The 57,671-nt window shown below is 48.0% G+C and carries 44 protein-coding genes (2 of these 44 running past the window's edge); 25 read left to right on the top strand and 19 right to left on the bottom strand.

All coding sequences use genetic code 11. The features are described from left to right. Nucleotides 1-291 carry the end of an amidase gene (locus tag ACXX82_RS03855; protein ID WP_322232310.1) on the top strand. Its footprint begins 1,068 nt before the window's first position, so 291 of the gene's 1,359 nt are visible here — the last part of the coding sequence; its start codon lies off the left edge, out of view; its stop codon occupies nt 289-291. Nucleotides 292-405: 114 nt separating this feature from the next. On the opposite strand, the gene ACXX82_RS03850 is transcribed toward ACXX82_RS03855, so the two are convergent. From ACXX82_RS03850 to dctP, 3 genes are read right to left on the bottom strand one after another with little or no spacing between them, the layout of a single operon-like run. After that, nucleotides 406-1,707, bottom strand: a complete 1,302-nt coding sequence (locus ACXX82_RS03850) for a TRAP transporter large permease (RefSeq protein WP_322232309.1) — start codon at nt 1,705-1,707, stop codon at nt 406-408. A gap of 17 nt (nt 1,708-1,724) precedes the next feature. After that, on the bottom strand, nt 1,725-2,333 hold the full coding sequence (locus ACXX82_RS03845; protein WP_322232308.1) for a TRAP transporter small permease subunit: 609 nt from the start codon (nt 2,331-2,333) through the stop codon (nt 1,725-1,727). A 14-nt stretch (nt 2,334-2,347) separates the two neighbouring features. Next, complete coding sequence (dctP, locus tag ACXX82_RS03840; protein WP_322232307.1) at nt 2,348-3,355, bottom strand: TRAP transporter substrate-binding protein DctP; 1,008 nt, start codon at nt 3,353-3,355, stop codon at nt 2,348-2,350. A 313-nt stretch (nt 3,356-3,668) separates the two neighbouring features. Between dctP and ACXX82_RS03835 the strand changes: the two genes are divergently transcribed. Continuing rightward, nucleotides 3,669-5,246, top strand: a complete 1,578-nt coding sequence (locus ACXX82_RS03835; RefSeq protein WP_458562454.1) for a gamma-glutamyltransferase family protein — start codon at nt 3,669-3,671, stop codon at nt 5,244-5,246. 63 nt (nt 5,247-5,309) lie between these two features. On the opposite strand, the gene ACXX82_RS03830 is transcribed toward ACXX82_RS03835, so the two are convergent. Both ACXX82_RS03830 and ACXX82_RS03825 read right to left on the bottom strand, forming a co-directional pair. After that, nucleotides 5,310-5,717, bottom strand: coding sequence for a RidA family protein (locus ACXX82_RS03830; RefSeq protein ID WP_458562453.1), 408 nt, complete (start codon nt 5,715-5,717; stop codon nt 5,310-5,312). A 139-nt stretch (nt 5,718-5,856) separates the two neighbouring features. Further along, nucleotides 5,857-6,177 carry a hypothetical protein gene (locus tag ACXX82_RS03825; protein WP_458562452.1) on the bottom strand — a complete coding sequence of 107 codons (321 nt, stop codon included), beginning with the start codon at nt 6,175-6,177 and terminating at the stop codon, nt 5,857-5,859. Nucleotides 6,178-7,062: 885 nt separating this feature from the next. Here ACXX82_RS03825 and ACXX82_RS03820 point away from each other — a divergent pair. The 7 genes from ACXX82_RS03820 (at nt 7,063) to ACXX82_RS03790 (ending at nt 16,406) form a co-directional block, all read left to right on the top strand. After that, nucleotides 7,063-8,451, top strand: coding sequence for a TIGR03013 family XrtA/PEP-CTERM system glycosyltransferase (locus tag ACXX82_RS03820; RefSeq protein WP_322232303.1), 1,389 nt, complete (start codon nt 7,063-7,065; stop codon nt 8,449-8,451). 1 nt (nt 8,452) lies between these two features. After that, on the top strand, nt 8,453-10,582 hold the full coding sequence (gene prsK / locus ACXX82_RS03815) for an XrtA/PEP-CTERM system histidine kinase PrsK (RefSeq protein WP_323507540.1): 2,130 nt from the start codon (nt 8,453-8,455) through the stop codon (nt 10,580-10,582). Continuing rightward, nucleotides 10,569-11,921 carry a PEP-CTERM-box response regulator transcription factor gene (gene prsR, locus ACXX82_RS03810; RefSeq protein ID WP_322232301.1) on the top strand — a complete coding sequence of 451 codons (1,353 nt, stop codon included), beginning with the start codon at nt 10,569-10,571 and terminating at the stop codon, nt 11,919-11,921. The genes prsK and prsR overlap by 14 nt, the downstream gene beginning before the upstream one ends. A gap of 82 nt (nt 11,922-12,003) precedes the next feature. After that, nucleotides 12,004-13,596, top strand: coding sequence for an acyl-CoA ligase (AMP-forming), exosortase A system-associated (locus ACXX82_RS03805; RefSeq protein WP_458562451.1), 1,593 nt, complete (start codon nt 12,004-12,006; stop codon nt 13,594-13,596). Continuing rightward, nucleotides 13,593-14,831, top strand: coding sequence for a pyridoxal-dependent decarboxylase, exosortase A system-associated (locus ACXX82_RS03800; RefSeq protein WP_322232299.1), 1,239 nt, complete (start codon nt 13,593-13,595; stop codon nt 14,829-14,831). Before ACXX82_RS03805 ends, ACXX82_RS03800 begins: the two co-directional genes overlap by 4 nt. A gap of 162 nt (nt 14,832-14,993) precedes the next feature. Continuing rightward, entirely contained in the window at nt 14,994-15,707 is a 714-nt protein-coding gene (locus ACXX82_RS03795; protein ID WP_322232298.1) for a S1 family peptidase, read from the top strand. Between the two features lie 81 nt (nt 15,708-15,788). Continuing rightward, nucleotides 15,789-16,406: an XrtA/PEP-CTERM system exopolysaccharide export protein gene (locus ACXX82_RS03790; protein WP_322232297.1), complete on the top strand. Its 618-nt coding sequence runs from the start codon at nt 15,789-15,791 to the stop codon at nt 16,404-16,406. A 112-nt stretch (nt 16,407-16,518) separates the two neighbouring features. On the opposite strand, the gene ACXX82_RS03785 is transcribed toward ACXX82_RS03790, so the two are convergent. The 4 genes from ACXX82_RS03785 to prsT form a co-directional block, all read right to left on the bottom strand. Next, on the bottom strand, nt 16,519-17,358 hold the full coding sequence (locus ACXX82_RS03785) for a hydrolase 1, exosortase A system-associated (RefSeq protein ID WP_323507538.1): 840 nt from the start codon (nt 17,356-17,358) through the stop codon (nt 16,519-16,521). After that, complete coding sequence (locus tag ACXX82_RS03780; RefSeq protein WP_322232295.1) at nt 17,355-18,224, bottom strand: hydrolase 2, exosortase A system-associated; 870 nt, start codon at nt 18,222-18,224, stop codon at nt 17,355-17,357. Before ACXX82_RS03780 ends, ACXX82_RS03785 begins: the two co-directional genes overlap by 4 nt. Next, nucleotides 18,221-18,472, bottom strand: coding sequence for an acyl carrier protein (locus ACXX82_RS03775; protein WP_323507537.1), 252 nt, complete (start codon nt 18,470-18,472; stop codon nt 18,221-18,223). Before ACXX82_RS03775 ends, ACXX82_RS03780 begins: the two co-directional genes overlap by 4 nt. A gap of 118 nt (nt 18,473-18,590) precedes the next feature. After that, on the bottom strand, nt 18,591-21,368 hold the full coding sequence (gene prsT, locus ACXX82_RS03770) for an XrtA/PEP-CTERM system TPR-repeat protein PrsT (protein WP_458562450.1): 2,778 nt from the start codon (nt 21,366-21,368) through the stop codon (nt 18,591-18,593). Between the two features lie 772 nt (nt 21,369-22,140). On the opposite strand from prsT, the gene ACXX82_RS03765 reads away from it, so the two are divergent. The 15 genes from ACXX82_RS03765 to ACXX82_RS03695 all read left to right on the top strand — a co-directional run bounded on the left by ACXX82_RS03765 (nt 22,141) and on the right by ACXX82_RS03695 (nt 41,107). Further along, the gene (locus ACXX82_RS03765; RefSeq protein WP_323507312.1) at nt 22,141-23,676 is read left to right on the top strand and encodes an XrtA system polysaccharide chain length determinant; all 1,536 of its coding nucleotides are present in this window, start codon (nt 22,141-22,143) and stop codon (nt 23,674-23,676) included. Between the two features lie 86 nt (nt 23,677-23,762). Beyond that, nucleotides 23,763-24,632, top strand: coding sequence for an XrtA-associated tyrosine autokinase (locus ACXX82_RS03760; RefSeq protein WP_323507311.1), 870 nt, complete (start codon nt 23,763-23,765; stop codon nt 24,630-24,632). Nucleotides 24,633-24,684: 52 nt separating this feature from the next. After that, nucleotides 24,685-26,169, top strand: coding sequence for a TIGR03016 family PEP-CTERM system-associated outer membrane protein (locus ACXX82_RS03755; RefSeq protein ID WP_322232291.1), 1,485 nt, complete (start codon nt 24,685-24,687; stop codon nt 26,167-26,169). 17 nt (nt 26,170-26,186) lie between these two features. Beyond that, a complete protein-coding gene (locus tag ACXX82_RS03750) occupies nt 26,187-27,197 on the top strand; it encodes an XrtA/PEP-CTERM system-associated ATPase (RefSeq protein ID WP_323507310.1) in 1,011 nt (336 codons plus the stop codon). Nucleotides 27,198-27,277: 80 nt separating this feature from the next. Further along, a complete protein-coding gene (locus ACXX82_RS03745; protein WP_323507309.1) occupies nt 27,278-28,138 on the top strand; it encodes an XrtA system polysaccharide deacetylase in 861 nt (286 codons plus the stop codon). Further along, complete coding sequence (locus tag ACXX82_RS03740; protein ID WP_458562449.1) at nt 28,135-29,220, top strand: FemAB family XrtA/PEP-CTERM system-associated protein; 1,086 nt, start codon at nt 28,135-28,137, stop codon at nt 29,218-29,220. The genes ACXX82_RS03745 and ACXX82_RS03740 overlap by 4 nt, the downstream gene beginning before the upstream one ends. Before the next feature lie 3 nt (nt 29,221-29,223). After that, nucleotides 29,224-30,444, top strand: coding sequence for a TIGR03087 family PEP-CTERM/XrtA system glycosyltransferase (locus tag ACXX82_RS03735; RefSeq protein ID WP_322232287.1), 1,221 nt, complete (start codon nt 29,224-29,226; stop codon nt 30,442-30,444). A gap of 14 nt (nt 30,445-30,458) precedes the next feature. Next, nucleotides 30,459-32,009 carry an exosortase A gene (gene xrtA, locus ACXX82_RS03730; protein WP_458562448.1) on the top strand — a complete coding sequence of 517 codons (1,551 nt, stop codon included), beginning with the start codon at nt 30,459-30,461 and terminating at the stop codon, nt 32,007-32,009. After that, the gene (locus ACXX82_RS03725) at nt 31,987-33,192 is read left to right on the top strand and encodes a TIGR03088 family PEP-CTERM/XrtA system glycosyltransferase (protein ID WP_458562447.1); all 1,206 of its coding nucleotides are present in this window, start codon (nt 31,987-31,989) and stop codon (nt 33,190-33,192) included. Before xrtA ends, ACXX82_RS03725 begins: the two co-directional genes overlap by 23 nt. A 3-nt stretch (nt 33,193-33,195) precedes the next feature. After that, on the top strand, nt 33,196-35,130 hold the full coding sequence (locus tag ACXX82_RS03720) for an XrtA/PEP-CTERM system amidotransferase (protein ID WP_458562446.1): 1,935 nt from the start codon (nt 33,196-33,198) through the stop codon (nt 35,128-35,130). 120 nt (nt 35,131-35,250) lie between these two features. Then, nucleotides 35,251-36,429, top strand: coding sequence for a glycosyltransferase family 4 protein (locus ACXX82_RS03715; RefSeq protein ID WP_322240128.1), 1,179 nt, complete (start codon nt 35,251-35,253; stop codon nt 36,427-36,429). Beyond that, on the top strand, nt 36,426-37,601 hold the full coding sequence (locus ACXX82_RS03710; RefSeq protein WP_322232283.1) for a glycosyltransferase family 4 protein: 1,176 nt from the start codon (nt 36,426-36,428) through the stop codon (nt 37,599-37,601). Before ACXX82_RS03715 ends, ACXX82_RS03710 begins: the two co-directional genes overlap by 4 nt. Then, entirely contained in the window at nt 37,594-38,913 is a 1,320-nt protein-coding gene (locus tag ACXX82_RS03705; protein WP_322232282.1) for a putative O-glycosylation ligase, exosortase A system-associated, read from the top strand. The genes ACXX82_RS03710 and ACXX82_RS03705 overlap by 8 nt, the downstream gene beginning before the upstream one ends. A gap of 27 nt (nt 38,914-38,940) precedes the next feature. Next, nucleotides 38,941-39,969, top strand: a complete 1,029-nt coding sequence (locus ACXX82_RS03700; protein WP_322232281.1) for a polysaccharide deacetylase family protein — start codon at nt 38,941-38,943, stop codon at nt 39,967-39,969. A 61-nt stretch (nt 39,970-40,030) separates the two neighbouring features. Continuing rightward, a complete protein-coding gene (locus tag ACXX82_RS03695) occupies nt 40,031-41,107 on the top strand; it encodes a GNAT family N-acetyltransferase (RefSeq protein WP_322232280.1) in 1,077 nt (358 codons plus the stop codon). Between the two features lie 5 nt (nt 41,108-41,112). Here ACXX82_RS03695 and ACXX82_RS03690 read toward each other — a convergent pair whose 3' ends face one another. The 10 genes from ACXX82_RS03690 to ACXX82_RS03645 all read right to left on the bottom strand — a co-directional run bounded on the left by ACXX82_RS03690 (nt 41,113) and on the right by ACXX82_RS03645 (nt 55,899). After that, nucleotides 41,113-42,447, bottom strand: coding sequence for a polysaccharide pyruvyl transferase family protein (locus tag ACXX82_RS03690; RefSeq protein ID WP_458562445.1), 1,335 nt, complete (start codon nt 42,445-42,447; stop codon nt 41,113-41,115). A gap of 91 nt (nt 42,448-42,538) precedes the next feature. Next, nucleotides 42,539-44,653 carry a glycosyltransferase gene (locus ACXX82_RS03685; protein ID WP_322232278.1) on the bottom strand — a complete coding sequence of 705 codons (2,115 nt, stop codon included), beginning with the start codon at nt 44,651-44,653 and terminating at the stop codon, nt 42,539-42,541. A 155-nt stretch (nt 44,654-44,808) separates the two neighbouring features. Next, entirely contained in the window at nt 44,809-46,266 is a 1,458-nt protein-coding gene (locus ACXX82_RS03680; RefSeq protein WP_322232277.1) for an oligosaccharide flippase family protein, read from the bottom strand. 568 nt (nt 46,267-46,834) lie between these two features. Beyond that, entirely contained in the window at nt 46,835-47,923 is a 1,089-nt protein-coding gene (locus ACXX82_RS03675) for a GNAT family N-acetyltransferase (protein WP_458562444.1), read from the bottom strand. Between the two features lie 34 nt (nt 47,924-47,957). After that, complete coding sequence (locus tag ACXX82_RS03670; RefSeq protein ID WP_458562443.1) at nt 47,958-48,992, bottom strand: SDR family oxidoreductase; 1,035 nt, start codon at nt 48,990-48,992, stop codon at nt 47,958-47,960. A 17-nt stretch (nt 48,993-49,009) separates the two neighbouring features. Beyond that, nucleotides 49,010-50,290, bottom strand: a complete 1,281-nt coding sequence (locus tag ACXX82_RS03665) for a nucleotide sugar dehydrogenase (protein WP_322232274.1) — start codon at nt 50,288-50,290, stop codon at nt 49,010-49,012. Nucleotides 50,291-50,584: 294 nt separating this feature from the next. Next, complete coding sequence (locus ACXX82_RS03660) at nt 50,585-52,033, bottom strand: right-handed parallel beta-helix repeat-containing protein (RefSeq protein WP_458562442.1); 1,449 nt, start codon at nt 52,031-52,033, stop codon at nt 50,585-50,587. Between the two features lie 5 nt (nt 52,034-52,038). Then, nucleotides 52,039-52,806, bottom strand: coding sequence for a YdcF family protein (locus ACXX82_RS03655; protein WP_323507296.1), 768 nt, complete (start codon nt 52,804-52,806; stop codon nt 52,039-52,041). A gap of 413 nt (nt 52,807-53,219) precedes the next feature. Then, nucleotides 53,220-53,900: a PEP-CTERM sorting domain-containing protein gene (locus ACXX82_RS03650; RefSeq protein WP_458562441.1), complete on the bottom strand. Its 681-nt coding sequence runs from the start codon at nt 53,898-53,900 to the stop codon at nt 53,220-53,222. A gap of 256 nt (nt 53,901-54,156) precedes the next feature. Then, complete coding sequence (locus tag ACXX82_RS03645) at nt 54,157-55,899, bottom strand: tannase/feruloyl esterase family alpha/beta hydrolase (protein ID WP_458562440.1); 1,743 nt, start codon at nt 55,897-55,899, stop codon at nt 54,157-54,159. A gap of 915 nt (nt 55,900-56,814) precedes the next feature. On the opposite strand from ACXX82_RS03645, the gene ACXX82_RS03640 reads away from it, so the two are divergent. Further along, nucleotides 56,815-57,671: the 5' portion of a hypothetical protein gene (locus ACXX82_RS03640; RefSeq protein ID WP_458562439.1), read on the top strand. The gene runs 4,189 nt beyond the window's last position; the window shows 857 of its 5,046 coding nt (coding positions 1-857); it begins with the start codon at nt 56,815-56,817; its stop codon lies off the right edge, out of view.

The raw sequence follows: 57,671 nt of genomic DNA, 5'->3' as shown, positions 1-57,671 counted from the left end.
GCGGTAGAGCGCAGGATTGCGGGGTACGACGCATTGTTGATGCCGACTATCCCGATTGTGGCACCGACTATCGCCGCTCTGGAGGCCAGCGACGAGGCGTATAACAAGGCCAACGGCTTGATTTTGCGGAATCCGTCGGTGATCAATTTTCTCGATGGTTGCGCGCTTTCGTTGCCTTGCCATGCGGCAGGTGATGCGCCGGTGGGATTGATGCTGGCCGCTGTTGGTGGCAATGATCGCAAGATTTTGGAAATCGGATTAGCGGTTGAGGCTACATTGGCAAGTGCGTGAATCAGGTTTAGCGACAGTGAATAAAAATGCCGGGTCAAATCATTTGACCCGGCATTTTGTTATTGCTTATTGCTTATTGCTGATTATTTATTTCTGAATGCAGCGTTACAGACCTCATCGCAAAAGAGTGGTCAATGCAGGGAAGAACGCAATCAGTGCAAGGACTGCCATCATAATGCCGACATAAGGCAGCGTTCCGATCACGATACGACGATAAGGGACATCGCGCGCCACATTCTGCACCACAAACAAATTGAGACCGACCGGTGGGTGGATCAATGCCATTTCCATATTGATTACGACGATGACGCCAAACCAGATGAGATCCCAATGAAAAGCGGTCACAATGGGAATAAGTATCGGCATCGTAATCACGATAATGGCGATGGTCTCCATGAAACATCCGAGAAAAAGCAGCAATAAATTAATGAAAATAAAGACCACCCATGGAGAGAAGTGGGCATGCGCAACCGAGGATGAAAGTGCCGTTGCCACTTGCGTAGTCGTCATCACATAGCCAAACACGATAGCGCCGGCGATGACCACCAGAATCATTACACTGCCTTGAGCGGTTCCGAGAAGAATGGTGCGAAATTTATCCCACGTCATGTCGCGATAAATAATCCCGGAAAGTAATAAACTAACGACCGTTCCGAGTGCAGCCGCTTCGGGCGGCGTAGCCAGTCCCAAATATAGCGATCCAAGAATGATGGAAATCAAGACCACGAAAGGACCGATTGTTTTTACCGCTGCCAGGCGCTCCATTGCCGTCACGGTTCTTTTCTGCTCAGTACCCACAACGGCTGGTTTACCTCTCCGAAGTGACATCGCCACCTGATAAACCGCAAAGGACATGGCCATGATGAGGCCCGGCACGATGGATGCCATAAACAGCTTGCCGATGGATTGTTCGGAGATGACGCTGTAGACGATCAAGGGAATACTTGGGGGGACCAAAATACCGAGGGTTCCGCCAGCCGCCACCGCGCCACATGCTTCCGCATCCGGATAACCATGACGCCGCATTTCCGAAATGGCAAAGCCGCCGAGCGCTGCGGCAGTCGCCACGCTGGAGCCTGAAACCGTTGCCATGATCGTGCACGCGATTGTCGTCGCCACACCAAGACCGCCCGGTATGCCATGCAAAATGGTTGCCAGCGAATTATAGAGACGCGCGCCCATTCCTGAGGCCGAGATAATCGCCCCCATTAACATGAATAAAGGCAATGAGGTCAGCGTAACGTTGGTGACCGAACTCCAATAGGTATTGGCCACAATCCCGAGAGAACTGATATCGCCGCTCACCACCAGCAATGTGCCAATCCCGACAAACAATAACGAATAAGCGATCGGAACGCCCAAGGTCAACACCACCAAGAGACTAACGAACATCCCGAGGCCAATAAGCATTTCCATTTTGTCGTCTCTCTAAATCAATTTTTATGCGGGATGCCTGCGGGGATATAGTTGTTCTTACATTGTCGGCTGTGCAATTTTTGCCAATCTATGAAGGCTCTCGCACCATGCAGAAACAAAAAAATGACGGTCCCGGCAAGCATGATCGAATAGGGCATCCACAAAGGAATGGAAAATGTGCCCCACGATTTTTCGCCGCTCTGCCATGCTTCAAGCCAAAAATTGAAGCTGAGATAGACGAGTAAAATGCCGACCATGCCAACGACCACGTTGGTGATGAGAAATAGCGCAGTCTTGCCATTCTTTCCCAGATGAGATTCCAGTATTTCTACGCGAACATGGCGTCCACTCCAGAGCAGAAAGCCCGCGCCAACAAAGGTGACATAGCCCATCAAATAAGAGGTGACTTCGGTAATCCAATTATCGGAAAAGCCGAATAATTCGCGTGCGATCACCCCGCATGAAATCAACGTCATCGCAAGCAGCACAACCAGCCCGACCGACATACCGAGGCCATTGCAGAATCGGTCGATCATGCGTTCAAAAGCAGTGGTAGTGAAAGCAGAATTAGAAGCAGTATTAGAAGCAGTATTCGAAGCAGAAGCAGCCGTAGAAATATTTTCCATAATATGGTCTGGGTCTATTTCTTGAAAACGACACTCTGATCAAGCAACTGAGCGCCATTAGGAACCTCTTTGCGGAATTTTTCAAAACTGTATTCCTGGAATAGTTTCTGCCATTGCGTCCATTCGACGAGCGTCATTTTGCTTACTTTTGCACCGTTATCCGCAAACAGTTTTGCCACTCTTTGATCGTCTTTCTTTGCCGCTTCAAAAGATTCCTGTTCCAGACTTTTGCCAACATCGACTAATATTTTCTGCTGCGCCGGTGTCAGCTTATTCCAGGTTTTCATGCTGATCGCAATCGGATCAATGGTGTAATAAATGCTGTAGTCTTCTGGCGAGATATAGTATTTGGCCACCTCATACAACCTAAATGAGCCAAACGTGCCAGATGATGTCCATACGGCATTCAGCAGACCAAGTTGCATCGCATTGTAGGTCTCCGATGACGCTAGCGATACCGTGCTTGCGCCAGCCTTTTGCAATGCAAATTCCATCATTCTGCCCGCAGCTCTTGCCTTCACGCCGGAGATGTCAGCAGGTATTTTTATCGGCTTGTTGGTGGACGCAACGCCGCCGGATATTTGAATCCAGCTTAACGTTTTGAATCCATACGCTTCCGCTTTTTGCTCGAGTTTTGCAAACGCTTCACTGTTGCGGAATCGGAACACATCTTCAGGCGTTTTCCACAGCCCCGGCAATAGGACCAGATTCATCTCCGGGATCGCTCCAGCGGAGTAAATATAGGGATAAATAGCCAGATCGATTGCGCCATTTTTTAATGCTGTGTGGGTATTGAGCGCTTTGACTAAAGAGTCCGCGGGGAAAATATCAATTATTATTTGGTTATTCGATGCTTTCGCCACTTCTTCGGCGAACTTTTTACCAGCCACAACGACATAATTGGCTTTATCGTCTGACCATTGATGCGCCATTTTTAGTTTTATGGGCTGTTGCGCAGAGGCGCTTGTGGATTGAAAGAAGGGCAAAAAGATAATTAATGCGACACAAATATTTTTAAACATTTTTTAGTCTCCGTCATTTTTGATTTTTTTGTTTTAACGGGAATAAGTCGCTTCGATAAACGCGCAGTTTATCGATTGAAGTTTATCGTTCTTCGTGCAGCGAATTCTGGCTAACAAAAGAATATACGATACGAAAGAGACCTCAATTTTACAATTAAAATAATCTAACCAATTATTCAGAAATCGTTAATACTACTATTTAGCTTGACTGATAAAACACAGATTTAGAACCAGGTGAAAGCACATAATTACGCACGCTGCTTTTACGGGCACTGTGCGGAACGACATTAAATCAAAACCAATAGGAGCAAGTATGTTGCATAGCAAAACGTGTGTCGGCGGTATGGTTACCGCACCGCACCATCTCGCAGCGCAAGCCGGTGCTGCCGTATTGCGCGAAGGTGGAAACGCAGTCGAGGCAATGGTTGCCGCCGCAGCCGCCATTGCCGTTGTTTATCCGCACATGAACGGCATTGGTGGAGACGGTTTTTGGATCATCAGCGAACCCGGTCGTGAGCCGGTCGCAATTCAGGCATGCGGTCCTTCTGCGGGTTTGGCGGATCGCCAGTTCTACGCTGGTGAACAAAGTATCCCGACCCGTGGTGCACGTGCAGCATTGACGGTAGCTGGTGCGGTCTCCGGTTGGTCCGTGGCGTTGGAGCATGCCAGTCGCTGGGGGAAAGCATTGCCGGTTGCAAGGCTGTTGTCGGATGCGATCGGTCATGCCAAAGCTGGTGTGCCCATTACCCGTTCACAAGTGCAACTGACACGTGATAAATGGTCTCAACTATCTGATCAGCCGGGCTTTGTCGATACGTATGCGCACGGTGGCGTGCCGAGCGAAGGCGACATCCTCAAACAACCAGCACTGGCGTCCACGCTGGAGAGAATGGCGCACGCAGGTCTAGACGACTTTTATCGTGGCGATCTGGCACAAACCTTGACCAGCGGTCTCGAACGGCTAGGCAGTCCGCTTCGCGCCGCCGATCTTGCCACCTACCGTGCGCAAATAGTTGCGCCCTTAAAGGTGCAGTTGCGGTCAGGTAGTGTCTACAATTTGCCGCCACCCACGCAAGGCGTGTCGGCCTTGATGATCATCGGCCTGTTTGACCGCTTGGGCGTGACGGAAGCCGATGGCTTCGCGCATATTCACGGTCTGGTCGAAGCGACCAAACGTGCGTTCATCCTGCGCAACGCGCACGTCAGTGACCCCGCCCACATGAGCGTTAATGCTGGCGACTGGCTCAAAGAAGCGCTACTTGATAGCGAGGCCGCCTACATTCGATCCGACATGGCTGCGCCTTGGCCGCATCCTGCCAAACCTGGTGACACCATCTGGATGGGTGCCGCTGATGCGCAAGGTAGAGTCGTCAGCTACATTCAAAGTATTTTTTGGGAGTTCGGCAGCGGTGTCGTCGTACCGGATACTGGCGTAGTCTGGCAAAACCGTGGTGCCAGTTTTTCTCTTGACGACGGAGTTAATCAACTTTTGCCGGGTAAACTACCTTTTCACACCCTCAATCCATCATTAGCCAAACTCAACGATGGCCGCACGATTGCCTACGGCACCATGGGTGGAGAGGGCCAGCCTCAGACGCAAGCGGCGGTGTTCACGCGTCACGTCTTATTTGGACAAAATATGCAACGCGCAGTGAGCGCTCCGCGCTGGCTACTGGGCCGCACGTGGGGCGATGTTTCGACGAATCTCAAGGTGGAAGGGCGCATCGATCCGGAGACTATCTTAGCCTTACGTCGTGCAGGGCATGAAGTCGAAGTCGTTGACGATTACACCGATATGATGGGCCATGCGGGTGTGGTCGCCGTGCATCCCAATGGCATGATCGAAGGTGCTACCGATCCCCGTGCAGATGGCGTTTGCGCTGGCGTGTAATTGCGGCTCGGCGTGCATCTTGTGTGGATGCACGCCTCGGTAGGCCTCAACGCATTGCGTCTCTCATTGCTTCTTTGGTATTCCCGCAATCAAGTCAATCTCAACAATCGCCCCAACTGCCAGTCCGGTGACACCGACGCAGGTGCGGCTGGGCAGCGGACCTTTGAACCAGCTCCCATACGCAGTATTAAACGCGTCGTAATCGTCAAAAGAGGTGAGGTAAATCCGCACCATTAACGCGTCATCAAATGTCAGGCCAAACTGGATCAGCACGGCCTCCAGGTTTTTGCGTACTTGCGTGGCTTGCGTCACGATATCGTCGCCGACCAACCCGCCGGTAACGGGATCGGTCGGCATTTGTCCGGTAATAAACACCATATCGCCCCATTGAGTGGCATGTGCAAACGGACCCACTTGGGCCGGAACGCCTTTGCTCTGAGGAAATGAAAAAGTCTGTTTCTTGGTCGTCATCTGCAAATCTCCAAATACGATGGATGGTGGGATAACTCTATCTTAGCAGCGCGGCGTTGCGCCGCCGCGGTCTGATGATGCTAAGGGCAGGGTGAGGCGCTTGCATCGTCGCCATCCGCCCAGACGCACCTTTTTCAGGTTACCTGCTGGTTCTGTCATCAAGCCGATCAATACGACGCGCAGCCATGTCCGCCAGCAGTTGAGATAACATCAGTGCCAGACGCAGCAAGCGCTCCGTCGCAACAATATCCAGTGTTGGGGCGGTATCGGTATTTCTATCCGAATTACTCAAATGGACTATATCGAGGCATGTTTTGATGCCTTCGCAGCCATCTACCGTCATGGCATAAAACTGCTCGCGCTCATTATGTTTGTGTTCCAAAAGTAGCCACGAAAATGATTGATGGAATGCTCCTGGAAATTCTGGTTGGTTGGATGGTGATGGTGGTGGTGTGTTCATGAGTGGTCCACCGTGCTGGTTTGGCTGTAAAAGCGACTAATGTTGTATAAGTTGGGGTGAATAGGCGTCGTGGTAATTGGCATAGTGTGATTTCCAAAGGTGTCGATTACACTGCGACCCGTTCTCAAGCGGGTGGGCAGCAAAGGCAGGTTGAGAAACCGGCATCCATAGCCACCGGCAGCCCGAAGGCTCCCACCGATGCCGCCCAATGAAGGCGCAACAAAGGCAGACGCACGTAAAAAACGGCTTTGCGCCGTTTGTGCGCTATGGATGGCAGGTTCTCAAGCCCGATCCCCTTTTTCTCGAGGACAGCCAAACCATAACGGAGATTTCCCTAAGTGCAAACTTTATTGAGAGTCCGATAAAGCGAGGAATGTGTACTAAAGCCGCGATTTTTTTTGTGCATTCGCTTATCTCCATCTCTCATTCGCGAGGTCTGGCGGCATCAAATCTCTTGAGTAGTTACTCATATTTTTGTGAACTCTATTATTTTTACGAGAAAAATAAATGATAGGAAATGTCAGTTTTCGTAGGAATCTTGACAATTTCCAGCGCTATAGTTATGTGACTATAAATAGAACATTTTAACTAAAGTTGCAGTATTGAAAAAGTGATTGTTCATGTCATCGGGGAAAAATTTATCAAAGAACACCAAGGATTTTTTTCGTATAAATTTTTGCTCTATGAAAGTTTTTCTAGTGGGTCATTACCAGTTTTTTTCCGGCATAAGCGACAACGCAATTGCCAAGTCTGAATACGTCTCTGCCCGAGTAATAACTTTTTTGACCGTGTAAGAACGACAAAAGTGATATTCGCCGTAATGAGTAATCATTGTTCCATGCTGTGTAGTGGATTTCGTGGAGCAACAAGGGTGCGGAGCTAAGCGTGTTAAAAATTTCAAATCACTATGTATCAAAAATAGTATCTATTCTGCTTGGCGTGGAAATTCTGATTTTGCTGAGCGCTGCGTACCTGGGCGTCAATATTCGATTCGTTGGAGGTAGCCATTGGGCGACAAACTTCGCCGAATTTTTGCCTTCAAATTGTGCGTTTGTTGTTTCAATCGTGTTCGGGATGAGTGCGCTCGGAATGTATCAACGTAACCTAAATGGAGGGCTGCGCACGACATTTCTTCGCATTATGCCTTCGTTCGCAATGGGACTTGGGATCTTGATCGTCGTTTTTTATGTGGCTCCCGAACTCTATCTGGGTCGCGGTATCTTGCTATTAGCATTTTTTTTTGCAGGCGTAGGCATTCTGCTGGCACGCGCCATATTTTTTAAATTTTCTAAATCTGAATTTCTGGCTTCAAGGATTATTTTTTTAGGTATTGGCGAACTGGCGCGTGAATGTAGCGTAGTGGCCAGCGGTATCAGTGACAATAAATATCATATCGTCGGTTATGTTTCCGTCGGGAGCGAAACTAATTGCGTACCACAAGGCAACATTTTTTGCGCTGATGAGTCGTTGCTAACGATTGCCAGAAGGCATGATGTTAATGAGATTGTGGTCGCACTACAAAATCGGCGTGGAGCGAGTGGACGTATCAATGAGTTGCTGGAATGCAAGCTAAGCGGTATCCGCGTCATCGAGTCAGCGGCATTTTTTGAAAGAGAAGTGTGCCAGATCAGAGTCGATTCTTTGCTGCCGAGTTGGCTAGTCTTTGGTACTGGATTTGACCAGACGACGCTGCGTGTTTTCTTCAAAAGATTTTTCGACATATTAACTAGTGTGATCCTTCTGATTTTTACAGCACCGATCATGCTGCTTGCTGCTTTGTGTATTTTCATCGAGGATCGGGCGCCGATTTTTTATCAGCAGGAGCGCGTCGGAAAAGATGGTGACTGCTTCATGGTGATCAAATTTCGTAGCATGCGAAACGATGCGGAGCAGTCAGGAAAACCGCAGTGGGCCTCGTCGAATGATCCCCGTATAACCAGGGTCGGCTCGATCATTCGCAAATTGCGTATTGATGAACTGCCGCAAATTCTTAACGTCCTGAAGGGGGAAATGAGTTTTGTCGGCCCTCGACCGGAACGGCCATATTTTGTCAGGCAACTCAGCAAAGAAATTCTGTTCTATAACGTCAGGCATAGCGTAAAGCCGGGAATAACCGGGTGGGCGCAGGTCCGTTATCAATACGGTTCTTCGGTGGAGGATGCGATTCAGAAGCTGCAATATGATTTGTACTATGTCAAAAACAACAGCTTATTTTTGGACATTCTTATATTGATAGATACGCTCAGAGTCGTGCTTTTTGGGGCCGGCAGATAAGATGGCGGTAGCCTTTCAAATGTCGATGAACATCGCGGTACTGGGCTACTCGTTGGCAATGCTCGCATTTTTTTCTCTCATTGTGCTGCTGCTGACCAGTTGGAGGAAGCAACTTAACGCTAAGGCGCTGATATTTTCCTGTCTGCTGACGATAGGATGGAGTGCGACGCTGGCCTGGCAGTCCGGTTGGGCCACGCATTTTTCAGTAATCAGCGATGTAACCGAAGTGCTCAGGAATGCCGGGTGGACTGGTTTCCTGCTATTGCTGATGGGTTTTTTTCAGAAACCGAAAAGTCTGTCTGGGCCAAGATTAAATTCGGTAGTCGTTGCGATCGGGATATTTTATCTGGTCATTTTATTGGCTACCCTTGCCAGAAATACGGAACAGCATTTTGTCGTTGCAGAGATCGTTGTGATGGCTAGTACCGTTGGCCGATTAGCATCCGCTGTACTTGGACTTCTGTTGGTGGAGCAGCTTTATCGCAATACACCTGTCGAAGAACGCTGGGGAATTAAATTTGCTTGCATGGGCATGGGTGGTCTATTTGCCTATGATTTTTATATGTATAGCGACGCTATGCTGTTTCGGCACGTCAATATCGAGATATGGTCGGCTCGCGGTGTCGTCAACGCGCTGACAGTGCCGTTGATTGCTATGTCGGCATCCCGTAATCCCAAATGGTCACTGGGTTTCACCGTTTCTCGTCGCATTGCGTTTCATTCCGTGTCACTTTTTGGCGCAGCAATTTACTTATTGGCGATGGCATCTGCCGGTTATTACCTGCGCTATTTTGGTGGCCGTTGGGGCACAGTCATTCAGGTAGCATTTTTGTTTGGCGCGTTGATTTTGCTGGGTTGTATATTGTTTTCTGGCGTATTTCGTTCATGGTTACGAGTGGTGATCAGCAAGCATTTTTTTAATTACACCTATGACTATCGTGAAGAGTGGTTACGATTTACGCGGATTTTGTCCGAAGATGGACCTGATTTAGGAGTGCGCGTTGTTCAGGCATTAGCCAAGTTGGTCGAAAGTCCGGGAGGGGCGCTTTTTGTCACCCGCGAATCAGGACAATCAGGACACTGTGAACGCCTCGCAAATTGGAATATGTCTCTCATGAGCCAGTCCGACCCCGCGAATCTTTCCTTATGTCGTTTTCTTGAGCAGAAACAATGGGTGATTGATCTTAAAGAGTATGCAGACAATCCGACGCGTTATACCAATGTCGCACTGCCTGAGTGGTTGTGCAATTTTTCCAAAGCCTGGTTAGTAATACCACTTAGCTTGCATGGAAAATTGTTGGGGTTTGTTGTGCTGGCCCAACCCAGAAGTGCGTTGAATTTAAATTGGGAGGTCATAGACTTGCTTAAAATTGCGGGCAGTCAGGCCGCTAGTTATTTGGCGCAGCAGGAATCTGCGCATGCCTTGATGGTTGCGCGACAATTTGAATCCTTTAATCGTATGTCGACGTTTGTTGTACATGATTTGAAAAATTTGATTTCACAGCTATCGCTATTGATGTCGAATGCAGAAAAGCATAAGCACAATCCAGAATTTCAAAAAGACATGCTCGCGACGATTGATCACTCAGTGCAAAAGATGAAATTGTTGTTGCAGAAGTTGAGCCGTAAAGACGCTATTGAGACCTATATTCCGTTGAACATTGATGCGCTCTTACAGCAAATCATTCAGTCCAAGTCGCGTGCAGAACCCCGACCTACGCTTGAGATCGGTGATCCCGGCTTAGTGGTGATGGCCGATTGGGAAAGGCTGGAACGGGTGATTGGTCACATCATTCAGAACGCGATTGAAGCAACATCCAAAGCCGGCAAAGTGGTCGTTAGTGTTGCAAAGGTTGATGAACGTGTGGCGATATCGATCAACGATACAGGACGAGGGATGAGCAAGGAGTTCATTCGTGACCGATTGTTTAAGCCTTTTGAAAGTACGAAATCGGCAGGAATGGGTATTGGTGTGTTTGAAAGTCACGAGTATATCAATGAGTTGGGAGGCCAACTTACCGTCATCAGTCAAGAGTCAATCGGCACAAACTTTCTGATGATGCTGCCATTTCATAAGGATACGACGAAACCTATCGCGCTATTGCAAGAGGAAGCCAGTGAGTCAAAATAAACCAAAGCTGTTGATCATCGAAGACGATCCTGGCCTCCAAAAGCAATTGCGCTGGAGTTTCGACGCTTATGAAGTCCTGATTGCAGGTGACCGTGAAAGCGCGCTGGCAATGATGCGGCGGCACGAACCTGCGGTCGTGACGATGGACCTTGGCTTGCCACCCGATCCAGACGGTGCGACCGAGGGATTGGCCACGTTACAGCAATTACTGGCGCTTGCTCCTGATACCAAGTTAATCGTTTTAACCGGCAATCAGGACCACGCCCATGCGGTCAGTGCGATCGGTATGGGCGCGTATGATTTCCATCAAAAGCCGTGTGACGATGAAATATTACGTCTGGTCGTTGAACGTGCTTTTTATTTGCATGCACTGCAGCGCGAAAATCGCCGCATGCAATTGGCACAAAGCGACTCGCCGATGACTGGCCTGATTAGCCGTGATGCTGGCATGTTGAAGGTCTGCCGCAATATAGAGAAGGTTGCTCCGTCTTCTGCTTCGGTCATGCTGTTGGGTGACAGCGGTACAGGAAAGGAAATCCTGGCGCGGGCATTGCATCAGCTTAGCGCGCGTCATGGGCATCGCTTCATGGCAATTAATTGCGCCGCCATACCCGAGAATCTTCTGGAGAGCGAGTTATTTGGCTATGAAAAAGGTGCGTTCACCGGCGCTGCCAAGCAAACGTTAGGCAAGGTAGAGCTGGCCCATGGTGGCACGTTTTTTCTGGATGAAGTGGGCGATTTGCCGATGTCTTTACAAGCAAAACTTCTACGGTTCTTGCAGGAGCGTGTCATTGAGCGCGTTGGTGGTCACACTGAAATTCCAGTTGATGTACGTGTCGTTTGCGCGACCCACCAAAATTTAAAAGAGTTGACTGTTACCGGACGCTTTCGGGAGGATTTATATTTCCGCTTGAGCGAGATCGTGATCAAGATTCCTACCTTGAGGGAGCGAGCCGGTGATGCGACATTACTGGCCCATCACTTTGTCAATAAGATCAGCGCCAAAGAGGGACGTTCTGTGCTGCGCTTTAGCCAGGAGGCTTTGACTGCGATCGAAGGTTATGCATGGCCCGGCAATGTACGTGAGATGGAAAATTGCGTGATGCGTGCTGTCATCATGGCGGATGGTCCCCAGATAACCGCGGATGATCTCGGTCTGGCTGTGAATCCATCGACGGAGGAGCCGATTAACTTACGGCAGATACGAGACGACGCGGAATACAAAGCTGTGGTGAAGGCATTGGGTCGAGCGGACGGCAATATTCTTAAGGCCGCTGAATTACTTGGCGTTAGTCGGCCAACGTTGTATGACTTAATCGGACGACATGGGATTAAGTAAGTTGAGTAAGCACAGTCTTTTGATTGAAAGTTACATTTATCTGGCCCTGTAAGCCGTCTACCTTTTTTGATTTTTTGCCGCAATGACTAATCTTGTTCACGAGTTTATTTTTCACGCAGCCTCTGCGTCGCCAGATGCAGAAGCCTTGGTGTATCAAGGACATCGTCTCGGGTATGCTGGACTGGCGACACAAGTCGATGCAATGGCGCAGCTTTTGCTCGAGCTTCGGATCAATGCCGGTGAACGGGTTGCGATATATCTGGAGAAACGTTTCGAAGCGGTGGTGGGAATGTTTGGTGCGGCAGCGGCCGGAGCCGTATTTGTGCCCGTCAATCCACTGCTCAAATCTGCTCAGGTCGCGCATATTCTTGCTGATTGCAACGTCAATATCCTGATAACGACGACCGACCGGTTGGCGGCTCTTGCGGATGTAATGCAGCAGAGCAGGGATTTGCATACGGTTATTATCGTCGGCTCAGGGGCGGCATTGCCAAATTCCTCTTTATTGCAGGGCATAGACTTTGTCTATTGGGACGAGGTTTGTCATAAACTCAGGTCCTTGACACGCCACCGTCGTATTGATAGCGACATGGCCGCCATTCTTTATACCTCCGGCAGTACGGGCCGCGCGAAAGGGGTGGTCCTATCTCATCGTAATATGGTTGCAGGTGCAGTCAGTGTGGCAGGTTATCTGGGTAATACCGCACAAGATCGCATTCTTGCTGCGTTACCGTTGAGTTTCGACTATGGATTGAGCCAATTGACGACTGCGTTTTATGCCGGTGCTTCAGTCGTTTTGATGAACTATTTATTTCCACCGGATATCGTCAGGGCCGTAAAGACTGAGCGCATTACCGGTCTTGCTGCTGTTCCGCCGCTGTGGAATCAATTGGCGCAACAAGATTGGGGTGATGCAAGTAGTTTGCGCTACATTACCAATTCTGGAGGCGCGTTACAGCGTCCGACATTGGATAAAATGCGTGCGGCATTACCTGCAACGCAGATTTATTTGATGTACGGGCTAACGGAGGCATTCCGTTCCACTTTTCTGCCACCTTCTGAAATCGCTACGCGCCCCAATTCGATTGGACGTGCCATTCCAAATGCTGAAGTGATTGTGGTTCGTCCCGACGGAACCCTTTGCGAGCCGAATGAGCCGGGGGAATTAGTGCATCGTGGTGCATTGGTCGCTATGGGCTATTGGAATAATCCAGAAAAAACTGCGCGGCACTTTAAGCCTGCGCCAGGACAGGACAAGGCGCTTCCGTTCGCCGAGATTGCAGTGTGGTCGGGCGACACCGTGCGCTTGGACGAAGAGGGATTTCTCTATTTCATTGGACGCGATGACGACATGATCAAAGTATCAGGTTATCGGGTTAGCCCGCATGAAGTAGAAGAGGTGGTCTACGCAACAGGATTGGTGGCGGAGGCAGCCGCAATTGGTGTGCCGCACCCACAGTTGGGCCAAGCTATTATTGTTGTGGTCCCACGCGCTGACGGCATGTCATCGTCTCAGGCTTTGCTTAAGGGATGTCAGAGTCGTTTGCCATCGTATATGGTTCCAGCGCACGTCGAGGAATGGGCAGATATGTTGCCGCGTACCCCAAACGGGAAAATTGATCGCAAGTTTTTGCAACTGAGCTTAGCTTCATTTTTTACTGATCAGGTGAAATGACGATGCTGCCGAAACCAGTTCATGCGCCGCAGCAGAAGTTTCCGACCGTCGGCAATTGCCTTCAGATTGGCGGCATACCGTTGACACAACTGGCTCAGCGTGTCGGAAAGACGCCGTTTTATGCGTATGATCGCGGCCTGCTGGTAGCGCGGGCGCAGTACCTTCGCAGTTCTTTGCCAAAAGAGATCGCGCTGCATTATTCGATCAAGGCAAATCCGATGCCTGCTGTCGTTCAGTGTATGGCCAATCTGGTCGATGGATTTGATATTGCGTCTGGCGGCGAACTTAAAGTGGCGCTCGATACGCCTATGAGGCCAGACTGTATCAGTTTCGCCGGACCAGGAAAAACAGCCGCAGAGTTAACCCAAGCGATCGCCGCCGGTGTGGTCATTCATCTGGAGTCGGAGCACGAGCTTGAAGCAGTTGTTGATATCGGGCAACTACTTGGAATTGCGCCTCGGGTGGTTGTGCGGGTAAATCCGGATTTCGAAATGAAAACATCGGGTATGAAAATGGGTGGCGGTCCCAAACCATTTGGTATCGATGCCGAATTGGTGCCGCAGCTGCTCAAACGCCTTGCATGGTTAGATGTCGATTTTCACGGATTACAAATTTTTAGCGGCTCCCAGAGCCTAAACCCCGCTGCAATTATGGATGCACAATCGCGTACATTTGATTTGGCTTTTCGGCTTGCCGGGTACGCACCACAGCCCATGCGTTTTCTTAATATTGGCGGGGGATTCGGTATCCCTTACTTTCCCGGAGATAAGCCTTTAGATGTGCGTCCGATCGGTGAGCATCTAGGGCAGTGGCTACCGCGTGTGCGGGCTGCGTTGGGGAATACTGAGATAGTCATCGAGTTGGGACGCTATCTGGTGGGCGAAGCAGGCGTCTATGTTTCTCGGATTCTGGATCGTAAGACCTCACGTGGGAAGATTTTTTTAGTTGTTGACGGTGGGTTGCATCACCATTTGGCCGCCTCCGGCAACTTTGGTCAGGTGATTCGCAAAAATTATCCGGTCACGGTGGGCAATAAAATGTTGGAGACCGCGCGCGAAGTAGTGTCCGTGGTGGGGCCATTATGTACACCGCTCGACATACTTGCAGAAGATATGGAATTGGCTAAGGCAGAGGTTGGGGACTTGATTGTTTTGTTTCAATCCGGTGCGTACGGTTTGACTGCTAGCCCTACGGCTTTTCTTAGCCAGGCTGCGGCTGGCGAAGTGCTGGTATGAATGGTGACTTATGACTTGTGATAACACTATTACGAGTAAAAAATCGCAACCATTTTTTTTAGATTTTTTATGTTCGACTTCAATATATCCCCAATGGGAGACTATGTGAAAAATACATTATCGTTGGTTAGAAAGTCCCTTATTTTTTTAATTGGGTATTGTTTGCTGGAACCTATCAGTGCCAGCGAGTTGATGCAGACGATTGAAAGCGTTAAGCCATCCATTGTTGGGATTGGCACTTTCTTGCAGCTCCGTAGCCCAGCGACTAGTTTTGTGGGTACTGGATTTGTTGTGGGCGATGGTCTTAGCGTCATTACTAATGCGCACGTTATCCCTGAGTTGATTGATGGTGAGCACAAGGAAACTTTACGTATTACGGTAGGAAAAGGTGAGGGCATTGAGTATCGGGATGCAGTATTGATCGCCATGGATAAGTTGCATGATCTGGCTTTGTTAAAAATCAGCGGACTGCCGCTTCCGCCTATGAAGCTGGGCGACTCTACTGCTGTCCGAGAAGGTCAATCGATGGTTTTTACAGGGTTTCCTCTTACCGGCATTCTAGGATTTCATCATGTGACCCATCGCGGCATGATTGCGGCGATTACGCCGGTTGCCACGCAGGCGCCTAATGCCAAATATCTGGACGTAAAAGCCATCATACAAATGCAACGGAACGCATATCCAGTATTCCAACTGGATGGAACCGCTTACCCCGGCGGTAGCGGAAGTCCGTTATACGATCCAGAAACGGGCGTTGTATATGGTGTTATTAACAAAGTGATTAATTCAACGAAGGAAGCTGCGATTACTAATCCCAGTGGCATTACGTATGCGATTCCGGTCAACTTTGTGCGTGACCTGATTGCCCGCAGATAGGCTTATCAACAAGATGAAAATAATCACCGTATTTTTTTTGTACTCTCGTCTCAACTTCAATGATCAAAAAGGAAAAAAATTATGTATAGCGACTTCATGAGATGGTTAGCCGTTTTAGCTGTTTCGATGTTGATGCTCGGGGGATGCGCTAGCACCAGCCATCAACCCCAGGTGGACGATAGCCAGGTTCAGCGGCATGATTATCTGATTGGTCCAGGAGATAATCTCAATATTATCGTCTGGCATAACCCCGAAGTATCTCTCAGTGTTCCAGTGCGCCCTGACGGAAAAATTTCAACGCCTTTGGTGGAAGATCTGCCGGCTAGTGGTAAAACCGCAACGCAACTGGCTAGAGATATAGAAAATTCTCTGACCAAATTTATTCAGCAGCCAGTAGTTACCGTGATGGTCACTGGATTTGTCGGATCGTACAGCGAGCAAATTCGCGTCATCGGACAGGCCGCCAAACCGCAGGCACTCTCCTATCGTCAGGAAATGTCTCTGTTGGATGTACTGATTGCTGTGGGGGGGATGACTGAATTTGCATCCGGCAATAAAGCCAGTATTATTCGGACCATCGATGGCAAGCAACGGAAACTGTCTGTTCGTCTGAATGACTTGATTAAGGACGGTGATATTTCCGCCAATATATGGATGCGCCCCGGGGACATACTGGTCATACCGGAAAGCTTCTTTTGATGTTCGCGCCGCTGCGATAGATGCATAAATAAATCTGTAAATAACTGTGCAAATTTATGTGCAAATACATACAAATTGATGGTAGCTAAAATCCACCATCAATTTGGATTTTCTACCATGACTGAAGCCAGTCCTTGGTCCAGCGCCCGACTTTGTCGCGCCATACTCTCGTTGAAAAAGTATGATTTGCACCGGGTAACGTGTGAGTTTGAGTTTGCTGATTTTCCAGAAGTACGCGCCATTTTTCGTTTGAAGCAACGAGATCGCTGAATTCACTAGCGGTCAGATCGTCGCCGCTTAATATTAATAATACTTTTCCCTTAAAACGACTGTATCCATCAAACATGCGATCCGGTAATGACGCTGATGCTCTTGGTTGGGCGCGCTTAAAACACGCCACCCTGACGTCATTGATTAACGAGCGGGCCGCGGCAATATAATCCACTTTCCCCGTCAAAATCTTCTTCCACAAGGCATTGTCAGACAGACGTGAGAAGTAGTAATGTTTGAGATGGGCTTTTGCTAAACCACTTTCAGTTCGTACCCACGGATTAAGCAGAACAAGTCCGGTAACCCTGCTATCCCGCCAGGCATAAAAGAGTGCTGCTGATGCTGCATCACAGAGGCCCCAAATGACCACTTCAGTCATGCCGGGAACGGATTGAATAAAATGGTCTATTGCACAGCGGATGTCATCATTAATATCCTCGAAATTTCGCGTATCGCCTTCGCTGTCACCCATCCCTCGATAGTCGAACCGCATTGTTGCTATGCCGGATGAAGCGAGATAGCGCGACAGCAGCGTAAATTGGCGATGACTTCCCGCGCGATATTGCGGGCCACCGACCAGCATCACGACACCTCTGTTACCGGCCTGCTCAGGCATACTTAAGACACCATACAGCCAATCATTGTGACAAAGGAAGCGTACAGCATGGTCTTCAGCATTCATTTTGACATCACCGAACCTTCATCAAGAAGGGATGTAGTGACGGTTAGCAATGCAGGTGCGTCCGATATATCTTGTAATGCCCAAAAAGGCTGTCCCAACACTGCATGCTGGTGTAAGTCAGCATTCTGACGCCGCCATTCGTTGACTACTTCGGTTGTTAATGACGGTATTGTATTGAGGCCAGGGCCACTTATATCGAACCAATATATCGGAGCAGTATTCACCCATAGCGTCTTGGCATCGAGGGCATCAATGGCGGAAGTAAGGGCGGGGGAAATGTCATAGCCAGCTATTTCGAACGTTTCTCCGTCAAGCATTGCACTCCGCATTGCATTTGTCGTCACTGAGGTTCCGATGGGCTTCTGGCCGTCGGCTAAAATGCTACTTGCAGCGCGTAGCCTGAGAAACTGCGTCATAAAGGATTTTCCGTTGATCACAGGCTGCCAAAGAATGATGGAGGTTATCCGATTTTGCGCATGCCGTGCGAAATCCATCGCGAGTAATGCGCCCAACCGTAGCCCCCATAAACCTATTTGGGTGTGCAAACGCTGAATGAGCCATTTTTCTGCAATGCCCAGATCTGCCTTCCAAATTTCCCACGTTGCGTCGGCAAATTCGCCAGTGCTATCACCGCAACCGAACAGATCAATTATCAGCACGGCATAACCGTTCTCGGCAAATTGGCGGGCCTGCAATGTGACGACTCGACGTGACCGATTCATTTCTTCCGCAAATGGATGAACGTAAATAAACGCCCCACGACAGACGCGATCTGGCGGTGGTGCGTGATAGATGCAAAAGCGCTTCCCAGGCGCGGCCGTCAGAAAAAAAGATTCCGCAGGAAAGCGATCGGGATGCGTTTTCATTGCGCTAGTTTCTGCTCGATAAAAGTGGCAAGACTGCCTACCGTGTAAAAAATAGTAGCACTGATTTCATCGTCATCAATGACAATGCCGAAGCGCTCTTCGAGTGCGGTAATGATGTGGATAACGGCCATTGAATCCAATTCTGGGATACTTCCCAGCAAGCCGGAATCTGCGTGCAAGGTGCTTGCCCGCTCACCAAGATTGAGGGTATCCGCCAAGAGGAGCTTGACCTGTTCAATAGAGTGCATATGCAATTCAGGTGCAGTAAAAATAAATGGTGAATGGTAAATAATGGGTGAGCGAATGCAACCCGACAAGGATGCTGGCTTTGCCTGATTACTTCTAGCTAAAGCCAGCCGACAGCAATTATATTGTCTTTGCCAAAGCCTTAGCTTCCTCCATATTTGCGAAGTTTTTCCCTGTTGCTATTAATTTATCCAGTTCGATTCTTGCTTTGACCTTGTCGCCAGACTTCAGCAATCCAAGCGCCAGGTGATACCGGATATCCAACGCATCTGGTGCAGCGTTACTGGCTTTTTGCACAAGAGGAAGGCCGCGCGTTGTATCACCCTGTTCGATTAACAACCAGCCCAACGTATCCATTACCTGAGGGTTGTCGATTGCCAATTGATGGGCTTTTTCTGCTGTTTCCAATGCGTGAGGATCTTTTTCTTGCTGATACGCAAGGGCCAGATTGTTGAGCACACCGATATTGCGAGGTTCCTGACGTAAGACCAATAGATATTGCACGATTGCGGCTTTGGTTTGCTTCTGCGCGAGATAGGTTTCCGCTAGATAAATATGTAGGGCAACCTCCGTTGGGTGCTGCTCGAACCATTGGTTGACCCGGGCATCTGCCTCTTTCGTTTTGCCAGCTAAATTCAGCGATTCATGCAGCTTCATCAGCAGTGTTACATTTTTGTTATTCACAAGAAAAGCTTGCTCATAGGCTTTCGCCGCTAAGTCAGGTTTTTTCTGGGATAGCAGGATATTGCCTTCTATTTCATAACCTATGGCTGACTGTCCGGCTTGTTTCTGGATCTTCCTGGCAAACTCAATTGCTTGCGCCTGATTGCCACTGCGCATATATAAGGACGTTTGCAAAATCTCGGCATCCAAATAATCAGGCTGTATCGCAAGCGCCTTCTTAATTGCTTCCGACGCAGCGGAAGGATTGTTCAGAGCGATCTGAACCGATGCAATTTTAAACTGCGTCACAGGCGAATTTGGCAGTAAAGCAACTAGTCTCTGAAAGCTTTCCAACGCAGCTAATTTGTCGTTGTTGGCAAACTGTGTTTGAGCCAGCAGGTTCAACATGTCGGGATCGGTTGGATGGGTGGCTTGCAACTTACGCGCCAGCGTCAGCGCTTTTAACTTTTCGTTAATTTGCAAATAACGTGATGTCAGGCGCATCGCGGCAGGTAATGATTCTGGATCTTCCTGTGTCGCACGTTCTAGCCAAGCTGTTGCTTCTTCTTGATGTTTTTGAAAAAGCGCAAGACTTGCCATGGCGTTTATTGCCTGAATATTCTTTTTGTCTACTGCTAGTAAAGCCTCGAGACGCTTTCTTGCTACATCAGGTTTTTTTTCCCTTAAGTCCAATTGAACCAGGTTGATAATTGCAGGAAAATAAGCCGCTTGTAGCGAAAGAGCTTTTTCAAAACTTGCGCGTGCGCTAACGAGGTTATTTTGCTGGTAATAAATATCACCTTTTAGACTTTGAACGAGAACATTTTTAGGCTGTTCTTTCTCAAGTGCGTTTGCTGCCGTGAGCGCTTTATCAAATTCCTGAAGACGTATGTGCGCCATGATTAACAAAATGCCCGATTGCGGCGATTTTGTATCCAGAGTCGTCGCCATTTCCAGTTCAGCGACTCCTCCTACATTTTCTCCCATGGCTAACTTACTCAACCCTAATGCTGTATGCGGCTTCGCAGTTTGCGGTACCAACGCACTCGCTTTTTCGAAATATTCTGCCGCCTTGATAAAGTTTTTGCTTTGCATATTAGTCTGGCCGGCAAGCATTAACAGTTCGACGTCTTGTGAAGGGTCTTTCAATGCAGGCTCTAAAGCGAGACTTGCGTTAGCGATGTCGCCGCTATTCAAAAAAGTCGAGACCAGTAATTTGCGCGCATAGAGGTTATTTGGATTCTTAGCGAGATATTTGGTCAAATATTGTTTCGCTTGTGGCATTGATCCCAAATTGTATTGAAGTGCGCCGGCGATCAGTACCCCCGGCATATAGTCCGGCATGGCACTTAATACTTTTTGTATACCTTCTAATGCCTCCGCGTTTTTTCCCTGACTAAAATCCAGTAATCCCTGCATATAAAGAACGATTAGATTCTTGGGAGCACTTTTTTGCGCGGCATCGATATCGATCTTGGCTTCAGCAAATTTTTTCGCGCCTATTTCTAAAGAGGCTTTATTCAACAGCGCGTCGACATTGTCAGGTTTCAGTGCTAGTACAGTATTAAAAGCCGCTAAAGCTGGTTCAGTAGCGTGTTGCCCACTCAGCAAATTGGCCTTAAATAGCAGTACTTCGATATTCTTTGGGTTTTTATTAACTGCGTGTTCCGCAAAACTGGTGGCAGCCGCAACATCATTCTCTATCAACGCGTTCTTGGCTAATCCAATGAGAGCAGCAGGAAAATCGGGGTCACTTTTGAGGCTAGATTCAAAGGCTTCTTTAGCCTCCTTATTTCTCCTCAGTCCGAGATAGGCGTTCCCTCTCATAGCCAGGACGTCGCCTTGCGTAGAAACTTTTTCTGTTTGATCCAGCACATTCTGAAACTGATTTTGCATGAGCAGCGATTTCCCTAAGGCAGGCAACACCATCTCGGCGCTTTTCCCTAGGCTTAATGCCCTCCGCAGTTCTTTCTCAGCTGACTGTGGATCGCCGGTTTCTATGGCAATCATTCCCAGCAAATATCGGGCCTCCACATTATCGGGATTTTTTTGCAGGACATTTTTCAATTGAATTTGTGCAGACGCGTCGTCTCCTTTTTGCTGATAGTTCCTTGCTTCGCTTATCAATGCGTCTGCAGACTGCGTCCTGCTACATGCAGCAAGGCCATAGGCAAATAGAAACGCAGCCGACAAGAGGGTTGCTTTCATCACAAAACTGTTTTCTTTACTGAGCATTTCGCGTCCTTGTTACTTCATGTCGAGCCGGAGGTTTGGAAAATACAACTATTGCATGGAGGGCCAAATAATTATCGTTTTGATAAAATTTAACTTACGTCGCCATGCAGAGCGCTGATGAAACAGCGAGGTTTTTCATCATCATTTGCTTTGTACTAAAACCAACGACTATAACAACTACTACACCTCTTAGTATCTAAATATTATCTTGATCGATAAATTGATTATTTTTAGGAACTACTCTCATCTATTGTCAATAAATAACTTTAAAATATTATTTAGATATCTGTGCCAGTAAATTTAAATTTTCCACGTATAAAAATTATCTTCAGGAAATATTATTTAAAATTTGCACGTATAAATGTAACGCGGGAAATAATTTCTTATATTTTCTTTTAAAAAATTTTTTTTAGGAAATATTATTCTTATCGATAGATTGTAAAAATGTTATACGGGAAATATTTTTAATAATATATGACGGGCCATAAAGAGACATAAAATAGACCATTAAGAAAATGTGCAAATAACCACTAATATTATCTTCACGTGATGATATTATCAAAAAATGTAAAGGTGCAATATTGTCAGAACTTAAGGGTGCTGAAACATTTTGAATGTCGCAAATTTTCGGCGACTTATCTGGAATGTTTAACGGATCGTACCCAATTCGATATTGCTATTGAGATAAGTAGCCTAAGGTTGTCCTGTGCGTATTCATGCATTGGCCACGGATTTTTTGGCCGAATTAAGTATGTATGGAGAACGTTAGCTTATGTTGGATTTAATACCTCGGCTTTTATCTTTTTCAGTCGTAATATGGAAATACAAGTGGTATGCGACCTCCATTGCATGGGTAGTTTTTTTGGTTGGTGGTGGTGTGATTTATGGACTACCTAATGATTTTCAGGCGTCTGCTCGCGTGTACGTCGACACCCAAAGTATCCTGAAGCCTTTGTTATCGGGAATGACTAGCGTCCCGAACGTTGAACAGCAAGTTTCAATCATGAGCCACACGCTGTTGAGTCGACCCAATCTTGAGCGTGTCATGCGTATGACAGACTTGGATATCAAGGCCAAAAATATTGACGACAAAGAGAAGTTGACTGATGAACTGGCCACACAAATTAAAATAACGCAAACAGGGCGCGATGACATTTACACCATCACTTATAACAATCAAAATCCTAAGCTTGGCAAAGATGTTGTTCAGTCCTTGTTGACCATTTTTGTAGAAGGTAGTGTCGGCGACAAAAAGCAAGACTCGGACAAGGCAGTACGTTTTATTGAAGAGCAGATCAAAGGCTACGAAGATAAGTTAAATGCAGCTGAAAATGCAGTAAAAGAATTCAAACAAAAAAATGCTGGTTTGCTGCCTCGTCAAGGTAGCGATTACGAGACGCAGTTGCAACTATCCGCTGATGCATTAAGTTTGGCCCAGCTCGATTTGAAAGAGGCAGAGCAAGCGCGCAATGCGATTAAACGTCAGGTCTCCGGCGAAGCGCCGGGCGGCAATCAAGAGAATGATCCTGCAATTGTATTAAATCCGCAGATGGATGCGCGTATCCAGTTGCTAACCAAGCGCCTGGATGATTTGCGTATGCAATTTACGGAACAATATCCAGATGTTATCGCTACTAAGCGCCTGATTGCCGAGCTTGAAACGCGTAGAGCTGAAGAGGCCAGAACAGGCAAGCGTGGGATTGACCCCGGTGCGAATTACAGCCCTATGTTGCAGCAATTGAGCGTCGCATTATCTGCGGCAGAGGCAAAAGTTGCCAGCATGAGAGCGCGGACAGGCGAGTATGCCGCTCGCTATGCGCGACTGAAGGCGCAAAACGGGGCTGCGCCCGATATAGACGCCCAGTTTGCCCAACTCAATCGTGATTATCAGATTAATAAAGAAAATTATGAAAAACTTGTTGGACGCCGCGACGCCGCCAAGTTATCTGGGGATCTTAGTTCGGCAACGGACTTGCTGACATTTCGCGTTATCGATCCTCCTACTGTTCCAATCTTACCTGTTGGTCCGAACCGACTTAAACTATTTTCGATTTTATTCGTCGCTGCCTTGGCAGCTGGCGTCGGATTGACGTTACTTATAAGTCAAATTCGACCCACCTTCCTAAGTCAGAGTGAACTTCTGGAAGCTACCGGTATTCCGGTATTAGGCGCAGTGACCATGAATTGGACTGTTGATGAAAGTGCCCGGCGCAAAAAAAGTGCCATCGGATTTAGTGCATCCTTTGCGGGATTCATCATTCTTTATTTCGGCGTGATGTTGGTGTTGTTATTCAAAGCACATGGCTAAGCAGACACCATCTGCTGCCATAAAACGGTCTAGCTTATCAGGCCAGGCGTACGGCCTAGCGTAATTGAACAAGATTGGGAGTTTGGATGAGCATTATTGAGAGAGCGGCGGCCCGGCTCGACGCAAAAAAAGGGATGGAACCTTCGCCCAGTAAAGTATCAAGAAGTCCGACGCTGCAAGTTATTGAGCCGAACGATGAGCCTATCACGCGGCTCCCTCAATTACCTGCGGGTAAGGTGATAGAAATTGATCTCGCAAGATTAAGTAAATTGGGTTTTATTACAGCGGGAGGTGCCAGTTCGCTGGTAGCGGAACAGTTTAGAGTCATTAAACGTCCGCTCATTAAAAGAGCATTTAATCCAAAAAGTAGCGCCACTAATCCCGGCAATCTAATCATGGTTACCAGCGCTTTACCTGGCGAAGGGAAAACGTTTTGCGCTATTAATCTGGCGATGAGCATTGCGATGGAGATGGATCATACCGTTTTGCTTGTTGACGCAGATATCGCGCACCCGTCGGTATTGAAAACCCTCGGCATAGAAGCAGATAGTGGCCTCCTGGACATACTGCTTGAACAGAATCTTAATGTCGCAGATGTGCTATTGAAATCCAACGTCGATACGCTGACGATATTGCCTTCTGGAAAAAGTAAACAGCATGCTACGGAGTTGCTGGCAAGTCACGCCATGAGTTTGTTGCTAAAAGAAATTGCCAGCAGGTATTCAGATCGGATCGTGATTTTTGATTCTCCGCCATTACTGCTGACCAGCTCCGCTCATGCATTAGCCAGTCAGATGGGGCAAATCGTGGTTGTGGTGGAAGCAGAAACGACAAGTCAGCATGCTGTGCAGGCATCTCTCAAACAACTTGAGGGATGTTCGAACGTCAATTTGGTGTACAACAAAAGTAGGGTGTTTCCTGGCCAGGAGAGCTATGGATATGGGGAATACTATTAGTAACCGGCCTTTCAGCAGGACTTATTTTCATCCTATGTTCCCACTGAAAATCATGTCAACCGCAGTTGCACTGGTTCTGTCTTCAGTCACCTTCGCCGCGGAGTGGTCCATCATACCCAGCCTGGGCGTCAATGAGACTTATACGGATAACGTTAATCTTGCTCCAAAATCGTTCGCAAAAAGCGATTATATTACTGAAATTTCGCCTTCAATTGTTTTGGTTAAGACTGGTCGATATTTAAGAGTGAATGTGGAAGATATCGTCCAGGAAGTTATTTATTCAGACAAAAGCACCGGTTCAAAATTTACCAATCAGCTGCATGCAACAGTCAAAGCTGAGCTGATTGACGAACTCTTTTTTGTCGATAGCGCGGCCTCAGAGAGTCAGCAAAATATTTCTGCGTTCGGTGCACAGCCGACGAATAACATCTACGCAACCAACAATCGTACTAATGTGCGAACGTTTAATTTTAGTCCTTACCTAGCGCATACATTCGATACGTTTGCTGCTGCAGAATTACGATATGCCGTTGATTCGGTGGCTGCCAGCAGCGGTGCCTTAGCAAGCAGTCACTCAGATACAACGTCGTTCCATGTGAACAGCGGACCTGCATTCCGACTACTTGGGTGGGGTTGGCAATATAGCGACCGCATCACGCATTACCCGACGTTGAGCAGCGTCAAGTTGGCAAGCACATCGGGTAACCTCAGCTATTTGCTTCTCCCAGTGTTGAAGTTGACTGCCACCGTCGGTTACGATCGTGACGACTACCCAAGCATAGGTAAATTAACCAATGGCTTTTCCTGGACGACGGGTTTTGCATTGGCCGTGAATCAGCGGACCAGTCTGGTGGCAACGGTCGGCCGGCGATATTATGGCGATACATTTTCGCTTGCCGCGACTACGCGCAGTCGCACCGCGATCTGGGATATCAGCTACAACGATACAGTCACGACGACACAGTCTCAGTTTGGACTGCCTGCCGCGATTGATACGTCCGCCTATTTGAATCGTTTATTGTCGGGGACGCTAGCCGACCCGGTGCAGCGACAGCAGGCGGTTAACAACATTATTCAGAATGCTGGTCTGCCCGGCTCTCTGAACAATTCAACCAACTACTTTACCAATGCCGTATTTCTCCAAAAACAGTTACAGGCATCCGTCGCGATCATCAGCCCCAAAACTACGCTAGTGGTCAGTCTTTTCGACGTCCAGCGCGAGCCCCTGTCAACTGCGCAAAATAACGGTATTTCTTTGAGCAATGACAAGACCAATCAAGTGGGTGGAAGTGTCGTGTTAGGTAGACGGCTTACTTCGCAAATAAACGCAAATATTAGCTTACTCGCCTCTCGGGTCGAGTCACTCACAAGCGGACGGGTTGATCACACGCAAACGCTGCGTCTGGACATCGTGAAACAGTTTTCTGCCAAGCTCAAAGGCACTGTCGAACTCAGTAGAAGTCAGGGCGAATCAAATCAGGCTGGTATTGGATATCGGGCAAATACGATTGCGGGATTTTTTAATGTCCAGTTATAACCGGAGTTTAGCAACCAATGTATGAAACATATTACGGCTTGCGAGATAAACCCTTTCGTCTCGTCCCTGATCCAGCTTTCTTCTTTGCTAGCAAAGGACACAAGCGCGCCTTGAGTTATCTCGAATACGGGATATCGCAAGGTGAAGGCTTCATCGTTATTACAGGTGAAGTCGGAGCAGGGAAAACGACGCTTGTACGTAATCTTTTCAAGAAATTTGAATCAACAAAAATCGTCGCAGCGCATCTGGCTAATACCCATCTTGATCCAGATAATATCTTGAAAGTGGTAGCGGGCGCATTCGGGATGTCATGTGAAGGCGTCAGTAAAGCGACTTTGTTGATGGAGCTCGAAAAATTCCTACAGCAATCCCATCTAAATGGGCTGCAGGCATTGCTGGTAGTTGATGAAGCTCAAAACCTTACGCCGAAGACGCTCGAAGAACTAAGGATGCTGTCTAATTTTCAGGTTGGCGACAAATCGTTACTTCAAACATTTTTGCTCGGACAACCAGAATTCCGTAAAACGCTTCATAGCCAGGGCATGGAGCAATTGCGCCAACGCGTGATCGCCACCTATCATTTGGGCCCAATGGATGTCGAAGAAACCCAGGCCTATATAGAGCATCGGTTACGTACCGTAGGCTGGCAGGGCGAACCGTCCTTTAGCAAAGAGGCATTCTTTGAGATTTTCGCTTATTCGGGAGGAATTCCTCGAAAGATCAATACCTTGTGTGACCGTCTTTTTCTGATGGGCTATCTCGAAGAGCTTCAAGCATTTGGCACGTCCGAAGTCAAGGAAGTGATTCGGGATATTGAACAGGAATTTAGTCTTCCTGTTGAGGCTAGCGATATCGAAGCAGGTACCACGCTTGTGGCGACGGAGAGCGTAAATCCTACTGATGGTCTGCAAGATATGTATGAAAAATTATACAAATTGGAGCAGACCATGCTCACTCTCTTAACGGCGCTTAACAGTATTAATTTCCCATCACCGATTGAAAATATTCCAGTCGAAAATAATCAATGAAATCTATTTCATCGGCTCAGAATTTTTTTGGGGTGCGGTAGATATACGTATGGTGGACCCGTCCTTCACAGGGAAATGATATGAATCAGGCATCCAATAAAGCATTGATCCGCAATGCAATGACCATCGACGTGGAAGATTATTTCCAGGTATCGGCTTTTGCGTCGACTATTCCCAGAGATAGCTGGCCGTCGATATCTTGCCGGGTTGAGCGAAATATTGACCTGATACTGACAATTCTTAACGACCACAACATCAAGGCCACCTTTTTTACTCTGGGCTGGATTGCGGAACGCTATCCAGCGATGGTGAAGCGTCTAGTTGACAGTGGCCATGAATTAGCGAGTCATGGATATGGCCATCGCAGAGCGAGCGACCAGGACGCTGGCGCTTTTCTGTCTGATATTACGCGTAGCAAAAAGGTGCTGGAGGATATCGGTGGACAGCCTGTTTTAGGATATCGGGCGCCAAGTTTTTCGATTGCTAACGGCAATCTTTGGGCGTTAGATCTGTTACACGATGCAGGTTATCGCTATAGTTCCAGTATTTATCCGGTCAAGCATGATCATTACGGCATGCCGGATGCCCCGCGTTTTGCCTTTTATCCTAATGGCAAAGATGGATTGCTCGAATTACCCATTAGCACCGTGCGCGCGTTCAACAGAAATTTCCCTGCTGGTGGCGGCGGATTTTTTCGTTTCTTTCCTTATGCTATGTCGCGCTGGCTCTTGCGACAGGTCAATAGCCAGGATCAGCAGTCGGCGATATTTTATTTTCATCCTTGGGAGCTTGACCCTGCACAACCGCGCCAGAGGGGCATCGGCTTGAAAACCCATTTTCGGCACTACGTGAATCTGCATCGCACGGAGGCGCGAATTAATGCTTTGGCGCGTGATTTTCAATGGGATCGGATGGACCGTATTTTTCTGGATAACAAATGAACCTGATCGCAGAAGCTGTGCGGCCGACAGCGGCGCATTTGGTTCCATCAGCGCCTGTTTTTACAGTCCGTATGATGCAGCATGCGGACGTCGAAAAGTGGGATAAATTTGTGTTGGCATGTCCTCACACAAGTTTCTTCCACCGCGCTGGTTGGAAGCATGTTATCGAACGTGCATTTGGTCATCGAACATATTTTCTATATGTTGAATGCGAGGGTCGCATTCAAGGCGTACTGCCGCTGGCACAAATCAAGAGTCTTCTTTTTGGGCATTCATTGAGTTCCCTGCCATTTTGTGTTTACGGTGGAATTGCGGCAAGCTCACCTGCGGCGGCTGACGCATTAGATCGTGCGGCACAAAAGCTTGCCGAAAAATTAAATGTCGATTACCTCGAATATCGCCATCATCACCCTCAACATCCAGAGTGGCCTACAAAAAGTCTTTACGTGACCTTTCGTAAGGATATCTATGCGGATGACGAAAAAAATATGTTGGCCATTCCCCGCAAACAGCGCGCAATGGTTCGTAAGGGTATCAAGGCCAATTTACAAAGTAGCATTGATCGAAGTGTGAATCGTTTTTTTGCGGCTTATTCCGCCAGTGTGCATCGCCTCGGAACACCTGTATTTTCGAAGAAATATTTCCGACTGTTAAAAGAGACTTTTGCCGAAAATTGCGAAATCCTGACAATAACCAAGGAGGGGCGGACCATCAGCAGCGTCATGAGTTTTTACTTCCGTGATGAGGTGCTACCTTACTATGGCGGCGGCACCGCCGAAGCCCGGGACGTTGCAGGGAATGATTTCATGTATTGGGAGTTAATGCGATACGCTGTAAAAAAAGGTATTCGCGTTTTCGATTTTGGCCGTAGCAAGCAGGGCACGGGAGCTTTCGATTTTAAGAAAAACTGGGGATTCGAACCGCAACCGTTGCACTACGAGTACCAGTTGCGCCGCGCTCAGCCGATCCCTGATACCAATCCGTTGAATCCAAAATACCAGTTAATGATCAAGGTGTGGCAACGTTTGCCCTTGTGCGTTGCCAACGTGATCGGCCCGCATATTGTGAAGAATCTGGGATAAAGCGTGGAACATCTCCTCTTTTTAGTTCATCGTATTCCCTATCCCCCTAATAAGGGTGACAAAATTCGTTCCTATCATTTGTTAAAGCATCTGGCGCAGCGCTATCACGTGCATCTCGGCACTTTCGTCGATGATCCTGACGATTGGCAATACGTTGATAAGGTAAAACAACTTTGCGACGATACGCATTTTGCCGCGTTGAACTCGCGTATCGCGCGGCTGCGCAGCCTTGGTGCGCTCGGTGGGAATCGTGCACTCAGTCTCGATTACTATCGCGATCCCGGTTTACATGCATGGGTGAAGAGGGTATTGGCGAATAATCCGATTAGTCGGGTCCTCGTATTTTCGTCCGCGATGGCCCAATATGCAGGGAGCGCGCAATTGACTCGACGGGTTATTGATTTTGTCGATGTCGACTCGGATAAGTGGCGCCAATATTCGGAAAAAAAATCATGGTTTATGCGGTGGCTATATCGACGTGAAGCCCGCCAACTTCTATCTTACGAGCAACAAGTCTCTCGCAATTTCGATACATCCTTATTTGTGTCGGCACCCGAGGCTGATTTATTCCGCCAACTTGCACCCGATAGTGCGCACAAAATTGGGTTCTTCAATAACGGTGTAGATACAGATTATTTTTCACCAGAACATCTATTTCCGAATCCATATCAGCCAAACCAGCTAGTTATGGTGTTTACCGGGGCAATGGATTATTGGCCGAATATCGATGCAGTGCGATGGTTTGCGTATCACATCCTGCCAGCGATACGTGTCGAGAATCCAACCGCACTTTTCTATATTGTTGGGGCCAGACCGTCGCCGCAGGTGCAAGAACTGGCGAATTTTCCCGGGATACAGGTGACCGGCTCCGTGCCTGATGTACGTCCTTATTTGGCGCATGCACATTTAGCTGTGGCACCGTTGCGTATTGCGCGCGGTATTCAGAATAAGGTGTTGGAAGCAATGGCGATGGCGAAGCCCGTGCTGGTTTCTTCGCAAGCATTCGAGGGGATTGATGCCATGCCCAATCGGGAGCTTATGCTGGCAGAGAGCGCTGAGCAGTTCGTCACAATGGCGACAGACTTACTTCAGCGATGTAATGTCGAACACGACAATCTGGGCGCGCGCGCAAGGGAAAAAGTTAAAGCGACTTACGGCTGGGCGAACAAACTTAGCATTGTCGATGGTCTGCTCGACATAAATATGCCACCTACATTTATATAATTGATCGCCACTATATGCACTCTCAGACTTTGGTATACACCGATCGATCATTTATCCTAAAAGCAATCCTGATTGTTTTCACATTCCTTTTGCCATTTTTGATTTATTTCGATACGGCGCGATCGATTGTGATGATTTGGAATAGTTCGGAAACTTTCACCCATCAGTACAGTATTTTGCCGATTAGTCTTTGGCTGATCTGGCAGCGTCGAGAAGTCTTGGCGCAGATGAAGCCGGAACCATATTACCCAACAATGCTCCTTTTGGCATTCTGCGGATTTGTCTGGCTTTTGGGTAATCTGGCCGATGTTCAAGTGGTCCGGCAATTTGCCTTTGTGGTGATGATCATCCTTGCTGTCGTCTCCGTGTTGGGGCGCCGTATTTCCGCCTCGATTGCCTTCCCGTTGTGTTTTCTCTTGCTAGCGGTTCCGTTCGGTGAGATTTTTATCGCACCCTTAATCGAGTTTACGGCAAATTTCACCGTCGCAGCGTTACGTGTAACCGGTATTCCTGTATTGCGCGAGGGAAATAGCTTTTCCATTCCATCTGGTCGCTGGTCGGTAATCGAAGCATGCAGTGGCATTCGTTACCTGATTGCCTCTGCCACGCTAGGTTGCCTCTATGCGTATCAGACTTATCGGTCACCTGTGCGACGTGCCATATTTATTCTCATTTCAATTCTGGTTCCCATTATTGCAAATGGTTTGCGCGCTTACATGATTGTGATGATTGGGCACCTGAGCGGCATGAAGCTTGCGGTTGGCGTGGATCATTTGATTTATGGTTGGTTATTCTTCGGTCTTGTCATGTTCCTGATGTTCCAGATCGGTAGTTTTTGGCATGAGGGACCACAAAAAGTATCGGCAAAAACAAAATCAAATAACGCCATTCCTGCGCAGAGCAGTAGTCCTGGTCCCGTCCATATCGGAAAGTTAATAGTTTCCACTGCATGCATTCTGGTCTGCCTCGGGATATGGCCATTGTTTGCGCATATTATGGGGCAAACGAGGAACACTCCGCTACAGGCCGATCTGAGTAACGTGCATGTGAGCTGGCAGGATGCGCCTGCGTTCACAACCTGGAAACCGGCTGTCAATCCATCCAATGCAGAACTTTATCGTTTCTTTCGGAGTGGTACGCAGACGGTGGGAGTATCGATTCACTATTACCGCAACCAGCATCCAGGGGCGACACTCATTAGTTCCGCAAATCGCGTGCTGCCCGAAAAAGATGAAGTTTGGACGCAACTAAACGCGTCGAATCGTACGGAATCCATACTGGGACGTGAAATTTCGGTTCGGGAAGAGATGATTCAGAGCGCATCTGGCTCTGTGCTGATGTGGCGCTGGTACTGGATAAATGGGCATCTTACTGCGAACGACTACAAGGGGAAATTGCTTCAGGCTCAGGGCAAGCTACTCATGCAAGGCGACGATGGCGCGGCCTTGATTGTGTTCGCCCCGTATTCGGATAAACCTGAGATCGCGCGTCAGGCTTTGCATGATTTCCTGAGTGAAAATTTGACGCCATTGGAAACCACACTTGCCAATAATAAAAAACATTAGAGCCGGAATAGAGCCTGTGATCGTGACGACTAACATTCCCCTCGTGGTGCACCTGCTTTACCGGCTGGATTTCGGCGGTCTTGAAACATTGATGGTTGACTGCATCAATCGCATGCCTGCGGATAAATATCGCCATGCCGTTGTTTGCCTCACGGATTACACCGCGTTTTCTGAGAAGATTACTAAACCGAATGTGCGTATCTTTTCCCTGCATAAACCGGCTGGTCTGGGCCTAAGCGCACATCTGAAGTTGTGGCGTCTGCTACGTCAATTAAGGCCGACGATTTTGCATACCTATAATTTGTCTGCGCTTGAATATGGGGTGACTGCTGCGATGGCAAACGTACCCGTTCGCGTCCATGGTGAGCATGGCCGCGATGCCAGCGATCCAGACGGGACCAATCAAAGACATAACCGATTGCGGCGCTGGTTGCTGCCTTTTTACGACTGCTATTACGCGGTCTCGACGGATTTGTGCAATTGGCTCACAACGACCATCGGCGTGCCGGATAAAAAAAATCTCTTACTGGCAAACGGTATTGATACAGATACGTTCCACCCACCCTCGGGGGCGCAAAGTATGCTTTCTGAAAAACTGCCAGCGGGCAGCTTTGTAATCGGCACCGTGGGCCGGTTGCAGGATGTCAAAAATCATGCAGGATTGATTGATGCCTTCATTCTCTTGCTCACTCTGATACCCGAAAAAAAATCACAATTACGACTAGCGATTGTCGGCGATGGACCACTCCTACCTTTACTTAAGGAAAAAATTACCGCGGCAGGTCTCGCTGATCAGATATGGTTATCTGGCGCGCGCACCGACGTTGCGGAAATCATGCGGACATTTTCTCTCTTTGTCCTGTCCTCAATTGCGGAAGGAACGCCCATCACCATCCTGGAGGCGATGGCGACGGGCTTGCCGGTTCTCTCTACCCGGGTCGGTGGCGTGCCTGAAGTAGTGGTCGAAAATATCACCGGCACGCTGGTGTCCGCATCCGATCCAGTAGCGTTGGCCAACGCCATGGCGTGGTATGTCAATCATCCCGATCTTGTTATTCAACATGGGGTTGCCGGTAAAGCGCGTGTCGAAAAACAATATGGCATGGCAGCAATGCTGGCGTCTTACACCAACATGTATGACGACATGTCTACCGCAAAAAAAATCACTTTGGGACGTGGATAAATCATGTGCGGAATAGTGGGAATTTTTGATACGTCAGGTAAACGAATTATTGACCGTGCATTGCTCGTGCGGATGAACGAGACACAACATCATCGCGGACCGGACGCGGGCGGCTATCACGTTGAAGCAGGGATCGGCCTTGGCCACCGTCGCTTGGCTATCGTCGATCCTTCCAGTGGTCAGCAACCTTTGTTTAATGAAGATGGCAGCGTGGTCGTGACGTTCAACGGCATGATCTATAACTTCAAAGAGCTGATGACGGAACTAACCTCGTTCGGTCATGTGTTCCGCACACGTTGCGATACCGAGGTTATTGTGCACGCCTGGGAGCAATGGGGTGCAGCCTGTGTTACACATTTCCGCGGCATGTTTGCTTTCGGGTTATGGGACAGAAACCGACAAACTTTATTTGTGGCCCGTGACCGGCTTGGTATCAAACCGTTGTTCTATGGATTGTTACCGGATGGTCAGTTTGTATTTGGATCGGAATTGAAATCCTTGCTTGCGGTTTCTTCGTTACCACGCGCTATTGATCCCTGCGCGGTAGAAGATTATTTTGCTTACGGTTATATACCAGAGCCACGTACGATTTTCAAGGCGGTACACAAGCTTCAGCCAGGCCACACGATCACGTTGTCACCTGGCGATGCAATACCGCACCAGCGTAAGTATTGGGACGTCCCGTTCAGATTGGCAGCACCGCAGCCTCAAGCCGAGATGGAAGCAGAATTAATTGAACGCCTGCGCGAAACCGTGAGTGTCCATTTGGTCACGGACGTGGCGCTTGGTGGATTTCTATCGGGTGGTGTTGATTCCAGTGCGATAGTCGCCATGATGGCGCAGTTGACTAACACGCCAGTTACTACTTGTTCGATTGGATTTAGCGATTTGGCCTATGACGAATCGCACTATGCGGCGCAAGTTGCTGCGCAGTTCCAAACGCAACACACTACCGAGACAGTCAATAAAGATGACTACGGACTTATCGACATACTCGCCAATCTTTACGACGAACCTTATGCCGATAGTTCCGCGATTCCTACCTACCGTGTTTGTCAATTAGCCAGACAGCGCGTCAAGGTAGCCCTGTCGGGCGATGGTGGTGATGAAAATTTTGCCGGATACCGACGTTATAAATATGCTATGGCCGAACAGCGTGTGCGTTCATTACTGCCAACGGGCCTGCGCAAACCAGTTTTTGGCTTTCTTGGAAAACACTATCCTAAGGCTGATTGGGCACCGCGCGTACTGCGCGCCAAGACCACCTTTGAGGCACTGGCGCAGGATGCGGTGGAAGGTTACTTCCATGGGGTCTCGATTATGCCGGATCAAGTTCGCAAGCAGCTCTTTAGCAAACCATTCCGTCAGGATCTTCAAGGTTATCAAGCCATCGAAGTCATGCGTGGTCATGCAGCGCAAGCACCGACCGAGGATCCGTTATCGTTGCTCCAGTATCTGGATTTGAAGACTTATTTGCCCGGGGATATTCTGACTAAAGTAGATCGTGCCAGCATGGCGCATGCGCTCGAAGTGCGCGTGCCGTTGCTTGATCATACCTTTGTGGAATGGGTATCCAGTCTGCCATCGTCGCTGAAATTAAATGGCAACGAGGGTAAATATATTTTTAAGAAATCGCTGGAGGCAACGCTTACCGATGATATTTTATATCGAAAAAAAATGGGTTTTTCTATCCCATTGGCAACTTGGTTTCGCGGCCCGCTTCGGGAGGTTATAAGCGAGACTTTACTCGGACCACTTCTAGCTGATACCGGAATTTTTGATATGCAATTTTTGAATAAGATGGTTGAGCAACACCTGGCCGGACGGCGTGACTACAGTACTCCGCTGTGGGCGTTGCTGATGTTTGCCTCCTTTCTGCGCAATGTGTTGAAAGAAAGTAGTAGTGATGTGGCGATTCTGTCTTCGGAACTTGCCTGATCTTTGCACTTATCTACAAAGAAACCATGCGAACTAACCATATTGTCGATCATGTGATTTTACAATCTCCGAGATGTCCGGCGGTCTATAAAGGTGTTAAGTAATTATGGGTATTAAGTGATAAAACTACTGACGTTTAGTACGCTGTTCCCGAATGCTGAACGGCCGCAACACGGTATATTTGTGCAAACTCGTCTGCGCCATCTGGTCGCCAGTGGTGAAGTAGTAGCGCGCGTTGTGGCCCCTGTGCCGTGGTTTCCATTTTCGCACCCACGCTTTGGAAACTACGCCCATTTTGCCAAAGTACCTCACCAGGAAACATTGTTTGGTATTGATGTCTCGCACCCGCGCTATTTGCTAGTACCAAAGATAGGTATGACAGTAGGTCCTTATCTTATGGCCCAAGCGATGAAGCCTGTACTGTCCCGTATCATCGATGATGGGTATGATTTTGATGTGATAGACGCGCATTACTTTTATCCTGATGGTGTTGCTGCGGCGATGCTTGGCCGTTATTTCAATAAGCCGGTTGTTATCACGGCGCGCGGTTCAGACATTACGCTGATTCCGCATCATCAAATACCCCGCAAAATGATCCAGTGGGCGGCAAATCAAGCTGCTGGTGTTATTACAGTATGCGAAGCGTTAAAAGCAGAAATAACGACGCTCGGTGTGAAAGCAGATCGTATCGTGGCTTTACGCAATGGGGTGGATCTCAATCTGTTTCAGCCGATAGATCGTGAAGCGACGCGCAAAGTACTTGGCCTGAATCAATTCACATTACTATCAGTGGGTAATTTGTTACCGGTCAAAGGACATGACTTGGTCATAGCGTCTTTGCCATTGCTAAAAGAGGCCCGATTGATGATCGCCGGCCGGGGTCCGGAACTACAGCGATTACAAGCGCTTGCTGCAGATCTTGGGGTTACCGAGCGGGTCACGTTTCTTGGTCCTTTGCCACAGGCTGAATTACGAACTTACTATGGCGCTGCTGATGCCCTGGTTTTAGCATCAAGCAGGGAAGGGTGGGCTAACGTATTGTTGGAATCGATGGCATGCGGCACACCCGTAGTTGCCAGCAATGTGTGGGGAACACCAGAAGTCGTCGCCTCCCCGGATGCTGGTGTGTTAATGCGTGATCGTACCGCGGCCGGTGTTGCAACAGCAGTGCGAGCACTGCAAGCTGGCTATCCGAACCGTGCTGCTACGCGCCGTTATGCTGAGCAGTTTAGTTGGGATCAGACCACTGCAGGACAACTTAAACTGTTTCGCAACATACTCAGAAATGGCGAAATATGAAGATCCTCTATCACCATCGAACTCGCTCAATGGATGGCCAAAATGTGCACATCGAAGAAATGATCGGTGCGTTACGTGCGCTAGGGCACGAGGTGATTATCGTCGCACCGCTCAGCGCGAAAATGGATGCATTCGGTGCTGATAGCGGACTAATGAGCTGGTTCAAGCGTCACCTACCGAAGTTTGTCTACGAACTGATGGAACTGGCGTATTCACTGGTAGCGTATCGCCAATTGGCGCAGGCTATACGGCTGCATAAACCTGATTGTTTATATGAGCGCTACAACCTGCTACTCCTGTCTGGAATCTGGATCAAGCGCAAATATCGATTACCCATGCTGCTCGAAATTAATGCGCCGATTTTTGAAGAGCGCGCACATTATGATGGACTTTCACTAAAATGGCTGGCACGCTGGTCGCAAACCTATGTATGGCGCGGGGCAGATTATGTATTGCCAGTCACTGGCGTACTGGCCGATATCGTTGCATCATATGGCGTGGACCGCAGTCGCATACTCGTGATACCGAACGGCATCAACGTCGACCGATTCGACCAGACGATGGATCCGCAAGTGGCTAAAACAGCGCTCGGATTACAGGACAAAATGGTGCTGGGTTTCACCGGATTCGTACGGGACTGGCATGGGCTGGATAAAGTAATTGCCATGCTCGCTCTTGGTGGGGAAGGAGCAGAAGACACCTTAACATCTAACAGGCATTTGTTAGTCGTCGGCGACGGCCCGGCCCGCGCCCAGCTCGAGCATCAGGCGGCCATGCTGAACATCAGCGACCGCATCACCTTTACCGGCGTTGTCAATCGTGACCAGGTTGCGCGCTATGTTGCCGCCTTTGATATCGCATTACAACCTGCGGTAGTGGCTTATGCGTCGCCCTTGAAACTGTTCGAATATCTGGCATTGGGCAAGGCTATTGTTGGACCGGATCAACCAAATATAACGGAGATACTTACTGACGGCTATAACGCTGTTTTGTTTGACCCGGACCATACGGATGGACTTCCTGTCGCTATCGAACGTCTATGCGCCGACATCGGACTACGTCACGAAGTTGGAGGAAATGCGCGTAGAACGATTGCAGACCAAGGCTTGACATGGAATGCCAACGCGGTACGCGTAGCAAAGTTATTTAAAAGTATGCTGGTTTATGCGTGACTACCTCCTATTCGGTGTTGTGTTCATATTGCTGTGGCGGACGTTTCAAAGCCCGATGATTGGCGTTTTGACCTTCACCTGGTTGAGCCTGATGAACCCGCACCGGCTAACATATGGCGCAGCCTATGACTTCCCGTTTGCGGCAATTGTCGTAGTGGTTACGTTGATCGCTCTCGTGTTTTCAAAGGACAAGTGGCGATTATCAATGACACCGGTGACGGTCACATTAATTCTATTCATGGTCTGGATGACGGCGACAAGTTTTGTTGCTTTGGAACCTGATCTGGTATGGACTGAATGGAACCGTGTTATGAAGACCCTGTTCATGACCTTGATTACGATCATCGTGATCAAATCCAAAAAGGACATCATTGCATTGGCTTGGGTAGTGGGACTCTCCGTAGCCTTTTACGGCCTGAAAGGTGGAATTTTTACGCTAGTCTCCGGAGGTAATTATCACGTCTATGGACCAGACGGCAGCTATATTGCCGATAACAACGCCTTAGCCTTGGCGTTCATTGCTATTCTCCCGATTGTGCGGTTTCTGCAACTTCAAGCTACCAAGGGATGGATGCGGTTGGGCATGGGCGGCGTAGCCATATTGACCGCTATTTCGGCAGCAGGGTCCTACTCTCGAGGGGCGCTGGTTGCGGCGGCGGCAATGTTTTTTTTCTTGTGGATCAAGAGTAAGCAGAAATTTAAAACTGGTATTGCCCTTGTTTTGGTCGCGACCATCGTATTTATGGTGATGCCCGGGGAGTGGTTTGCAAGAATGCAGACCATCGATGACTACAAAACGGATGACTCTTCTTTAGGCCGTATCAACGCCTGGTATTTTGCATTAAATGTTGCAAAACAAAATTTTATGGGTGGCGGTTTTAGCATATTTACACCCAAAATGTTTTTCATCTACGCGCCTGATCCGCGTAACCATCATGCTGCCCATAGTATTTATTTCCAGGTGCTTGGCGAACATGGATATATTGGACTCATATTTTTTATTTTGCTGTTGATCTTTTCCTGGCGCACGGGTACTCGCATCCTTGCATTTTGCAAAGGGAAAGAAGGGCTGAAATGGGCATCTGATCTTGCTGCAATGTGCCAGGTCAGCATGGTCGGATTTGCGGTTGGTGGTGGATTTCTGGCCTTGGCTTATTACGATTTGTATTATTTTGTGGTCGCTTTATTAGTCGGACTTGAAAAATTGCTGCTTTTACCAACAAGGCAAGAGGCCAAAAATAAAGGTTTGCCGATTGTGGCAACCGACATCGGACGAAATGGCGAGGTGTTGGCAGATGAAAAAAATGTGTGACCCTTTTGCCGTGTTGAAAACTTTATCATGAATCGATTTTCTGTGAAACGTCTAGTCAAGCTTGTGCTACGCAAGGCACTCTATGATCTGGGATTACTCGGATTGCTCCATCGTTTTCGCAACTCCCGGACACTGACTACCTTCATGTTTCATCGCGTGCTGCCGCGAGACTCGGACGCTTATCGTCATGCGGAGAAAGAATTTACCTTTTCTGTTGAAGGGTTTTCCGCATGTCTGGACTTTATTCAACGACACTATCAAATCATTAGTCTGCGCGATGTGGAGGAGGCAAAGCAGACTGGACGCTTTCTACCTGACCGAGCGGCTCTGATCACCTTTGATGATGGCTGGCTTGATACTATCAAATATGCCTATCCAGAACTTAAACGCAGAGGCCTCTCAGGCGTGGTTTTTATTGCATCAGAGGTCCTTGGGTCATCAAGCGAGCAATGGTGGCAAGATGCATTGGTACGGGTGTTCGCAGAACCACAGTCCGCGTTGGATTTGGCGCGTGAACTTGGTCTTGATTTACGCTTATCTGAACAAGCAGGATCCCAGCGAAATCATGCCATGGCTGCTACTCTTGCCCAGCGTCCACTTGCTAACAGGTTAGACATACTCTTCCGTTACTCCCAAGACCTTGGCCTTGGTCAACAAATGATGCGTCGCACTGATCTCATCGATCTTGATCGTGCCATATTGGCGTTAGCGGCACACGGACATACTCACGCACCGCTAACGGCAATTTTTGATCCCAAAGCCGACTTGCAGAGGGCACATGACATGATTCTCGAGCAGGGTGGAACTGCCAGCCTTTCTTTTCCCCATGGCACATACAATAAAGCGCTGGTCGACATAGCTGAGGATATTGGCTTTTCCACCCTTTTTTCGAGCGATCCCTGGCTTACCGACACGCGTCGCGCGCAGTTGTTGCCGCGCGTCCTTGGGCGCATTCACCTTCCCGAAAACGAATGGACCTGCAACGGTGGACATATTTCGTTTCCGCAACTTGCTACCTTTCTTTTCTTCCGTCCGATTGTTGGTAACGATTGTTAATCATATTAGTCGGTATATGTATATTGCCAGGCGACGTTGACGTCAAACATATAGGTCTTTTATGACTTCCGAAAAAATAGGAGAAAATGGTTTGAAAGGAATTTATTTTAGACGATTTCCAATACTGGATTTGCCTCAACATCTCTTTAATGCATGGCTTAAGATTACCCAAGAAAACAGCGCTTTTCATAGTCCGTTTTTCTCTCCCTATTTTGCACAGGCAGTTGCTGAAGCAGTAAGTGGGAAATGTTTTGTCACGGTAAAAATGCGACGTGATTCCGCTGTAGGATTTTTCCCATTTCAATTTACACATATTTTGTTAGGTAGGGCAGAAAGAATAGGGCTACATTTATCCGATCATAATGGGATCATCACATCAGAAGCATTAATACCTGGCGAGCTTGCGAGGATGTTGCAAGTTTCAGGAATTCATCAGTATTCATTCGATCATTTACATGCTTCCCAGTCTGCTTTGGGTCTGGATACTGCCTTCATTCGAGAGGGAACAACGATTTCTTTACCTGATGGATTTGATGCATATTGGGAAGAAAGAGAAAAAATCGTACCGAAATTTGCTAAAGATACGTTGCGATGTGTACAAAAAATTTCGAAAGAAAAAGGCGAGCTCAGTTTACAATTTCATTCAACGGATGTGAATGATCTAGACTATTTAATCGAAATGAAAAGGCTTCAATATCTCTCAACCGGCGTCCCAAACAGTCTGGAAAATGCGTGGACAAAAAGATGTTTGAGTCTTTTGCAGGCAACGCAGGGGACGGAATTTCGAGGTGTCTTGTCGAAAGTATATGCGGGCAATCATTTTATTAGTTCGCACTTTGGACTAATGTCGAATGGCGTTTTGCATTATTGGTTTCCTGTGTACGATCCGACTTATTCATCGTATTCGCCAGGGAGATTGCTGCTCTATTTATTGGCCAAGAACGCGGGTCCACTCGGCATTCGTTGTATCGATAATGGTATGGGGACGCAACGCCACAAATCTGATTTTGCGAATAAAACTTACCGACTTGGCGTGGGAAGCTTTAGACGCAATACGCCCCAATGCGTAATGTTGAGAGCGCAGGATTATTTCCAGTATCGTGCCCAAAGAAACACGCTTTTGCGTGAAGTACGTTGAACCATTCAAACTACAATCTCGTTTTGAGCATTCTCCGTCAAGCATAACTTGCGATATGAAATCGTCATATTTCTTACATCGCTCAAAAATAAATCCATTGAAAGTGCTAGTTCTTTCTTTTTGGCGGCAAGCTTGAGTTTAATGGCATCGCGATTGGTAATGATATCTGTCATTTTTTCAAAAAGAATTTCTTCACTTAGATCGTAAACACTTATGCAAAAATTCTCCATGCCAATTAATTTATTAAATCCAAAATTTTTAGAATCGTAGGCGATATTCAGAGTCGGCACTCCAGCATTAAAACTGAGAATATTAGAGTGCATCATTTGACATAAAACAACGTCTAAATTTCCATACGCGTCCACGAGGTCGCCACCATGCTCATCGATAACGTCAATTTTAATACCTGAAAATTTGAGTAATTTCACGATCAAAAATTCTTCATCAGAATGAATAAGGTAATAAAATTTCACGTTGAATTTGTTTTGAATAGACTGAAGGAGCGCTACATATATGTGTAGATTTTTTTTAAGAATCGCCTCCACGAAGGGGCCATGAAAAGCGAGATTAACACCTATCGAAATATGCTCAGACGTAGTCCGGGATGGAGAATCGTTAGCCTTCAAAAAAACTGCAGGATCACATAATAATCGTGGTTTTTTCAAGCCAAGTGAGCGTAGAAAATTGAAGGTTAATTCACATCTTACTGCAAGCAAATCCACCCGATCATCTAGCTTGGTGAAAGCATCTCTGAGCGTATTGTTAATATCGAAATCAAATTGTTCTGATGGGTTATTGAAATTCACCCCCGATCCGAAGACAACTAACGGGCATGTTATTTTTTGAAAATAATCAACGTCCGATAGGAACGAAGGGCTTAACTTCTTCTCTTTATTGAATACCCAATAACCGCCACCTGCTATTACAAAAAGAGAGGCACAACTATTGATTCTCTCGATCGCATCGTCGCTGAGTTGTCCCCATTCGCTTTCTACAAACTCAAGTTGAAAATCATGGAAACGTGCTTGCAACAATTCTTTGATTGCGAGCTTGATCGCGATATCTCCCCGATTGCAATAGATTCGGGATGCATAGTTATAACCTTTGAATAGAAATTTTTTGCTGACCGCCCATACAGTCCAGTCAAAGGCTTTACGAATCACACGTTTTATTTTTCTTTGGGCGGTAATCGGAAAATCCATGTTTTCCTTGCTAGTAGGTATTGCTACATGCAAATGGATTTGTAATTTTTTAATATTGCTAACCGCCACAGGTCCTCCTGGAATCGACACTCTATTATTGTGAAAACCGGTTACTTCGTACTGCTTGTTGGTAATCACAAATCTCACTTGGTAAAATTGTTTTTACTGCTAACGGATGTATTGCGATATTTCGACGGCTACTTTATTTAACCATCCTGAGCGGGATTATTTATTCGACCATCAGCGCATCCTGAGTCTCCTCAATGATTGGGAATGGCCTATTCAACGTCATCAAATACTGAATAAGTAATCGACGCGGCGTTCTGGCCCAAGGGTCAAATCTTGGTAGCTGGAATATGGGGGTGTGATTCGAAGCTGCACCTAAGGCCGTCGTCACCGCACCTTTAAATCTCGCCGCTTGCACTAAGCGCACATGGCTCGGCTTGATATCACGACCGGGAACGCCATTCGGATATGAGAAAAGATTGACCGGTTCTCGTAGGACGTCCTCCAGCATCTCCTTTGAGCGTACGATTTCGATGCGGGCGTCTGCATCGGTGCAACATGCAAGAATGGGATGGTTGACGGTGTGGGCGCCGATGGCAAATCCCTTTGATTGCAGTGCTTTCAAATCATGAGTAGTAAACAGCGGATAATTTGGCTTGAGGTTTAGCGCGGCCTCGCAGGAGGAAATGACGTTATCGCGTTGGATAGTTGGTAGGTATTTGATTGCCTTAAGGATATTATCGGCGTCCTGGATCATTTTATGATCCAAATATAAGCCGTGTGCCATTAAAGGTGCAATTAATGGGGTGCGATCTGTTTCGGTTAATCTCAAAATACTATAAAGCCGCTCGAACCAGAGCGCCCGACCCTCTAGTTGGCAAGTCGATATAAAGAAGGTCGCCGGAATGGCGCTTTTTTCTAAAACAGGGACCACGCCGGATAGCCAGTTTGGATAACCGTCATCGAAGGTGATTGCTGCAGCAAAGCGCGGGAGATCTTTGCGCTGGAGACGTTCGATGCCCTCGGCCAAGGGCAGTATGTTGAAATTTTCTAACAGAATAGCGATCAGGCTTTGAAAGTCACGCAGTGAAAATTCACCCTGGTATCCGGTATCGGATTCGCCTGGTACCTTGTGGAAGGTGAAAATCGTTAAGGCGTGATCAGGGCTTCCGGTTAGTCCACCGCATATTATGGTAGATACCATGCGTGCCCAAAGAGGCGTCCCCATCGCTATTGGCATCTCGCCGTTGCGGTTATCGGGCTTTTCAGTTTGAGCCTTGGCTTTGGCCGCTGATTTGGTGGAAATACTTTTGATTGGACTTGCTTCTATCCCCGAGAGACTGGACTGTTGTAGGGGCGCTGGACGCTGTTTGTCAGCGTTCCCGCTCTTTATGGATTTGAAGCCAGCAAGCGCGCAATACACGAGAGATTTGGTCCTGTGCGCACCACCGGTAAACGCTTTCAGGAACGATGTGCGAGCGATGTCCGGGTCGCCACGCCAATAATGGGAATAGCCGTGGCTAAAATGCGTCATGGCGACTCGCAGATTAAATTCCCGCTTGGATAGTTGCGAGCCGTCAGGATTGGACAGGCCCCAACGTGCGCGCGCCGTTTCCAAAAGGCTAGCCAAATGGTTGTCTGGGACAAGCCGACCCATGGCGCTTGCAGAATGTATGCGGTACAAGGCCACCGGTCCGGCAAGAGAATGCATCTCGGCAACTTGAGAAGCACGCAGCCAGAATTCATAATCTTCTCCGATGCGCATGGTCTCGTTAAAGCCACCAATCTGGCGGTAAATATCTTGGCGAATTACCGCTGTATTCATTCCCACAAGCAGGCCGCCTAATAGTCGGGTATACAGCCAGCCTGACCGTACCGGGTCGATGCCCCTCAACGTTGAACAATTTGAAGAAAGTGTTTCTGCTGGAGTAAATACGCCGCTTTGATCACACTGCCAGCGGATGAATTCGCCAAAGACAACACCGACTTCGGGGTGACGCTCGAAGTGGTTGATTTGTGCTGCCAACTTGCCAGGAAACCAAATATCGTCAGCATCGAGAAATGCAAAATACTTTCCTTTTGCAAGTTTCATCCCGGCATTCCGCGCACTCGACACCCCTTGACCATCCAGACGAATGACACGAATGCGGGGATCCTGATCGCATAGCGTTTCATAAGCGAAATCGTCCGAGCCATCGTCAATCACCAGAATTTCGACATCGCCCCAAACTTGGCAGGTCACGCTATCGATCGCTTCCTGAATATAGTCTTTGCCATTTCGAACAGGAATAATAACTGACACCGACGGCAGTTGAAAAGAAGGAATCAGCGGCTGCATTTTTAGTAGCTCCAAGAGAGGCAAGATCGATACCTGCACCTCACGTTTATATTAGTAGATCGGCCTCCACTGTCGGCCTGGGAATTGACTAGTGGGATTGTCAAAGAGTGGCTTTTATAGGCGAAGTGCTTTGAAGCTACGCAGTTCATTTGACTCTATCGAATTTGCACCGTTTTAATTTTGGTGAAAAAGGTGTGATATGCCGTTTTTATTTCACCCGACAAAGGATGCCTAAAAAAGAATACTGCCCCGATCCACGCAGGCGTAAGGAAAGCCAAAGTAATGACCAGACGAACGAATGGTGTTTGATAACCATTCAGCAATCGTACCGCTAATGTTGCGCACAGAACCATGATGATGGAGATCGCCAAACTGCCGCGAGTTGATTTGAGGATGACGGATGGGGAAAGGTTGATGTAGCGACGGGCCAGATAAAGGTAGCCGGGAATCGAAAAAAACTCAGCAACAACGATGATCCAGGAAAAAGAAATCAGATCATTCTTAAAAATCAGCAGAACCAAGATGATTTTGACAATCAGACTGCTTGCCATCGGAAAAGCGCTCCAGTAAGGACGCCCTATACCTGTTAGCGCCGGTTGCATGAAAGCGAATGTAGCCTGCACAGCACACGCGATGCAGAGCATTGGTACGATCGGTGCGCATTCCACCCAGGCCGGTCCGTACAAAAATGCAATGAGGTCTGGTGCCAGTGAGGCAGTTATCGCGAGCGCCGACCATATGAGGCCGGTTAGCAAGGTTATCGCACGGGCAACCTCGACCGCCAGGTCGCGGCCCTCATGATGGGTCTTGGCCAGATATGGCAGGGCCATGTAATTAATCGTCGGACCGGCAATAGTGTTGAAGATGTTGACGACTGAGTTTGATCGGCTAAATAGTCCAACATTTTTGGGGCCGCTCATTCTTCCCAGCACGATATCGGGAACGGCATTGTCTATGGCTCTGATCGTGGAGCTAAGCATCGCTCCCATGCCAAAATGCGCAACAGCACGCCAGCCACGAAAGGATGGTAGCCATGGCAATCCTTTCGGACGCAATACGGTGAAAACCAAACCGGTGACAATGATATTCGCCAGATTTGCCCAGGCCATAGTCATGTAGCTGAATCCGTGATAGGCCAGAATCAGAGAGGTCGACACGTATACAGGGGTGCTGATCAATGAGACAAGGGCTGATTTTTCAGCTTGGAACTCGCGTCCCAGAACAGCTTGCGGTATTGCCCCCAAGGGGATAAAGTAAAATCCGATGGCGAGAACCCGCATGACCTCGCCGACGCCAGGTTGTTTGAAAAATTCTGCGACATAGTTGCTGACAAAATATAGCAAAGTAGCAATCATCCATGATGAGGTCACTAAGACGCCGGTGGCAGAACGTATTATCTCGGGAGTCAGTACCTTTGCTCGCCGTATGTAGGATGTGACGCCAAAATCGCGAAAAACGTGCGAGAAGTTAACAACGACTGATGTCATTGAAAATATTCCGATTTCTGCCGGCGTGAGGACGCGTGCCAGGACGATGATTAGAAAAAAATTAATGACATTCGCCCCGTTTGACGCAAAAAACTGAATGGCGATTGTTTTACGAAGAGATTTCATTTTATGAGAAACGGAAGATCCGAGAGCCCGAAGCAAACCATCGTCATAAAAACGTACTTAACGAAATTCGTTAACCTCAATACCACCGAAGATAAGTCCGAGAACGTATTCGTTTGCTGGATCGACAGCACGACCGGAATCGCAAATAGACACTTCCCGTAGTAACGGAGATTGTCGAGTGGAGGAATACAGGGCATTTGAAGCGTCAGATAGTCATCCAGCCTTCGATGTTTGATGAGACTCGTCCTCAATGTTTGTCCTGAATCGAAAAAGTAATAGTTGAAAATAATTGAACTTGAGAAACACAGTTTTTCGAGGAGAGTAATGTGTGAATATTGTAGTCTGAGTTTATGTTAAATATGGATTTTTTATAATCGAGGGAATTAAATTCTGATGAATTAATGCAGATATCACTGCTAGCGCGATGTATGTTTATTTCAAATTGTGGTTTTCCATAATGGTCGCGCTTCAATAGCGACTTTGCACCCGCTTCTTCGTTGATCAGGCTGAACTGAAAACGCGTATTTGAAGTGGGGAAGAAAAAGGTCGCATGCCGTCATGTAGATATTCAGTGAATTATTCCGTTATAAAGTTGCTTGATGCGTCGCCGGCCAAAATGATCTGCGGCCGACATGGCACCTCGCAAAGTCCGTAGATTAAAAGCAATGATGCCCCACCGTTCTCGTCGATGCGACATCCAGTCTTTCTTATAGGCATCATCTCCGGTCAGATAGTCTACTTCCCGCACCTTATCAATGTCGATCACCTGTTGCATCAGCCTGCTTGTCAATATTGTGCCGATGGATAATTTGGTAAAACGTTCGTTATAGGCGAGTTTATAAATTGATGCGACGCGATGATGAACGATCCAGATTTGTGCTGCCGCTGGCTGATCGTCGACATAAGCGATCCCCAATCGTAACGTGCCTTGTTTGGCGCATGAACGTATCAGACCGGGAATAAATGTAGGAAAAACTTCATTCTCTTTCCAACTGGAGCGGTAAATTTCTTCATAATCAGTGATGCTCTTTTCGATGTCTTTGGCGTCGCAAACAATTTCGATACGCAAGCGCTTCGCATCCACCAGTTGTCTTGATCTGCGCGTTATGGTGTTGCGCAGTTTGGATGACAAGCCATTGAAATATGCCTGATAGTCACGTCCATTAACGTCCAGATACCAATTGCCAAAACAAAAATAGCGCTGTATTGGCATGCTTGCAGCCTGAAATCCGGCTAGAAGGCAGGCGAATGTCTTGCCATCAACATCGAGAGGATGCAGATCGATGGTATCCCACTGCGGCTTGTCGTTTGCCGCTGCGCGAAGGAGGGCGGTTAGCATTTCGGCAGTTTGCGTGTCAGATGGCATGCCCACGGGTCCAAATAGCGGGGTATAGTAATTGGCCAATGCGGTCAGTCGACGCGTGCCAAAAAACCTATTTCGATTCACCTTGTGACACATCGGAAGCAGCAGACGTTCTACGCCTGACTCGATGCAATAAAGTCGCAGGCGATGCCGATGACTTAACGCCGTCTCCGCAAGATGCTCAAACCAGGGCAACGTCGAGAAGAAGTCAATGCCGTCGACGCCACTCTGTACCTTGGCAAATAAATCTCGATAAGGCAAAGGCATATCTTCAAAGCGCGCATGCGTTGTCAAAGTGCACCTGTCTGTTGAGGCGATATCGGTCACGCTATATAGTCGGCGCAAGGTTACGGACGTACCACGCCATTGCCTGTTTGAGACCTTCACCTATGCGATGTGTTGGCTCAAAGCCGAGCAACGTTCTCGCCTTGGTGATGTCCGCCTGAGAGTTTCTGATGTCGCCTGCTCGAAAACCGACATACTGAGGCCGATGTTCGTGCAGATGCGGAAATTTCTCCAGTAGTAGTAAACGCATCATTTCGTGAAGTTGATTCAGACTGGTACGGTCATTTAGGGCGACGTTGTACACCTGATTGGCCGCGTCCTTATCTGCTGTCGCAGCAAGCAGATTTGCTTGAATCACATTCTCGATAAAGCAGAAGTCTCGACTGGTTTCGCCATCGCCGTTGATATACAGGGGCTGATTGTTAATAAGTGCAGCGATCCACTGTGGGATCACGGCTGCATAAGCGCCGTTCGGATCCTGTCTTGGACCAAAGATGTTGAAGTAGCGTAACCCGATTGTTTCGATGCCATAGCAGCGGGCAAAGACATTAGCGTACAACTCATTGACATATTTGGTGACAGCGTAAGGCGAAAGAGGATTGCCGATGACTGACTCTACCTTCGGTAAAGCAGCGTGATCACCATAGGTGGAGCTTGACGCAGCATAGACAAAGCGTTTCACCAATGCATCGCGAGAGGCAACCAATATATTGAGGAAGCCGGTGACGTTGTTGGCGTTAGTCAAAATGGGGTCTTCGATCGAGCGCGAGACAGAACCCAATGCGGCGTGATGGAGAACATAATCGACCTCCTTGCAAGCAATCGCACAGTCCTCTAATTTGCGTATGTCCCTTTCCATGAATGCAAAATTCTGCCATTTATCTGCGCCGACCGCCTCTCGTACCTGGTCCAGATTATGTTGATGACCGGTCGAAAAATTGTCTAGTCCAGTGACCTTCTGATTAAGTCGTAGCAATGCCTCCAGCAGATTGGAGCCGATAAACCCTGCGACGCCTGTAATTAACCAGTGGTATTGATGGGCTGCCAGATGTTGCTTAACTTCCTGAAATTTTTTCATTTTTTTAGTGGTAATTATTACAATCGCCAGACAGTAAAGCCAGCCTCTCGCAATCCGACGTGATCGAAGTGCGATTTCACATCAATAAAACAGCCTTTGTCATTCAGTTTGGATTGAATGTCGGTAAGCGACTTGGATAAAAGTTCCCTGTGTGACACAGCGGCTACAATCGCATCGGCAGGCGGTAGGTTTTCCCAGGTTTCCAATGTGATGCCGTATTCGTGTTGCGCATCTTCGGCTAACGCAGCAGGATCGTGAACATGCACTTCCACCCCGTACGACTGCAACTCCAAAATGATATCAACCACCTTGGAGTTACGAATGTCCGGGCAGTTTTCTTTAAACGTCAGTCCTAATACGTTGACCTTTGAGCCCTTGATATGGAAGCCGGCCGCAATCATCGATTTCACCGTTTTCTCTGCAACGAATTTTGCCATCCCATCATTGATCCGCCGACCCGCTAATATTACTTGAGGGTGATAACCAATCATCTCTGCCTTGTGTGTCAGATAATAGGGATCGACGCCGATGCAATGCCCACCGACAAGGCCTGGTCGGAAGGGTAAGAAATTCCATTTTGTTCCTGCCGCCTCCAGTACTTCCAGCGTGTCGATGCCGATTTTGTCAAATATGATGGCAAGTTCATTCATCAGTGCAATATTCAGATCGCGCTGGGTATTTTCGATCACCTTTGCCGCTTCGGCGACTTTGATACTAGAGGCGCGATGGACCCCTGCGGTGATGATTGATTCGTAAAGTTCTGCAACCTGTTCCAGCGTATCGAGATCATCCCCCGATACCACTTTTAAAATGGTGGTCAGCGTATGTTCTTTGTCGCCGGGGTTAATTCGTTCCGGTGAAAAACCGACGTGAAAGTCTTGCTTCCATTTCAGCCCCGAATACTTTTCCAGAATGGGAACACAGACCTCCTCTGTGGCACCGGGATAGACGGTGGATTCATAGACAACGATCACACCACGCTTCATGTGGCGCCCAACTGTTTGACTAGCGGCTTTGAGCGGCGTGAAGTCGGGATTATGCGCAATATCAACTGGTGTCGGTACTGAAATAATAATGAAATCTGCTTCCGACAATTGAGATGAATCGACTGTCACACTTAAGTGTCTCGCTGCGCGTAATTCCTCCGTCGAGACTTCACCGGTTGGATCAATGCAACGTGCATAACTTGTGATCTTGCGGCTGGAGAGATCAAATCCGATGGTCTTCCGTTTTTTACCGAATTCTACCGCCAATGGTAGTCCCACATATCCCAGACCAACCACTGCAACTACGCTCATAGCCAACTCCACATTAAAATTTATTTGAACTATCTGCTGTCATGCAGGAAATCATTTTTCCAGAGGGAAATGTTGCAGCATTATTGCGCTCGAAAATTGCCTGTGAAACACAGATAAACAGGTTTTTCAAAGTAATCGACCGTCTTATTGTTTGTTTAATTCGGGTGAGAGAAAATTTTCTTTCTGAGGATCAATTTAGCATGTTTCTATTTATTTTTATGCCATATTTTTTATTCTACAAAATTGGGCACGGTGGTGTAACTCAAGAAATAATGAAGCTTTGGTGAACCATATTTATTGCGTTAAACATGCTGAAAAATTTTCAAAAGCGCCGTAGCGCTGGCCACCCGTTTGGGGTGCATCGCACAGGTCATTGATCGTCTTATCAGAGACCAGGCGCGCCGGTAGTTCTTCCTTCCATAAAAAATTCATGGCCATGGGATTCAAAAATAAATCGCGCGCAGGATGTTTTCCAAGATACAAACTGGTCGCACTGGTTGTGAGATTTTCGGTGGCGCGCATTAACCCGCCATCTCGCGTCCGTATCAGACCATCGACCAGATTGCCTTGAATATCGGCGGTGCTCTCAGCAAAACGTACCGAAATGCCACCGGTATCGATCAGGGTGTTGTGAAGTATTTTGCTCGTTGCGGCACGGTTCAAATAGATACCATCGTCTGAACATGAAGCAATCAGATTTGATTGAATAATGCTGCCATCCTGCTCCGTAATACACCTCTCGTCACGGCAATATTGTGGTCCGGTACCGCCGCCACCGAGAGAGAGTCCGACACGTTGACCAGGCGAGCTGGGTAGCAGATATTCGCACACTATAATATTTTGCTCGATACGATTATCCGAGCCGCCGCCCTTAACGAAAGCGCCATAGCTAACCTGATTGCCGTCAGCCTTCATGAAATCGGTGATCAGGTTGTGTGAAATGCGCCAATGACTAGCGGCAACCAGATCGACCAGTGTCACGGGATTATCGGTCTGACGCACGCTTGTATTCGTTAGCGTATTACCGTCAATGAGTCCGTTGTCCGGAAAGTGGTGGTCCTCGCCGTTGATTTTAAAATGCGCGTTGAAATCCACAATCGTATTGTTACGCGCAATAAAATAGGTGGCATTCCCAACGATATGGAAGGCATGTTCACAGTCTGTCTGGGGTGTGCACACACCGCGAATATTCAGATTTTCAAATGTCCAATACGGTTCGGATACCTTAAAGCCTTCAACCATCTTAAAATCTAGAAAGACCGTATCCGGACGCACGGCGCGCACTGTGATTCGTGCCGTCGATGAACCGACCTGGTTAATTGCGATCGTATGGTCGAAGTGGTATCGCCCCGGCAGCAGGGTTATCACCTCTCCGGCATGCGCCTGCTTGAGAGCTTCGACAAATTCTGCTGGCGTGGAGACCAGCTTATCGGCGTTTGAATCTGACGAGGGTAGAGGTTGTAGTGCACGATGTTGCGCACCAATTCGCCACATGAGTGGAATTGGCGGCAAGGGATTGCCTCGATCCGCTGCGAGCAACGTTTGGGCCAACCAATTTCCCACATTTGTAATCAAGGGATTGTGACCGGATGCCCGATGTGTGATGTACGGAGACAATTCTCGGGGTGGGACGTTTAATTTTTCAAGGAAAAATATCACTACGATGGCCGTTGTCAGGGTCGCGTACACCAACGCCCAACAAAATCGTTTCGACCATTTCGAGTTCCAGCGCAGTGTCATCATTTAGTTCACATCGAGTTGAGATACCAGACCAGCCCAAGCCATTCGTAAGTTGCGTAGTACGAACGACGTAGGCCTTCGGCGCTGGGCAGTAAAGAGGGTAGAGACAGTCGGTCAAATTTACTTCGGCCGAAAAACATAGTGGGTGCGGCGACAACTACCAGACCAGCTTGCTCAAACATCATTTTCGCCCGCGGCATGTGCATTGCATCGGTCACTAGCAATATTCGCTGAACACTATCCTGGCGCAGAATTTTGGCCGAAAACAGCGCGTTTTCGGCAGTCGTATTGGATATTCCCTCGATCCATTTAACCGGAGTGCGAAAATCTTCGCGCAAGGCGATTGCCATAGCATCTGCTTTTCCTGAACTATAAGCGGTCACGTTGCCCCCCGATACCAGAATCGGCAAGTTGGTCTGATGCTGCAATCTGGCTGCATAGCGTAATCGGGCGAGTGCAATATAGTCGGGAATATCAGCGCGTCCGTATTCCTCTGCGTGCTCAAGCCGTCCAGCTGCGAGCACTACAATTGCTTGCGCTTTGGTTTGAGTCGATACGAGCGGGGTCGTCAACTTTTCCAGTGGAAGTACCAAAAAATTTGCACCGATTTCGGTACATAAAAAGAACAACGCTATGACCGCTCCTGCGGTAATCCAGCGCCCAAAGCGCGGTTGCCATCGTGCTATTAGAAGCCCAGTTGCCATCAGAAGAAATAAGCTGAACGGAGGCAACATTAACGCATGCGCCATACTAGGCAACCAATGGGAGGCGTTCATGAAAATCCGTGAAAAAGTGAAAATGAGGAAGAAGGTTTGAGAGGCTGTAGTTGTTCTCGATGAAGCTGATTACTTCTCTAACATAGCGGCGCAAATTGTATCTCTTAATCCGCTATCAGATGTTGCGTTTTTGCTTTTCTATGTCTGAAAGTTACCGGCCTCGCTGAAAGTTTCCAGCGTTCAATAGAATCAACATCTTGTGTGATGGACGTGACAATTCGTACATCCGCTTGTTTGTTCTGTACTGATTGCTCAACTACTTCGGGAGGATAAATACGCAGCAGCTTTCTGCATCAGAGGAAGAAGCGGGCGCAGCTTAAATTCGTTGAAAAACTGTCTTGACTATCGGGTCCGCTTATCATGAAAAAAGCCCGCTCGATGCGGGCTTTGATGATGTAGTAAGGTCTATTAAATTATTTTTTTGCTGATTTGCGGCGTGCTGCAGCGAAGCCCATCAGGCCAAGTCCCAGCAGGGCGATCGACGTTGGTTCTGGCACATTTGTAGCGCCGGCGGCAACGGTAAAGTTGTCTATGAATATGAAGTCATAGGATGTTGACGTGATTAAGGTTGCATATGAGATGTCGGCGTCAGCCAATCCCACATAGTCTCCAGCATTCGAGCCGTGGGTAATCGGAAGGACGAAAGATTCAATTGCCGCATTGAGTGAATTAAACGCAGTAAGGGTCCATACATCATCGGATGCACCCCAGTTAAATGCAAACGCACTTACGGGTGCGGCAAATGCAAATTTGATGCTGGATGTTGCACCAGCGTTGTTATCCAGATAACGGGTACCCCTTCCGTTATAGTTGCTGTGGTAGTCGTTATTAGTGCGAAGTGACCCGCCCACCCCTGAAAAGGTTACGCCACCCGTGGATAGGGACGAGAAAGTGGCATCCGATTGATCATCAAATGTAATCGTTGATGTAGCACCTGGAACAACAGGATTTCCAAATCCATCAACACCGCTGATCTGGCTTGCGTGGACGAAGGGCGTTACTAACAATATTGCAGCGACAAATCCAAAAAATTTTTTCATATTATTCCTAAAGAGATTTATTTTAAATATTTCCACTTTAGAAATAATAAGCATTTTTCATGCCTAATAAATTTTCTTTATAAATCAAGGGTTTAAGGAAAAATAAATTTTGTGGTCCTCAAAAGGTGTAAAGTTTATCGACACATTCCATGTATGTTGAAATGCTGTGATGCGCCGTCAGATAAGACATTGCGTGATGGCTCGGGCGGACATTGTCGAAAGGCTCAATCGAAAGCAAGCGACAAATGCGCCAAAATCCATTCGTATGCGGTCGCACTAAAATTGCGACCGCATCGCACCGTTATTTTTGCTATTGAGAAGCGCAGACAAAGCTTTGCGCGGTGTTAACATCGCCGGCGCCTTTATATTTTGGCCACTCGGGATATTCACACAAAGGCCTGGTGCGGCCTGGGACACCAGCTGTATCAGCGACGATCTGCATTGGAGGGACTGTGCCTTTTTCTACCCAGTTTTCAAGCGTTGTGAGCGAATCCCACGCCGCATTAAACACGCTACTTGCCGCATGACCGTAGCCAGGAATTTCGTAGAAGCGCATAAAGCTGTTGACCTTCACTGCACCCATCGTCTTGCGCACGCGGGAAAAGTATTGTTCGGTGGCCCTTGTGCTCACCAACGCATCATGTAATCCGTGCGCCATCAAAATTTTCCCGCCCTTGCTTTGGAACGCAGACAGATCAGTTTTATTCAGATCCTGAATTTCGGTCAGTTCCACAATGCGCGCCTGTAATGCTCCGGGGTTCTGGGGATCAAGCGTTAGTGAATTGAATTGAGGATCACGCGTCACAAAATATTTGACCCATTGATCCCAAAAAGTGCCGTTGTAAGGAGGACTGGAAGTCGCCGTGATCGGCGGCATCGGGTTCGCTGGTTGTTCGATGCCAAGGGAAAGGGTGAGCACCGTGGGCTGAAGCGCCTTAGTGCCTGCCGTGCCCGGAATCCCAAAATCCGTACCCCATGTATTAAAACCGGGATACGTTGTTTCTCCGCTGGCCAACGTGTAGTGCAGATCAAGTGGCGTATTGATCACATTGAAAGAGGTAATCTGCGCATCGGAAAGACAGGTATCGCCTGTATCGGCACCGCCTTCGCACCTTATCGGCGTGCCGTTTAGCGTCGCTCTCGATGGATTAAAAATGGCGTTGCAGGCTCGCTCGTTACTGATCAGACCGTCGCTGACGCCGTCGAGCATGTCGCATGCAGCGATAGCGGCGTCGTACAAAACTTTGCGCTTGGCGCGGTTAGGATAAGCGCCCGGTTGAGAGAGTTGCCGGGTGATCCGTCCGAATTGCAGATCCAGACTGGCAGCGTTCCATGCGGGATAAAGAACGATCGCGCCATCAAAGTCCGCTGGCCAGTTTTGCACTGCGATCAAGGCCTCACGTCCGCCGGTTGATCCACCCGCAAAATAAGTCTTTTGAATAGGGGTTGCATAGCGGGCTTTAATGATGGCGATCGCTGTGTCATGGGTTTTCTTTAATGCATCACTGGAAAAGTTTTTCAGCGCCTCATCGTTCATGCCAAAAGTCCCATCGCGGCTGCCATTCGCATTCGCCTGATGCCCCGAATCGCTGCCAAAGGTTGCGTAGCCGCGTCCAAGTGGTATTTGTTGGTCTACAGGGCCTGCCGGAACGTTGCCGGTTCCTTGCGCGATGGTACCGTTATATCCCCCGCCTCCACACATCATTGCTTTGCTGTTCCAGTTGGTCGGGAGGTTAATCTGAAACTGAATGTTGGGCGCGTGCGCGTCCAAAGGATGGATAGCGCCAAGCACTTTGCAATACTCTCCGACTGCGGCAGGACCGGCTCCAGATGCGGGAACGGTTACGCTGCTGGTAACCAGCGCGCCCGTGGTTGGCAAGCCGATTGACGTAGCGGGAATGTTCATGCCGTTTAACTGTGCGCAGGCCAAGGTAACCTTAGCGGGTGAGGAAGGGCGGTCAATATGACCTCCAGCGCATCCTGCGACGCCCAGACTTGTCATCGCAGCTAACGTTAATAGTCGTGCAAAAGATTGGCTACTTCGTAATTTCATGTGCTGTCTCTCAATCTCGAAGAATTTTTTATAGTCCACACGTTAAAGATACCATCGTCCCGACTCGCTCTCAGCCAAGTTTCTTTATCGTAAAACAGTTATGTTTAAATTGATAATGCTTTCGCGCTTTATCGGCATGTCGCCAAATGGCTCAACAAACACGCAGATTGTATTCACGTTGAGGTGCACTTGTGCACACCCGCACTCAATTGAGTTCTGGCAATGCAATGACCGAAGGATTTAAATGGTTTGGAAGCGGACTTGGCTCACGGAAGCGACCAACGCAACGGGATGGCCTGCACCTATCTGTGGCGAAATCCTTTTTGTTTCTCTTATTGTCTTATTTTTTTAGGAAAGGCTTGCAGTTTTTTGTGTGTCAGAACGCTCTAGGATATGACAAATCAAACTTTCGTTCTTGTCCTAGCGACAGATAAAGGGCGCGGTGATAATTTAGAGAAGCAAACGCAATTAAATGATTACCCTACCGTAGCTTTGAGCTGTTGTCGTTTGTGTCTAGCAGGATGTAGTTGCGGTTTTTTCCTTGCGAGAGACAAGCAGCCTGCATCAGCTTCATTTTTATATCTTCGTTCAGCTATTACCAAACAGTTTTTACCGACATGGCTTCACAAAATGCACCATTAATTTGCCGTAATAGGTGTAGAAAAGTCAGTGTTCACAGCCTCTAAGTTGTTTGTCGTTAACTGTCATTAAATTCATCAAAGGATGCTCATGTTTCGTATCACTCCTACCCGAACGCCTTCAACTTCTCTCGGGAGTTCCACGACACGTCACGGTACTGCTTCCGAATTTAGCGCTCGCGTCACAAGGTGTAACGGTTTTGACGCATCACCGCATAAAGTGAAGGCATCCCATTATGCAAAAGCGCCAAGGCAAACGCGCAGGCAACGCATTGATATGGAAATTAAAAGCGAAGAAATAAATAAAAAAAAGATAGAAATTGAAATGAATGCATTGCGAGCTGGTTACTCTGAGTTTTATGATGTTCCTGAATTGGTTTCTGGTGTTGAAGCACGGGCCACCACAGAACCGATCAACAAAACAGGATTCGCGTTTGCAGTCCTATTAGCGATAAATGCATGTAAACCAGCGCAATTATTAAAAGTGTATTGTGCGCAGACGGGAACGCGTTTTTCTGGCTTTCCGAATACCACTATAGACCCTAATCTGCCTACGCCTGTTAAAGGCCCGAACAATGGTACGGCTGCGGTCGCGACCTCACATCTCCCCTCATTGGGAGAAATCGGAAACGGCCTGCTAACGTATGGAAAGTATGTATACGACAGCCTGCCGACGTGGCCGAAGCCTCGGATGACGGGTGTTGATTGCGCTAGACTTGACGATTTTAATGAAGCCTATTGGAGGCCCAGTAACGAAAAGCACAAAATAGAGCTTCCTTATGGGAATGAAAGTACTTCTACCGCACTATCCAACATAACTGTCGAATCTTCCTCTGGTTCCGTTATCACCAACACTGCAAAACCTTCTTTTAACATAAGTGATGCTTATTTTTTGATCGACACGGGAGCAATCGTGAGCGGGATAAACGCTTACCACCGCTGGCCTGCGAATATTCCGCAGGACGAACGATTGAAGGGACTGGCACTTGAACGCCAGAATTACAAATCAGATATTTATCAACTCCTGGACGCGTTCGCACCATTAATATCACGCACATGGGGGGGCGATGCAATTGTGGACCAATACGAGTACACGGTGTTGCAATACGCGATGCAAGCCCAGCATCCCAAGGA

It is taken from the genome of Glaciimonas sp. GNP009 (assembly GCF_054343755.1).
Note: the sequence above shows the minus strand (reverse complement) of the source record. Positions and strands in the feature narration are given on the sequence as shown.

What these genes read in the sequence shown, in the direction of transcription:
- ACXX82_RS03755 (WP_322232291.1), top strand. Translation starts at nt 24,685, where the DNA reads ATGTCAACCGCAGTTGCACTGGTTCTGTCTTCAGTCACCTTCGCCGCG.
- ACXX82_RS03765 (WP_323507312.1), top strand. Translation starts at nt 22,141, where the DNA reads ATGTTGGATTTAATACCTCGGCTTTTATCTTTTTCAGTCGTAATATGG.
- ACXX82_RS03775 (WP_323507537.1), bottom strand. Translation starts at nt 18,472, where the DNA reads ATGCACTCTATTGAACAGGTCAAGCTCCTCTTGGCGGATACCCTCAAT.
- ACXX82_RS03710 (WP_322232283.1), top strand. Translation starts at nt 36,426, where the DNA reads ATGAAGATCCTCTATCACCATCGAACTCGCTCAATGGATGGCCAAAAT.
- prsT (WP_458562450.1), bottom strand. Translation starts at nt 21,368, where the DNA reads ATGCTCAGTAAAGAAAACAGTTTTGTGATGAAAGCAACCCTCTTGTCG.
- prsK (WP_323507540.1), top strand. Translation starts at nt 8,453, where the DNA reads ATGGCGGTAGCCTTTCAAATGTCGATGAACATCGCGGTACTGGGCTAC.
- ACXX82_RS03695 (WP_322232280.1), top strand. Translation starts at nt 40,031, where the DNA reads ATGACTTCCGAAAAAATAGGAGAAAATGGTTTGAAAGGAATTTATTTT.
- ACXX82_RS03705 (WP_322232282.1), top strand. Translation starts at nt 37,594, where the DNA reads ATGCGTGACTACCTCCTATTCGGTGTTGTGTTCATATTGCTGTGGCGG.
- ACXX82_RS03650 (WP_458562441.1), bottom strand. Translation starts at nt 53,900, where the DNA reads ATGCTTATTATTTCTAAAGTGGAAATATTTAAAATAAATCTCTTTAGG.
- ACXX82_RS03700 (WP_322232281.1), top strand. Translation starts at nt 38,941, where the DNA reads ATGAATCGATTTTCTGTGAAACGTCTAGTCAAGCTTGTGCTACGCAAG.
- ACXX82_RS03645 (WP_458562440.1), bottom strand. Translation starts at nt 55,899, where the DNA reads ATGAAATTACGAAGTAGCCAATCTTTTGCACGACTATTAACGTTAGCT.
- ACXX82_RS03660 (WP_458562442.1), bottom strand. Translation starts at nt 52,033, where the DNA reads ATGATGACACTGCGCTGGAACTCGAAATGGTCGAAACGATTTTGTTGG.
- ACXX82_RS03825 (WP_458562452.1), bottom strand. Translation starts at nt 6,177, where the DNA reads ATGAACACACCACCACCATCACCATCCAACCAACCAGAATTTCCAGGA.
- ACXX82_RS03850 (WP_322232309.1), bottom strand. Translation starts at nt 1,707, where the DNA reads ATGGAAATGCTTATTGGCCTCGGGATGTTCGTTAGTCTCTTGGTGGTG.
- ACXX82_RS03750 (WP_323507310.1), top strand. Translation starts at nt 26,187, where the DNA reads ATGTATGAAACATATTACGGCTTGCGAGATAAACCCTTTCGTCTCGTC.
- ACXX82_RS03790 (WP_322232297.1), top strand. Translation starts at nt 15,789, where the DNA reads ATGTATAGCGACTTCATGAGATGGTTAGCCGTTTTAGCTGTTTCGATG.
- ACXX82_RS03760 (WP_323507311.1), top strand. Translation starts at nt 23,763, where the DNA reads ATGAGCATTATTGAGAGAGCGGCGGCCCGGCTCGACGCAAAAAAAGGG.
- ACXX82_RS03745 (WP_323507309.1), top strand. Translation starts at nt 27,278, where the DNA reads ATGAATCAGGCATCCAATAAAGCATTGATCCGCAATGCAATGACCATC.
- ACXX82_RS03665 (WP_322232274.1), bottom strand. Translation starts at nt 50,290, where the DNA reads ATGAGCGTAGTTGCAGTGGTTGGTCTGGGATATGTGGGACTACCATTG.
- ACXX82_RS03655 (WP_323507296.1), bottom strand. Translation starts at nt 52,806, where the DNA reads ATGAACGCCTCCCATTGGTTGCCTAGTATGGCGCATGCGTTAATGTTG.
- ACXX82_RS03805 (WP_458562451.1), top strand. Translation starts at nt 12,004, where the DNA reads ATGACTAATCTTGTTCACGAGTTTATTTTTCACGCAGCCTCTGCGTCG.
- ACXX82_RS03680 (WP_322232277.1), bottom strand. Translation starts at nt 46,266, where the DNA reads ATGAAATCTCTTCGTAAAACAATCGCCATTCAGTTTTTTGCGTCAAAC.
- ACXX82_RS03835 (WP_458562454.1), top strand. Translation starts at nt 3,669, where the DNA reads ATGTTGCATAGCAAAACGTGTGTCGGCGGTATGGTTACCGCACCGCAC.
- xrtA (WP_458562448.1), top strand. Translation starts at nt 30,459, where the DNA reads ATGCACTCTCAGACTTTGGTATACACCGATCGATCATTTATCCTAAAA.
- ACXX82_RS03830 (WP_458562453.1), bottom strand. Translation starts at nt 5,717, where the DNA reads ATGACGACCAAGAAACAGACTTTTTCATTTCCTCAGAGCAAAGGCGTT.
- ACXX82_RS03670 (WP_458562443.1), bottom strand. Translation starts at nt 48,992, where the DNA reads ATGAAAAAATTTCAGGAAGTTAAGCAACATCTGGCAGCCCATCAATAC.
- ACXX82_RS03780 (WP_322232295.1), bottom strand. Translation starts at nt 18,224, where the DNA reads ATGAAAACGCATCCCGATCGCTTTCCTGCGGAATCTTTTTTTCTGACG.
- dctP (WP_322232307.1), bottom strand. Translation starts at nt 3,355, where the DNA reads ATGTTTAAAAATATTTGTGTCGCATTAATTATCTTTTTGCCCTTCTTT.
- ACXX82_RS03740 (WP_458562449.1), top strand. Translation starts at nt 28,135, where the DNA reads ATGAACCTGATCGCAGAAGCTGTGCGGCCGACAGCGGCGCATTTGGTT.
- ACXX82_RS03845 (WP_322232308.1), bottom strand. Translation starts at nt 2,333, where the DNA reads ATGGAAAATATTTCTACGGCTGCTTCTGCTTCGAATACTGCTTCTAAT.
- ACXX82_RS03720 (WP_458562446.1), top strand. Translation starts at nt 33,196, where the DNA reads ATGTGCGGAATAGTGGGAATTTTTGATACGTCAGGTAAACGAATTATT.
- ACXX82_RS03685 (WP_322232278.1), bottom strand. Translation starts at nt 44,653, where the DNA reads ATGCAGCCGCTGATTCCTTCTTTTCAACTGCCGTCGGTGTCAGTTATT.
- ACXX82_RS03800 (WP_322232299.1), top strand. Translation starts at nt 13,593, where the DNA reads ATGACGATGCTGCCGAAACCAGTTCATGCGCCGCAGCAGAAGTTTCCG.
- ACXX82_RS03785 (WP_323507538.1), bottom strand. Translation starts at nt 17,358, where the DNA reads ATGAATGCTGAAGACCATGCTGTACGCTTCCTTTGTCACAATGATTGG.